We start from the raw sequence: 57671 nt of genomic DNA on the forward strand, positions 1-57671 counted from the left end.
GCAACCACTTCTTTAGTCAATAGAATTAAAATAATTGACAGCGTTTATCGGACGCGGAATGACACAATTGATAGCTCGTCGGGCTCAGCTTTTTATCAACAAGAGTCGAAGGTCGTCGCTTTTTATCAAGTCCTGCTCCCGCAACCAATTCTTTAGTCAATAGAATTAAAATAATTGATAGCGTTTATCGGACGCGGGATGGAGCAGTTGGTAGCTCGTCGGGCTCATAACCCGAAGGTCGTAGGTTCAAGTCCTGCTCCCGCAACCACTTCTTTAGTCAATAGAATTAAAATAATTGACAGCGTTTATCGGACGCGGAATGACACAATTGATAGCTCGTCGGGCTCAGCTTTTTATCAACAAGAGTCGAAGTTCGTCGCTTTTTATCAAGTCCTGCTCCCGCAACCACTTTCTTGTCTAACAAGAATAAAGATAAACGTAATAAAAATCAGTCGCGGGATGGAGCAGTTGGTAGCTCGTCGGGCTCATAACCCGAAGGTCGTAGGTTCAAGTCCTGCTCCCGCAACCATTTTCTAGATGTAAAACGTCAACATACAAATCAAAATAAAACTCCAATATTATCAGACTAATACCAAGCAGTTGGTAGCTTTTTATCAAGTCCTGCTCCGCAACCACTTTCTTAAACTTTAAGAAAATTCAAATAAACGTAATCAAAATCAGTCGTGGGATGGAGCAGTTGGTAGCTCGTCGGGCTCAGCTTTTCATAAACAATCGTCGAAGGTCGTCGCTTTTTATCAAGTCCTGCTCCCGCAACCACTTTATTCATGTAAAAAGTCCACATACAAATCAAATATAAAACTCCAATATTATCAGACTAATACCAAAGCAGTTGGTAGCTCGTCGGGCTCAGCTTTTTATAAACAGCTCTTTTTTATAAACCAAAGCTGAAGGTCGTCGCTTTTCTTTTTTATCGAGTCCTGCTCCCGCAACCATTTTGACAATTCAAATACACCTAAATCCCCATATCTAAATCAAATACACTTAAATCGCCATATCTAAATCAAGTATAAAACTCTAATACAATCAAACTAATACCAAGCAGTTGGTAGCTCGTAGGTCTACGTTTTATAAACAGCTCTTTTTTACAAGCCAACGTTGATAATCGTATATGCATACAAAGCGCGTCGACAACAGGAGCAATTAACTACTGACAACCCATTTTTAGAATGACTATTAGGTTGATAATGTCGGCAGTTTGGCTTTCCACCAGCTCAACATGCCACCTTTCAGTTGATAAACCTCTTTAAATCCAAATTGCTGTAGTTTTCTAACGGCTGGAATACTTCGGTGGGCAGACAGACAAATGACAATAGTGAGTTGGTCGGGATTAAGCTGTAGTTGTTTAACCAAATAAGCAGAAAAATGTGTAATAGGGAGGTTAATCGCCCCTTTAATGTGTGACTTGTCCCACTCTAGTGTGGAGCGCACGTCTACAACTTGAATATTTTTATTCTCAAGGTGTTGGAAAACTGTATTAACGTCCATTTCTGGCACGTCACCAAATGGTAGCCATTGGGACAGCTGGCTGAAAAATGACATTGGCAGTTCCTTAAAATAACAAGACATTAGCGTAAACTATATTAAGTTAAGGCTTTTATTCAATTTAATAATAAACTTGAATTGAAAAAATGCCGGATGATTTCTCATCCGGCATATTCAAATAAATATGTTTTAATCGCACTTACTTCAACCAGTGCTTCACTTTAGTTCGATTATTATTGTCACGGCTTTGCTTAATTAACTCATCATCCGCTTTCACTTGGGTCATTTTAGCAAGGCGATCATAAAGTAGTACATTCACCGATGCGGCAAGGTTCATGCAGCCTACTGTCGGCACATAAACAACGTCCGTCGCGGCATCAATTAATTGCTGCGGGATCGTGCCATCTTCTGGGCCGAAGATATAAAATGCATTGTCGGGATGAGTAAATAATGGCAAAGGTGTCGCGCCAACCACCAAGTCAACACATACGATTGTTGCACCTTGAGGCACGCTTTCAAGTAAGGACTCGACACCGACTAACGGAATGCGTTTGGCGGCGTCTTTAGTATCGATATCATATTGCGCATCACCGGACTTAGCCGCTAATTCGTAACGTTTTCCGGTATAAAAAACGCCATCAACACGATAGCAGCCTGCTGCGCGCATAATGCCGCCAACGTTTACCGGTGTTTTAGGGTTAACTAAACCAAGTGTGACTTGCGAAGACGAATTTTCCATAACACTCTTTATCTGCTTGGCATTTAAGCGGCTTGAGCAACGATACGTTGACGCAGCTGCTGCCAGGCAGCTTCAACAAGAGCGTAGTCTTGTGCATTTAATTCTTTATCTGCTAAGGCTAAGCAGTTTAATAGTTTTTTATCGAGTGCCGCTAAATCTTGCTCAGCTTCGACTTCTAGTTCGGCTAACACAACAGCAACATGACCTTGTAAGTAACCACAAGCAAACAATGCATCATCATCACTGTTATTTACGCTTTCTTCAATCCAAGACTCTAATGCTGCATCGTACTGTTCTAACATGGTTTAGTTCTCCACCAAATCTGGGTTGGCTACTTGATACATCACGTAATCATGGTAGCCAGTGACTATTTTGTAATAGCCAGTGAGTGCTTTGTCTAATTCAGGGTCGCCACTATCCACAATTAATGGCCTGCCTTCAAGTGCTTTAAGCTTAGTTTTTGTCGCTAAGATTAAAATATTGTCTTTTGGGATGCGTTTTATCAGCTCGGGCGACAATTGTTGATTGCCCCGCCCCAATATGTGCCCTTGCCCACCAATGAGAGTAATCACTAGCTTAACCTGGTCTGCGGGTATATTGTGGGTTAATTCAAGTAACTGATTGGCACTGACATCTTGCGCAATTAACATTTTGTCTTGAATCACATCAACACCGAGTAAGGTATTGTCTACCCCCAAATCTTCCATCACGGCGGCAACGGTACTGCCAGAGCCCATAATGAATAACTCATCTTCCATCGATTCAATCACATCAGCCGCGATGTCGGCTAACACCAATTCATCTACTTCTTTGCCGCCCATTTTAACGGCTTGAACATACCTTGGCTCTGCAGGAACGAGCATTTCACCAAACCGTTTAGCTCTAACGCTGCCTTGCCTAAACGCCACTTCATCAATGTCCATCACATCGGCCGACATTAAGCTCACAAGCTCACCTTGCAGTAACATACTCACCACCAGACCAGCAGCATGTGGCGTAATGCCGTAAACACCAGAGTGAATTTTAACCCCAGCTGGCACACCTAATACGGGCAATCTATCGTCAACCACAGCATAAATATCACGCGCTGTGCCATCTCCGCCGGCAAACAGCAGTAAGTCTACTTGTTGGTCGAGTAAGCAAGACGCAGCGTGTTGGGTATCATCCGAGGAGGTGGTGCTATCGCTGCAATAAACTTCAGTGGTAGTAAAGCCCATTTTGCGGCATAAGTTTGCCCCCATGTCGCCCGATGCAGTAATGATGTCGAGATTGTCAGAAAAAGGTAATATCACCGCTAAGGCCTGTTGCATGCGCATCTGAGCTTTAGGGGTTGCACCTTTAGCAATGGCTTCTAACGCCACGCCATCAGAACCTTTTAACCCAACACTACCGCCTAATCCAGCCAATGGGTTGATGATTATCCCTAAGCGAAAACGTTTCACAATAACTCCTTACGACTTTTCTAGATGTTACTCTTGTACTGCATTAGCGGTGGTTTCACCATTAATATTGGGGATCAGCATTACCGCAATCATCGATAAAAACGCGCAGCTAGCAGCAAAGACCCATACCCACATGGTTTGGCTGCCATCGCCCCAAATCATGCCGCTTATCCATGTACCAAGAGCACCACCCACACCAAAACTCACACTGGCGTATAACGCCTGCCCTGTACTGCGATGGCTAACATTAAAATGCCGATGAATAAAATGAATCGACGCGGCGTGCACTAAGCCAAAGGTAAAGGCATGAAGGATTTGACTTAGGATCAGCAACAAAAGAGACTCTACACCAAAAGCCAACAACAGCCACCGAACAGCTGTCAGTAACATACTCACCACCAGCAACACGCGAATACCATACCGGCGGATCAACCGAGATGAATAAAAGAAAATAATAATTTCGGCAAATACGCCAAGAGCAACCAGTATACCGGCAACGGTTTCAGAATAACCAAACTGCTTTAAGTAGAGTACGAAGAAACCATAAAAAGGCCCGACACTCATCTGCAGCAACATCGCCGATAACATAAACCAAATAAGCGATGCGTCGAACGTTAATTTAGGCCTGTCTGCACGATTAACCACCACACTGCGGTTAGCCGGTAACGGTAATGAACAGGCAAATAAGCCAAGAAACAATATCATGCCCATATATGGCAGCACTTCAGGGCCCCAATAATCTATGGCTAAACCACCACTTATCACTAACACAATATAGCCAACACTGCCCCAACTGCGGATAGCACCATAACGCTCAGCTTTGTCACCTAAGGTTTCTAAGGTAATCACTTCTAATTGCGCCAGAATTGAGTTCCAAAAAAAGGTGTAGATGGCCAAACTAATCGCAAGGTATAAAAAGCTGCCGTCGAAGAAAAAACTGATGTACGTCATTGCGGCAGCGAACGAGCCAAGCTTAATCAATTCGGCACGCATCCCAGTTCGGTCGGCCACGGCCGCCCAAATATTGGGTGCAACAATGCGCGTGGCCATTAAAATGGCCAGTAAAAATCCAATCTCTTGCGCATTGAAGCCTCGACTATCAAAAAAGACCCCTAAATAGGGGACCATAATGCCGAGAATAGAAAAGAAAAAGAAATAACAAGCGCCGAGCCAGCGTAAATCTGGTTCAGCGCGATGACTTGAGGGCATTAACGCATACCAATCACAGGAGTTTGACGAACAACATCTTGGTTTTGCGCGCGGTGTCTTAATAGATGATCCATTAATACAATTGCTAACATGGCTTCAGCAATAGGTACGGCACGAATACCGACACAAGGATCGTGTCGACCCTTGGTGATCATATCAACCGTATCACCCTGCACTGTCATGCTTTGACCCGGTACACTGATACTGGATGTTGGCTTTAATGCAATATGAGCCACAACAGGCTGGCCTGATGAAATACCGCCTAATACACCACCAGCATGATTAGAGGCAAACCCCTCTGGTGACATTAAGTCGCGACCTTCAGAGCCTTTTTGAGTCACCACACCAAAGCCATCACCTATCTCGACACCTTTAACGGCATTAATGCCCATAAGCGCATGAGCAATATCAGCATCTAAACGATCAAATACTGGCTCACCTAAACCCACTGGTACGCCAGTAGCTGCCACGGTAATTTTGGCGCCAATTGAGTCACCCGATTTACGTAAATCGCGCATGTACTCATCTAATGCGTCTAACTTAGTCGCATCAGGGAAAAAAAACGCATTTTGTTCGATTTGAGTTAAATCAACAGTGTCAGCAGTAATAGGGCCGAGCTGAGCAAGGTAGCCATAAATCTCAATACCATGCACTTGCTTAAGGTATTTTTTAGCCACGGCGCCCGCCGCCACACGCATTGCGGTTTCGCGCGCAGATGAGCGTCCACCACCACGATAATCGCGCATGCCATACTTTTGCTGATAAGTATAATCAGCATGGCCTGGACGAAAGGTGTCTTTAATGTCGGAATAATCTTGGCTACGTTGGTCGGTATTTTCAATCAACAAACCAATAGAAGTGCCTGTGGTTTTACCCTCAAACACACCTGATAAAATTTTCACTTCATCGGCTTCACGCCGTGCAGTAGTATAACGCGAGGTACCTGGACGTCGTCTGTCTAAATCATGTTGCATATCTTCAACGGTTAATTCGAGCCCCGGTGGGCAACCATCAATAATACAACCCAAAGCAACACCATGGCTCTCACCAAAGGTGGTGACTACAAAGTTTTGACCAATACTGTTTCCCGACATGCGCGTTAACTACCTCTATGTTATATGCTATCTACTGCAAAATACCTTACGCTATTATTCAGCATCTTTGTATACAGAGAAAAGTGATTCATTTTCAACTAGCTGATCACGGGTTAATACAAACACACCGTCACCGCCAAATTCAAAATCAACCCAGGTGAACGGCACATCAGGGAATTGCTCCATTAAATGCACCATTGAATTACCCACTTCAACGACTAACACTCCGTTTTCGGTTAAGTAATCAGCGGCATTGGCTAAAATGCGTTTGGTTAAATCTAAACCATCGCGGCCCGATGCTAAGCCAATGGCTGGCTCGTGGTGATACTCATCTGGCATGTCACCAATGTCTTCTGCGTCCACATATGGCGGGTTTGAAACGATTAAATCGTAATGCGGCCCTTTAGGAATCGCCGAGAATAAATCAGACTGGATAGGGAAAACACGGTCCATCACATCAAGTGACTCAATGTTAATTTGTGCAACATCTAGTGCATCTTCACTGATATCAAGTGCATCCACTTCTGCATCTTCAAATGCATGAGCACAGGCAATGGCAATACACGCGCTGCCTGTACATAAATCCATAATACGGTGCACATGCTTATTATATAACCAAGGACTAAACTGATTGTTAATCATTTCAGCAATCGGTGAGCGCGGCACTAACACACGCTCATCAACATAAAACTCAAGCCCGGCAAAACGCGCTTTATTAGTTAAGTACGGTACAGGTAAACGTTCACGTACGCGCCGAATAATTAACTCAACAATTTTATGTTTTTCGCTGCTGGTCAAATTGCTTAAAATAACTTGCTGACCGATTTCTTCAGGTAAGTGTAAAGCATGAAAAACCAATGCAATGGCTTCGTCCCAAGCATTATCAGTACCGTGACCATAATAAATATTGGCATCATTAAAACGGCTAACCGCCCAGCGCAACATATCACCTATAGTACGTAACTCAGTGACCGCTTCATCTACAAAGATCTTATCCAAAACACACTCCTAAAAAATTGTTCTGCACTATTGTAACTGATGTCTATTAAGATGACCTAGAATTCAATACAATACCGTCATGAAAGACGAAAATTACTCAGACACGTCGCTGTTTAGCCAACTGATAGACGGTATCAAACCGCTTAAGCAAGATACTCATCATTTTAAACAGCCCGTCAAACCCAAACAACAATTCGAATTTAAAGAGCGTCAAATCCACGTTGATAGCTATTTTTCGGATACCTATCAACCGCTGCTGCCGGTAGACGGCCCTATGCGTTGGATAAATGACAATGCAGACAAGCTTGAGCTTAAACGTTTGAGACGTGGTGACTATTCACCCGATTTACTACTCGACTTACACGGCTTAAGGCAGTCAGAAGCAAAGCTTGAATTAGCAGCGCTTATCCAAGCATGTGTAAAACAAAGCAGTATTTGTTGCTGTGTGATGCACGGTTACGGTACAGGTATTTTAAAGCAGCAACTCCCCCTATGGCTAGCACAACACCCTAAGGTTAAAGCATTTCATCAAGCACCTAAAGAATGGGGCGGCGACGCGGCGTTATTAGTACTCATTGATATTGGTGAGCAACCTCATCGTCGGTAACCTCACCATCAATCTGAACGGTCCGATTAATTGCTAAGACGACAAAGCAAAGTAAGCGATTACTTTTAGCATTTTGCACGCGTCAGTGACACTCTTCAAAAGTGTAAAAGGGCGAAAAAGTACATGAGTGTATAGATGATGGTTTTCTCGAGGTCATACATGATGCAAGCCGTTTAACACTCATGTTAAACAAATGGCAATGGCGCTGTCGCCATGAAAGAAATGAACCATGGCCACATAGCGACGCCTTAATCAAAAACGGCTGGGAACATTCTGCGATCAGTGATTAACCTCAACTCTGGATAAGAGATGTATTGATAACGATATAAATCAATAGATTGACTAAAATCCACTGTCAAGCTTGTGATTTGTTTTGCTAACAAGGCGAATTAACGCGTCAATAGCTAGCCTATTGCAAGTTAATTCAACGCAGTGAGGAAGGCAAAGGACTGCTTGAAAGGCGTTTGTTATGCAGAGCTGAGGTTGATTAATACGCAATAGTATTAATCAAAAAACACTGGAGCATTCTAGGTGGGGTTTATTAATGTAAATTGGTATGCCCATATTGTGATTGACATACCAAGGTTACATCATTAGGACACTATTTGATGTGGCGCTGTCATTGCAACAAAGCTGCATTGTTCCATATGTTTATCAATTTGCGCGATGGCCGATGTGGCAAATAAAGGCGGTTCAATACCAGCCACTAGCTCACTGACCATAAAGCCTAAAATAGGCATGTGAGCAATGACTAACACACGGTCGGCTTTGTATTGTTCGGCATACGCGAGGACAACATCCACAGCTCTTTTTGCATCCCCAGAAGGCGTGACATCATCAAGCACCACAAACTTTCGTGGCTCAACTAAATGTTTACTGACCTCTTGCCATGTTTGCTGCGCACGTAAATAAGGGCTCACAATAACTAAATCAAATTGACTAATATTTTTAACCAACCAATTGGCCATATATCCGCTATGAACACGGCCAATTTCTGTTAACTTACGCTCTCTGTCTGACGGAGCATCAAAACTTGCTTCGCCATGTCGCATCAAAAATAGCTGCATACTTCTCTCTGGGTGTTTTTATTATCGTTCTAAACCAATTGTAGCGCTAAATAGCGTAACAACAAACCCTACACTTGTTGTTATTTCGCTAAACTTTAGTCGATAAAAGCATAAAACATACCTTGGTTATTTGCTAAAAACCCATAAGAAGATCAATATATAACAAGTTATGTTTTCTGGAGCCTGCTTTTGTCTCATTATCCAACAGTTTATAAAAGTCAAAATGATCATCGCCAATATCAATACCGAGTATTAAGCAATCAACTGAGAGTGCTATTGGTTGAAGATATGCAATCTAACCAAGCTGCAGCGTCTATGGCTGTTGGTGTTGGTCATTTTGACGATCCTGTTGAAAGACCCGGCATGGCCCATTTTCTTGAACACATGCTATTTTTAGGAACCGAAAAATACCCTGATTCGGGCGAATATCATGCATACATTAACCAACATGGCGGCAATAACAATGCATGGACAGGCACAGAGCACACCAACTTTTTTTACAGCATTAATGCAGATGCATTAGAAGGCTCGTTAGACCGCTTTAGCCAATTTTTTATCGCACCTAAATTTGATTTGGACTTAGTCGACCGCGAGAGACAAGCCATTGAATCAGAGTTTAGTTTAAAGCTCAAAGACGACATTCGCCGAGTTTATCAAGTACAAAAAGAAACCGTAAATCCAAAGCATCCTTTTTCAAAGTTTTCAGTAGGAAATTTGGCCACGTTAGCGGGTAAACAAGCAGACATTCGTGATGAATTATTGGCGTTTTACCAGCAGCATTACAGCGCCAATATCATGACGTTGTGTGTGGTTGCCCCTCGCCCAATCGCTGAACTGGAACAAATTGTTAATCAATACTTTTCAGGGATTCAAAATAGAAATGTAAGTAAACACTATCCGGCACAACCTTTGTTGGCAAAAGAGCAACAACAAAAACACATTCAAATTGTGCCCTTAAAAGATCAAAAAAGAGTCAGTATTTGCTTTGCCCTACCCGCAATAGATCAATTTTATAAACGCAAACCGCTTACCTTTATCAGTCACCTGTTAGGCAATGAAAGTCCAGGCAGTTTATTGTCATATTTAAAGATACAGGGGTTAGCCAATAATTTATCCGCTGGTGGTGGTGTTAATGGTTACAACTTTAAAGATTACTCAATCAGTATCCAACTCACTGACAAAGGCTTTAATGAGTTAGAAGAAGTGGTGACTTGCGTATTTGAATATATCGAGCTAATTAAACAGCATGGCTTAGATGCATGGCGCTACCAAGAACGGGCTAGCTTGTTAGACACCGCATTTCGATTCCAGGAGCAAATCAAAACCCTGGATTTAGCCAGTCACCTGAGCATTAACATGCATCATTACGACATCGAAGATATTATCTACGGTGACTACCGCATGGACGAAATGCTAAAGCATGAAACTCAGGAGCTTTTATCATTAATGTCGGCCGATAATATGCGATTAATGACCGTAGCCAAAGAGTCGCAAGTAGAAAGACAAGCCGCATGGTATGACACCCCTTACAAAGTCAGTTCAATACCCACTGAACAACTAAAAAAATGGGCCCGTGTAATCACAAGGCCCGCATTAAAACTTCCTGAAAAAAACCCGTTTATTGTGGCAAACCCTCAGGCTCGTGCAGACAAAAGTCACTCTACTGTCCCTAAAATTGTTGCGGAAGGCCACGGATACCGGATATGGCACAAAAAGGATGATGAATTTAACGTACCTAAAGGACATTTATATTTATCACTCGATTCTGATCAAGCTAGCTCGACCCCAAGACAAGCAGCATTAACACGCCTTTACGTTGAAATGCTCATCGACTATTTAACCGAACCCACATACCAAGCAGAAGTAGCTGGACTTAATTACAATATTTACCCACACCAGGGCGGTATAACCTTACACCTTACAGGGTTTACAGGTAACCAAGAAAAACTACTCACCTTGATTATTAACAAAGCACGCGAACGTAACTTTACCGAGCAACGCTTTAACATGATCAAAAAACAAATTCTGCGCAGTTGGAGTAATGTCGCCCAGGCGAAACCGATATCGCAATTATTTACGAGTCTTACCGTAACATTGCAAAAGAGAAGTTTTGAACCAGCCAGAATGGCGGAAGAATTAGCTGCGCTGACCTTAGAAGATCTGCACAATCATGTCAGTGCATTCTACAAAAAAGTCTATCTTGAGGGGCTAGTCTATGGCGATTGGTTAGAACAAGAAACCCAAAACTTAGGCAAACGGCTGCAACATTTGCTGTCTTTAGTCACCAAACCCAGTGCAGAGTCTTCCAGAGAATTAGTCAATTTGGACAAAAGAGGCTCGTTGCTACGCGAAAAAACAATAACGCATCAAGACAGTGCCATCATTGTTTACTATCAATCACGAGCAGCAACGCCAGAACAAATGGCACTATTTAGCTTACTCAATCACACCATGTCTTCGACATTTTTTCACGAGTTACGCACTAAGCAACAACTGGGCTATATGGTGGGAACAGGTTACTTACCGCTAAATCGACACCCTGGGATTATCTTTTATGTACAATCCCCTACAACGGGCCCTAGGCAACTATTAGAAGCCATAGATGAATTTATCGCAGACTTTAATTATGCCGTGATGCAAATTACCAACGAACAGTGGGAAAGCACCAAACAAGGCATGATCAGCCAAATAATGGAAAACGATACCAACTTAAAAACCCGCAGCCAGCGGTACTGGGTCAGTTTAGGCAACCGAGATTATCAATTTAACCAACGAGAAACCGTTGTTGCAGAAGTGATGAAGTTAACTCGAGCAGACTTAATTAAATTTATGGTCGCCCACATGCGCAGTAAAGACTGTGATCGCCTGGTGCTATTCAGTTGTGGTGAACAACATCACAGTCAGGCTAGCCTTCGCTCTGATAACATGATTGTCAACTTAAAAACATTTAAAGAGCAAGCTGATAAGTTTCAATTTTAATCCAAACTGCTAAGCCAACTGTTTAGCGCCTGCTGATCTTATTGGGCTAAATTTTATTCAAGTTAAAAGCGGTTCAATCGAAGCGAATGGATTGATGCCTAGTCATCTAAGCAGCTCTTTCATTCGCAAAGCATCATTCAACAAGGAGTCACACGTTGTTAGCCAAACCTTTCAGGTAGCGTTTGTTGGTCATTTTTACTGCGTTATCGACTTTTTATGTTGAATAACGGCACCTCAACATCTCTGCCGCGCAGTTGAATATGAGAAGTGGCCAACAATTAGCGATAAAAACAACCTTGAAAGATCAACAACCCCTTACAATAAAACAAAATCAGCCGTGGGTTGCCCAACACTAACAAGTACCAAAATTTTGAGAAGTTCAAAATGTAAAGTGAGTAAATAACTTTTATTAACCACAATACGGTATAAAACTTTAGTATGAGCTAAGCCATTGATAAAAAGATAGCTATTTGACCTTTCTATTAGAAAAGTTGCTCAATAATCTGCCAATCACATTTTTTTTATTAACATGGTTTTGACAAAGTCCCAGGTTTCTGAAAAAGTAGGCAATTCTTCTATTTCATTGCGGCATCGAGCGAGAACAAAAATAACAATTATGCCTAAAATTTTACTATTACTCTGTGTATGTGTTTTTATAAGTCCGTTTGTTTCAGCATTAGAAACGGATAATGAAAAATCGACCTTCAATATTTTACTTAACCACATAAATTATGGAATAACTGAGGGTTTATCTCAGGACACCGTAACTGCGATTATTGAAGATAAAGAAGGTTACATTTGGATTGGGACCATCAATGGCCTTAATCGTTTCGACGGAAACGAATTTAAGCAATTTTATGCCGCTAATGATGATAACTCATTACCTAGTTCATTTATTAGAAATCTACTATTAAATGATAGTGGAATATTGCTAGTTGGCACAGATAAAGGTTTAGTCGAGTTTGATCGAGATACTGAATCATTTAAAAGAAGTGACATCTCTATTCAAATAGGGGATCAAGCAATATGGTCTTTATCTAAACAGAATGATGAAATTTTTGTAGGATTAAATAATTCATTAATCTCTTATAAAAAAGATGAAAAACAGAACAAAAACTACACAAACAGTGATGTCGGTGAAATTAAAAACGTAATAAAATTAAATCAAGAATTATTTATAAGAAATTATGACGGAGATATCTTCAAAATAAATGGTGAGACCATAGAAAAAATATTTAAAAACTCAATGGAAATGTCACTTTTAAATGGCGAAATTTTAATCGGCAGCAATGACGGAATTTTTTCATTCAAAAAATCTATAAAAAAAATATCGAATGTAAAATTAACTACCATTGAAGTGAATAGCAACCACAAAAAACACTTATTCGGAATAGGTGGTAACAATCTCTACAAAATATATTCCAACGGTGGAGATTTAAAAGTATCAAATATAGGTGTGCTTGATATAAAAAAGGAAAGACTAAGCAAGGTATTTATTTCATCAGGAAATGACATTTATATATCTAACTACATTGATGGATTCTTTAAAGTTTCAGAACAAAATAATTATATAAAAAGAGTAAACACCAGTGATAAAAATATTTGGTCAATCACATATGAAGAAAATGAAATTACATCAATAAATAATGAGAGCGACATATACAGCTACAATGAAAGCTTCAACATTAATAATATTGATAAATCTGATTTACATCATGGCCCCAAATCTATAGCTAATGTTGAAGGAAAAAAATTTATTGGTTCTAGCGAAGGGTTGTTTTTAGTTGATAACAAAAATTCAAAAAAAATAATCAACAAAATAATATTCAATATAAAAGTTTTTAAAAGTAAAATATTGGTTTCAACCTTTGATGGGTACGTGTACACCCTTGATAAACATGGACATATCCTAAAAGAGCTAAATACAAACACAGGATACCCAATATACGATACATTATTAGTAGATAATACATTATGGATTGCATCTCAGAGTGGATTATTTTCTTACAGTGAGAATAATCTGAAACAAATCTATAACCAAGATTTTGTATTTAACCTCACACTAAATAATGGAACAATTTATTTCGGAACTAGAAATGGATTAAATTACCTTAAAGATGGCAAAGTAACATCTCTTGTAAACAGAAAGAAAATAATTTACTCAATTACAAGTTTAGGAAACACAATTACTGCAGCGTCAAATAGAGAAGTAATAATCGTTGATACGAAAACCAATAAAACATACATATTAACTACAAATAATGGCTCTTTTAAAGACTATAACTCCCAATCTGCAACTGTCGTAAAAAACCAAGTACTTCTAGGTAGTTCTCAAGGCATAAACATCATTGATCCAATTAATATTATTTCTAAGATAAACTCAAGCAAAGAAAGCACTCTTTCCCTAGACGAGTTATTTTTATTTAACTCACCAGTGAAAGTTGGCAGTTCAAAATTACCAAAAAACCTAAACAGTATAGACTCGATAACATTAAAATATTCAGAATATCCTTTTACCATAAAATTCAATATGCTAGGAAAACCAAACAGTGATTATGACTTTTTTTATTATTTAGAAGATTTGGAAAAAAATTGGTTGTCTACAAATGGTAGTAACAGTGTAACCTACACAAATCTATCTGCTGATGAATACACTTTAAAAATTTACGCAGAAAATAAATTAAATGGAGATAAAACAGCTATAAAGGAACTTAAAATTATAATCACACCGCCCTGGTGGTTATCTAGTTTGGCTTTAGGTATTTATACTACTTTCTTCTTGATTATCATATTACTTATTGTTAGATCCTTTAATAAACGCCGCCAAATACAAAAACAAATTGCTCAAAGCGAAGAACGCTTAAAACTATCCTTGTGGGGAAGCGGCGATGAAATGTGGGATTGGGATATTGAAAGCGGTAAAATTTATCGTTCTAATATTTGGGGTTCGTTAGATTTCCCGCAAGACGGGCAACGTTCAGGCACGCCAGAAGAAGAAAGTAACATCCATCCTCTTGATAGACAACGAGTCACTAAAGCCTTAAATGATCATTTCAATTCACTAACAGATCACTTCGAAATAGCTTACAGAGTCAAAGCCCGTAATAAGCAATGGGTTTGGATTTTGGATAGAGCCAAAATTGTAGAGCGAGACCAAAAAGATCATCCTCTACGTATGACGGGAACCATAAAAGACATCAACAATATCAAGCAGGCTGAAGAACAGTTGCGTTTGTTTGCTCGGGCCATTGAGAATATTTCAGAAGGAATGTTTATCCTTAATGAAAAATATCAGTACGTTGAAGTCAATGAAGCGTGTTGCGAATTAACAGGCTCAACGCGAGAAAACTACCTTAATCAAACGTTGAATTTTAACCGTTACCCAGAAAGCTTTTCTGCACAAATACGATCGATTTTAAAACAGCAAGGGCGTTGGAGCGGTGAAGTAGAAGCCAGTAAAGGGGCCAACGACAGCTTTTTAATGGAACTCACCATCGATGCCATTTATAACGAAGAGGGTGAAACCAGCCATTATGTTGGCGTATTCTCAGACATTACCCGCCGTAAACAGCAAGAAGAAGAGTTAAGAAAATTAACCAACAATGATTTATTAACAGGCTTACCAAATCGCTCAAGCTTACAAGTTACCTTGAGTAATTTGGTTAAAAAAGACATTCACCATACTCTTATGGTATTGGATTTAGACAATTTTAAACGTATTAATGACTCACTAGGACATCAAATTGGTGATGACTTATTAATTGGTGTTGCAGAGCGAATAAAACTGGCCATTCCAGCCCATGCAAGCCTTTATCGATTAGGAGGGGATGAATTTGCCCTGCTTGTTGATCAGCATCCTGATATTGGCACATGTGCCGCTATCGCCACACAAGTGATCAATTGTTTAAAACCTGCATTTAACCTAAATAATGAATCGCTGGTATTGGGGATCAGTATTGGTATTGTGTTATACCCTGAAGATGAACAAGATGAGCAGGCTTTACTGCGTAAGGCAGATATTGCCATGTATCATGCAAAATCGGCAGGTGGTAACCGTTATCAATTTTACTCAGAATCATTAAATCAAAATGCCTTGCGCCAATTAGAAATTGAAAATCTGATTAGGGAAGCCTTAAAAGACGATTTATTTGAGGTTTACTACCAACCTAAAATTGACGTTAAAAAGGATCGCCTCACTGGCATGGAAGCACTGGTACGCTTAAACCACCCAACACTAGGTATCATTGGGCCTAATGAGTTTATCCCCCTTGCCGAAGAAAATGGTCTGATTGTCGAAATAGGTGATGTAGTGTTACGCAAAGCCTGCTTTGCTGCGCAAAAGTGGCTAGAGGCTGGATTATTTACTGGACGTGTGGCTGTCAATTTATCGTCTAAACAGTTTGCACTCATAGACTTGCAGCAACGGATAGAGTCAATTTTACGACTCACTAAACTGCCGGCAAAACATTTAGAACTCGAAATTACTGAAGGCACTGTGATTAAAAACCCAGAACAAGCCATTAAGGTAATGCAGCAACTGGCTAAAATGGGTGTCAGTTTAGCACTTGATGATTTTGGTACGGGTTATTCATCGTTATCCTATTTAAAACGCTTCCCAATTAATTGCTTAAAAATTGATAAGACCTTTGTTGATGATATCGATAAGTCTGATCGCGACCTTAAAATGGTTGACTCCATTATTACTATTGCCCATAACATGGGCTTGTCTGTCGTTGGTGAAGGGGTTGAGCAAACCGCTCAACTTAACATACTAAAAGCGTTAAATTGCGAAGAAATTCAAGGCTATATATACAGCAAACCAATAAAAGAAACAGAATTTGAACTAATGCTTACCGCGGACAAGCTCAAATATGATGCTCTAGAACAGACACTAATAAAAAAATAAATCATTCTCTTTAACATTTGGCATGGTAAATGCAAATTTTAGCTCAGTTGTCAAAATAATATCGTTATTTAACCCTGAGCTTGAATTATAAAAGAGAGAAAAAAATGATTAAAGGAATGATTACACTAGCGGTTTTATCTGCACTGTCTTCTGGCTGTTTTGAAATAGCTGATTATCAATCTACAGCTAAGATCCCTGGCTTAAAAGTCCTTGATACTCAAACAGCTAAAATCCCTGGCTTAAAAGTCCTTGATACTCAAACAGCTAAAATCCCTGGCTTAAAAGTCCTTGATACTCAAACGGCTAAAATCCCTGGCTTAAAAGTCCTTGATACTCAAACGGCTAAAATCCCTGGCCTTAAAGTTCTAGATACTCAAACGGCTAAAATCCCTGGCCTTAAAGTTCTAGATACTCAAACGGCTAAAATCCCTGGATTAAAAGTCCTTGATACTCAAACAGCTAAAATCCCTGGCTTAAAAGTCCTTGATACTCAAACAGCTAAAATCCCTGGCTTAAAAGTCCTTGATACTCAGACGGCTAAAATTCCTGGCTTAAAAGTCCTTGATACTCAAACGGCTAAAATTCCTGGCTTAAAAGTCCTTGATACTCAAACGGCTAAAATCCCTGGCTTAAAAGTCCTTGATACTCAGACGGCTAAAATCCCTGGCCTTAAAGTCATAGATACTCAAACGGCTAAAATCCCTGGTTTAAAAGTCCTTGATACTCAGACGGCTAAAATCCCTGGCCTTAAAGTCCTTGATTCTCAGACGGCTAAAATCCCTGGCCTTAAAGTCCTTGATTCTCAGACGGCTAAAATCCCTGGTCTTAAAGTCCTTAATACCCAAACAGCTTAAGGAGAATATGATGTTTACGTCTCTTAAAATAGCACTTGGCTTAGCAAAACCTGCTCGTAAAAAAGTAAAGTTACCTGAAGGATTGAACCACTTAGAAGTGATACAAGCCAAGGCTTGGTGGAAATAACCTTCTCGTCGATAGATTTATCCCCAATAAAAAAGGAGCATCTGCTCCTTTTTTATTAGCTAACAAATCATCCCAACATCATCTTAGCAATCAATCCTATAACCGCCATAACGTAATAGTTTTACGTCTGCCAGGCGTTTGTGAGCACTAAACAATGGGTAAGTGAATGGCCCTAATAAAAGTGCTAGGCAGCTCCATCGCTTTACACCAAGGCCTTGCTTATAGGCAGCGAATCCAAAACCAAGACTGCTCGTTGTACTCGTTAAAAGTAAGATAACCAACCAACTCAACTGCATATAATAAAACCTCAAAAATAAACAGGCTGCCTTACCTGCGAAATAGGTATCTAAAAGGTAAAGCCTGACAAGCAACATTATCAATTAACATCGCTTATTTAGCACAAATTGACTATTTAACCTGATTAAAGCAACACTAAAGCCTCATCATTATACCGAAAAGCATAACAATAATCGATTAAAAATAAGGCAAAGGTATGCCATCAAATCGCGGCAAAGCGGCAATCGATTGCCGTATTATTATACAGCGGCTCAAATGATTGTTAAGGTAGCATTTTCATTTTGACAGGCATTGCTCATGATTTGAGTGATGAGTATCAATCCACACATCTAAGTGACCACTCAGAATGTGTCCTGCGGTTTTTGATTAAGGTATCGCGCCATTGTGATGGTTGCTCCATTTCAATGGGGTATCTCTTTGTGGCAAGAATAAAACCCAACACAGCGCTGTATGACTTAGAAAAAACCACGATTCATTCAGCCATGTATTTTGTTAAAAACGGTTAATTGCTCTCTGAGCGAACTCATACTAACGACATGAATGGGATATATTTCAGCAATAAAAAAAGCCGCTAATAAAATAGCGGCTGAGTATTTAACGGATCATATTAGTGTGAGTAAAACTGGCGCCCTTCGGTTGCCATATTAACTAGCGTTTCACAAGGTGCAAAACGATCACCATATAACGTTTGATAACTTCTTAGGGTTGCCACTAAATTACCTGCGCCTAGCGTATCAATATAACGGAATGGCCCGCCTAAAAATGGTGGGAAGCCAATACCAAATATTGCGCCAATGTCACCGTCTCTTGGTGAGGCAATAATCCCCTCTTCAAGACAACGAACTGCTTCGTTTAGCATTTGGATGGTACAACGCTCTGCCACATCTTTCGCTTCTTTGTCTGACGCAATTAAGATATCAAGCACTTTGTAAACCGACTCATCAACCAGTTTTGCTTTCTTCGCTTTAGGTCCATATTGATAGAACCCTTTACCATTTTTGCGCCCTTTACGGTCATCGCCTAGTAACTTGTCAAAAGCAGCTGGAGCCTTAAAGCGCTCACCGAGCTCTTTCTCTAAAATAGGTGAAATCTTAGCGCCAACGTCGATACCAACTTCATCAAGCAATGTCATTGGGCCAACAGGGAAACCAAACTTAACAAGAGCACGATCTAAATGTTCAACACGCTGGCCTTCTAATAACAACTGAGCGGCTTCGTTCATGTACAAGGCTAAGATACGGTTAACATAAAAACCTGCGCCATCTTGTACAACAATGGGCGTTTTACCTTGTTTGCGAGCAAACGCAACCGTTGTTGCGATGGTTTCAGGCGAAGTGGTTTTATGGGCAATCACTTCCACTAACGGCATTTTTTCTACTGGTGAGAAATAATGCAAGCCAATAACATTTTCAGGACGGCTCGCCGCTGCGGCAATTTGGCCAATAGGTAGTGATGACGTATTAGAAGCAAAAATTGTATGCTCACCACATTCACGCTCAACATCTTTCACCATTTGATGTTTAAGCGCTAAGTCTTCAAACACTGCTTCAACCACAATATCAGCGTCTTTAATGCCTGTGTATTCGGTAGTTGTCGTCATTAGCGACATAATATTGTCACGCACAGCGGGCGTCATATGGCGACGCTTCACACCTTTATCTAATAACTTGTATGCATAAGATAACGCGTTGCTTAAGCCCTGTTCTGAAATGTCTTTAACACGTGCAGGAATTTTAGCTTTGGTTGTGGTAACAGAGGCGATACCACCGCCCATTAAGCCACCACCAAGTACCATCACCTTATTGACTTTACGTGGTTCAGCCCCCTCAGCACCGGTTTCTTTTTTCATCTCTGTGGTCGCAAAGAACAAACTACGTAATGCAGCCGACTCTTTGGACATCACTAAATTAGCAAAATGAGTCGCTTCAACCTCAAGCCCTTTCACCATACCTTTGTTCATGCCTTGACGAACACAATCGATGATTTTAGCCGGTGCAGGATAATTACCTTGGGTTTTCTTCATCACCTGTTTACGGGCTTGATCAAACATAATATCGCGCGTAAACGAACTAGACTCTAAAAATTGATTAATTTTAGATTGCTTTACTGGCTTAGCCGCTTGCTTACCCTTTTTGGCTAGCTCAACCGCAGTTTCAACTAAAATGGAATTTGGTACCACGTCATTCACTAAACCCATTTTTAATGCTTGTTTAGGACGAATTTGCTTGCCTGTTAACATCATGTCTAATGCCGTGGCAATACCGACTAATCGAGGCAAACGCTGTGTACCGCCGCCGCCAGGCAATAAACCTAATTGCACTTCTGGTACACCTAACATGGTCTTTTTGTCGTCACTACACACACGTAAATGACACGCTAACGCGAGCTCTAAGCCACCACCTAAACATGCGCCATTAATGGCTGCAACCACAGGGATTGATAAACCTTCAAGTTCAGAAAACACTACATGCCCTTGTTGAGATAAGGCTTTAGCATCTGCTTCGCTTTTACAGGCAGCCAGCATGGTAATATCGGCGCCAGCAACAAACGAATCCGCTTTACCAGAGGTCACCACTAAACCTTTAATGCTGCTGTCAGCTTTGATTTCAGCAAGGATTTCAGTGATTTCAGGACCAAATTCTGCTTTTAAGGTGTTCATGGTTTCACCAGGAACATCCATTGTTAAAATGGCAATACCATCTTCACGGCGCGCTAAATTAAATGTTTTTTCCATGCTCATTACTCCACCTCTAAAATCATTGCTGCACCTAAACCACCAGCAGCACACGCTGTTGCCAAACCAGTACCACCACCACGGCGTTTTAGTTCACGACACACCTGGGTGATCAAACGGGTACCTGTTGCGGCAAATGGATGGCCATAAGCCAGTGAGCCACCTAAAACGTTAAACTTACTCATATCAATTTCGCCAATCGCGCGGTTACGCCCCAGCTTTTCTTCAGCAAACTTTTTAGAACCAAACATTTGCATGTTTGCTAATGTTTGTGCAGCAAAGGCTTCATGCATTTCAATTAAGGTTAAATCTTCCAATTCCATCCCCGCACGTTTAAGCGCTAATGGCGTTGCATAAGAAGGCCCCATTAACATGTCTTGCCATACATCAATGGCGGTAAAGGCATAACTCTTAATGTAACCAATTGGCTGATAGCCCAACGCCTTCGCACGGCCTTCGCTCATTAAAATAATGGCCGAGGCACCATCGGTTAATGGCGTACTGTTTGCGGCTGTCACGCTTCCGTGTTTGCGGTCAAACGCAGGGCGTAATTTGGCATAAGACTCAAGTACCGAATTTTCACGAATGTTATTATCGCGGTCGATAAACTGCTTATAAGGTGGAATATGCGCCGTCATCACCTCTTGTTGCAGCACGCCAGAGTTCCATGTTTCAGTTGCGAGAGTATGTGAACGATGCGCTAATGCATCTTGATCGGCACGGCTAATATTATATGTTTTCGCCATTTGCTCTGCCGTTTGCCCCATAGACAAACCTGTTGAGTATTCAGCAACGGCTGGCGGTACTGGCATTAAATCTTTTAGCCCTAAACGACGAGCAATCGCAAACTTTTGCTTAAAGGTGCGTGCTTTATTAAGGTCAACCAATGCATGAGCTAATTTTTTAGACACGCCAATGGGTAATACAGACGATGAATCAGAACCACCTGCCAAACCGATTTCAATATTGCCGGTCATGATTGATTCTGCGACGTTAACCGCCGATTGAAAACTCGTCGCACAGGCACGTGTCACTGAATAAGCATCCGTTGACACATTCATGCCCGTACCTAATACAATTTCACGGGCAATGTTTGGCGCTGCAGGCATTTGTACCACTTGGCCATACACTAACTGCTCAATAAGCTGAGGGTCAATTTCAGAGCGAGACAGCAACTCGTTTACCACCATTTTGCCCATATCCAGCGCAGAAACACCATGGAAAGCAGTAGCTTGTTTAGCAAATGGAGTCCGTAAGCCGGCAACAATCGCAATGCGTTCGCCCCGGGCATTTGTTACCTGTTGTCTATCACTCATATGTCACCCTTCTATTATTGTTAGCTCATCAAGGCAGAGCCGATAAGTATTGTATTTTGCCAGTTTATCTGGTCAGACCATCAAAGTGTGACCTGATTCTAACTTTTTATTGAATAGTTTTAAACAGGCGTTTACAACTATCTGATTCATTAATAGTTAAAATATGTTAATCCTACTAGCCAAAAACCCATAGACTTCATAACATAGGCTTCAATAACCCCAATGCCAACTAAATAAATTGAGTACAGCTATGCCGTTAAGTCGTTTCCACTCACTGCGCACCTATTTAGATACTGTTGTGTTAGGCCAGCCCGTATTAACCGAGAACCTATTAATTGCGCTTATTGCCAATGGCCATTTATTAGTTGAAGGCCCACCAGGTTTAGCAAAAACCCGTGCAGTTAAAGCGCTTTGTGACGGGGTTGAAGGTGAATTCCACCGCATTCAATTTACACCAGATTTATTACCTGCCGATTTAACTGGTACCGATATTTATCGTCAACAAACCGGTACATTTGAATTTGAAGCAGGACCGATTTTTCACAATCTTATTTTAGCTGATGAAATAAACCGCGCACCGGCAAAAGTGCAATCTGCATTACTAGAGGCAATGGCGGAAGGCCAAGTAACCGTGGGGAAAAACAGTTATCCATTACCACCACTCTTTTTAGTAATGGCGACGCAAAACCCACTTGAAAACGAAGGCACTTACCCCTTGCCTGAAGCGCAATTAGACCGTTTTTTAATGCACTTAAATCTTGACTATCCTAGTGCAGAAACCGAATGTGAAATTTTGCGTCAATCACGTAAAGAAGCCCAAACGCATCAATTACCCACCATTGACCCTGTGGCTCAAGCTGATGTTTTTGCCGCCCGAGATCAGGCACTAGAGATTTATTTAGCCGATCCGTTAGAGCAATACATCGTTGAAATTATTATGGCAACACGCCAACCTGCACGTTACAGCAGCGAGCTCGCTAAATGGTTAGAATATGGTGTTAGTCCACGTGCAACCATTTCATTAGAACGTTGCGCTCGAGCTAGAGCTTGGCTAAACGATCGTGATTTTGTGTCACCTGAAGACATTCAAGCCGTCGCACCTAATGTATTGCGCCACCGTTTGTTGTTAAGTTATCAAGCACAAGCTGAAGGTGTCACTGCCGATCAGGTTATCAACCACATTCTAAGTCAAGTAGCTGTACCATAAAGGCGCAATTGCAATGTTGATATTAGCAAATACGGTAGGGCTATGATGCAAGATATCCAGTCATTGCCACTTTACAGCGATGGTGTAAACCTCACCGAGCAAGAACTCATTGCGTGTCAAAGTTTATCAAGGGCAATTCCGGACCGACAATCACGAGCGAAAGCTGCCTTGTCAGGCCATCGCAATAGCCTAATTAAAGGCCGTGGAATGGAATTTGCTGAAGTACGTCATTACCAAAATGGTGATGACGTTCGCACGATTGACTGGCGAGTCACGGCTCGCACAGGGGTTGCTCATACCAAGTTGTTTGTTGAAGAGCGTGAGCGCCCTATCCTACTACTCATTGACCTAAGCCATAGTGCTTATTTTGGTTCGCGCCTTTTATTGCAGTCAGTGCAAATTGCCCACCTTGCGACCACCCTTGGTTGGAATGCGATTAATCATGGCGACCGCTTAGGGGCAATTATTGCGAGTGAGACAACACATTTAGAACTCAAACCACGCAGCCGTCGTCAGGGTATTTTACAGTTAACATCAGGGTTAATTGATGTCCATCAACAACAACTAAACCAAATTAATCAGTTGGTCTCAGCACCAGATCATCTGTTTAAAGCCTGCCAGCGATTAGAACGTATTGCTAAACCAGGGTCTTTAATTTGGATTATTAGTGACGGCCAACATATTAATCAGCAATGTTTAGCGCCGCTTACTGAGCTGTCACGTCACTGCGATATTGGCGCATTTGTGGTTACCGATCCACTAAGGCAAGGTACATTAGCCTTGCCCAAACAGTTCACTTTACCGGTACGAGATGGCCAACAGCAATTAACCTTAACGCGCCAAAGTTATGATGCATGGTTAACAAATCAGCAATCACAACAACAGCAATTTATTAGCTTAATGAATTTGATTAAAGTACAACCTAGATTAATTGATGCAGCTAAACCACTCAGCGCCCAATTGGATATTCTTCGTTAATGACAACCTCAAATTTGCCAATGTCGCCAACAACGCCCAATACCAGTGCTTCACCATTAGCACAGTTAAACGACATCCAATTACCCGATCCCATCAGCGCTATGCCTATTGCGCCGGGTTATTGGATTATTGCAACCTTAATTATCGCAATTGCAATATGGTTTACTTACCGAGTATACAAACAATATCAATATCATGCGCCAAGAAAATTGGCATTATCCCTGCTCAATCAATACGACATAAACGATGAAAACTTTGCAACTCAAGTGAACAGTTTACTAAAACGTACAGCCATGACATATCTACCACGAGAAAACCTAGCCAAATTAAATGGTCAGCCTTGGTTTGACTGGTTAGACAGCAGACTGCCAAGCAAACAGCAGCATATAATAGGCACATTGCTGTTCAAGCGTCATCAAGCAAATGGACTCACTTTGGACGAAAAACAACAATTAGCTATGTTAGCAAAACTGTGGCTAAGCAATAAACAGTCTTTTAGTGATCATACATTAACAGCCAACCATCACGCGCAGGAGGCCTAATGTTAGCATTATATTGGCCATGGTTACTGCTGCTATTACCTTTGCCGTTATTCATCAAAAAAACCAAAGCTAACGATGTGGGTGGACACTTACAAATTCCTGGTATTGCAAGTGGCATTACCGTCACTCATACCTCAAAAAATAAGCAAAGCCGCAAAGCCTATTGGTTAATGTGGGCACTTTTATTAATCGCCATAGCTAGACCACAATGGCTAGGCGATCCAATTGAATTGCCATCAAAAGGCCGCGACCTTATGTTAGCAGTTGATTTATCTGGCAGTATGCAAATTGAAGATATGGTAATTAATGGCCAGACGGTTAATCGTTTTAGCTTAATCCAGCATGTGCTCAGTGACTTTATTGAGCGCCGTAAAGGCGACAGGCTCGGATTAATTTTGTTTGCAGATCATGCTTATTTACAAGCGCCATTAACCCAAGATAGGCGTTCAGTTGCGACCTTTTTGGACGATGCGCAAATAGGCCTCGTGGGCAAGCAAACGGCCATAGGCGAAGCCATCGCACTGGCGGTAAAACGCTTTGATCAAGTAGACGAAAGTAACCGGGTATTAATTTTATTAACCGACGGTTCTAATAATGCTGGTAATATAGAGCCAGAAGTCGCCGCGCAAATTGCCGCTAAACGCAATATTACCATTTACACTATAGGTGTCGGCGCCGAAGTACTAGAACGGCGCACCATATTTGGTAAAGAACGCATCAACCCCTCAATGGATTTAGACGAAACCCAATTGAAAAAACTCGCCGAAATGACCAATGGTTATTATTTTAGAGCGCGTAACAGTGAAGAATTAAACAACATTTATCAGCAAATTGATAAACTCGAACCCGTTAGCCGTGATCAACTCAGTTATCGACCGAAAAGTGAGCTTTTCTATTGGCCGTTATTATTATCATTACTCGTCAGTTTGCTCATCGTATTACAGCAACAATGGCCAACAATTTTTGCCTCTAAGCATGCCAACAAGGAGGCCAATTAATTATGGTGCATTTTATTCGACCTGAATGGCTACTCGCCTTGCTACCTGTGGCTGTCATTAGTTTATTATTTTGGCGCAGGCACAGCCAACAATCCGCCTGGAAACAATACATAGCACCACACTTAAGCCAACTGTTAATCACACAAAGTGTGACAAATACAAGTCAGCCTAAATGGTTGCTCATTGCTTGCTGGTTAATTGCCGTTATTGCATTGGCTGGCCCTGCAGTTAACAAACAAAACTTACCTGTATTTGCCACTGAACAAGGCAGAGTACTGATCATGGACATGTCTTTGTCCATGTACGCGACTGATTTAAGTCCAAATCGATTATCTTATGCTCGTTTTCGTGCCACAGATCTATTAGCCGAATTAAAAGAAGGTGAAACCGGCCTTATCGCATACGCAGGTGATGCTTACACCATTAGCCCATTAACCCGCGATACGGCAACCATTCTTAATTTATTACCCACTCTTTCACCAGAAATTATGCCAACTAGAGGTTCAAATTTAGCGTCTGCCCTGGCATTAGCTGAAAACCTATTAGCTCAAGGTGGACATGTACGAGGTGATATTATTTTAATGACTGACGGCGTATCAGACAGCCAATTTAATCAAGCCGCTAAAGCATTAAAAAACAGCCGTTACCGATTATCGATTATGGCCTTTGGTAGTCAACAAGGCGCACCGATCAGCCTAGGTGATGGCCAATTACTGCGCGATAACAGTGACGAAGTCGTCGTGGCTAAAACAGATTATGGTTTATTGCAAAAACTTGCTCAGCAACATCAAGGTATATTAGTGCCTGCTCAAACTGACGGGAGTGATATCGATACCTTAACAGATTGGTTAGCTGTAGAAGGTGACGCCACAGAAACCGATCTCGCCGGTGAAGCCTGGCAAGATTTAGGCCCCTATTTAGCACTATTACTCGTATTACCTATGCTAATGAGTTTCAAACAAGGGTTACTTAACACCATATTAAATCCACTGTTTGTTCTTGGTACTGTGCTCAGTGTAAACATGCTTAACAGTCAACCGGCACAAGCTTCGATTTGGCAAGACCTATGGCAGACTCAAGATCAACAAGCCCAATCGGCATTTAAGCAAGGTGAGTATGCACAAGCTGCTAACACATTCGAAAATCAGCAATGGCAGGCATCAGCCCATTATAAAGCCGGTGATTATCAACAAGCGCTTAACGGTTTCGAGCAAGACAACAGTGCCACAGGCTTATACAATCAAGGCAACGCACTTATGCAGCTTAACGATTACCAAGAAGCCATAAAGCGTTATCAACAAGCAATTGAATTACAATCGCCTTTTAATGAGGCGCAAGAAAATCTCGCATTAGCAAAGCAATTGCTCGAGCAACAACAGCAATCTGAGCAATCACAGTCTTCAGAGCAAAACCAGCCAGAAAATGGCGAGCAATCAAGCAACGATAATTCTGGCCAATCTCAAGAAAATAATCATTCATCACCCTCTGAACAATCAGAACAAACGAGTGATGAGCAACAAAATCAACAGAGCGAACCGCAATCACAAAATGAGCAACACAATGAGGGTCAACAGCAGTCGCAACAAGATCAATCCAGTGAACAAGACGCTCGCTCGCAAAATGGCTCATCCACTAATGAGCAACAAGACAACCAGCAACCGTCTGACGCTGAACAACAAGCAGATAGCACACAAGAGTCCAATGACAATAATTCAGCATCAGATCAGCAATCTGCTGCCAACGGCGAGCAACATGAGCAACCATCTCAACAAACAGGCAAACAACCTAGCGACACAGAACCATTAAGTAATGAAGCCAGTATGCAAGCGGCAGCAGAAGCGGTGGAAGATGAAGCAAATCAGCAACCACAGCAAAAAAGTGCCAATGCAGCCAATGCAGCCAATGACATGACTGCCGAACAACCACAAGGTTCAACTTCTGAAGTGATTTCGGCATCACAAGTCAACCCAGATGACCTTCCAGCAGATATGCAACGAGCATTGCGTGCTATTAGCGAAGATCCACAAGTGCTCATACGCAATAAAATGCAGCTTGAATATCAAAAACGTCGTCAAAATAGTCAACCGTCTAAGGATAATGAACAGTGGTAATCAGAACTCTATTTAGCCTATTGCTATTTATCGTTACCTCACCCGCTTTTGCACTGACCCAAGTGCAAGCCACCGTCGACAGAAACCCCGTGGCTGAAGGTGAATACTTTGTGCTTGATATTGTAGCTGACGACGATCTCAATGCTGGTGCACTCGACACATCTGTTTTATTAGATGATTTTATTGTGGGCAGAACCAGTGTGGGTCGTAGCACTAAAATGGTGAATTTTGACACAACAAGAGAAACCCGTTGGCAAGTGTTATTGTCACCAAAATCAACAGGCACCGTCATCATCCCGGCATTTACCATCAACAATATCAGTTCCGCCCCCATCACATTAAAAGTAATGCCCTCTGGAGCATCTGCTGATGAAATCGAAAATGTGTTTATTAAAGTAGAAACAAATGCCTCTGAAGCTTATGTGGGACAACTTATCACTTACAAGGTTAAATTGTACCTGGCTGTCGAACTTCAGCGCGGCGTATTAAGTGCGCCCGCCGTTGAAGGCGCTCAAATTAAACAAATTGGCGAAGATAAAGACAATAGTGAAATACTTGATGGTCGCCGCTTTAGGGTAATTGAGCGCACCTACGGCATTATTGCCGATCTGCCGGGCGAACTTGTCATCAATGGCGCTAGTTTTTCTGGGGATGTGTTAGTTGAAGCGCCGCGCCGTGGTGGCATGTTTGGTTTTAATGAAAGCCGCCCAATGCAAACAGAAGCTGAACGCGAAGTGATTCAAATTAACTCTACGCCGCCAAGTTATCAAGGTAAATGGCTGGTGAGCGACATCGCCATGTTAAAAGAAACGTGGCCAGAAGATGTGACAGAGTTTGAAGTGGGCAGCCCAATCACTCGCACAATTAGCCTTATAGCCTCTAATACGGACGATACTAGCCTGCCGGACATTGACATTCCACTTGCACCAGGGTTAAAGGCCTACCCAGAAAAACCCGTCAGACAAACATTTGTGCGTGACAATCAAGTGGTATCACAGTACAGCTTAACCACAGCCATTGTGCCTACAAAACCGGGCACCTATACGCTCCCAGAAATTCGCGTACCTTGGTGGAATCCACACCTTAAAAAACAACAATATGCCACCTTACCCGAAAGAACCATTAAGGTAATCGGCAGTAGCGCCACACCCACCGACATCCCTGCAGCAGACAGTTTTAGTCCCGCAACCACCCAGGGATATTGGCCCATCGCCGCCGCGGTATTTGCCTCACTGTGGCTGATAACCCTAGTGTTATGGCGCAAAGCTGTGGCTGCAAGTTATGCTGTTAATCCTCAAGCAAGCCCAAAAAAAATCAATACACAGAGAAAAACGGCCACCACAGGCTTAAATAACATTATTCACGCCTGTGATAAAAATGACAGTAGTGCCGCCATTGCCGCTGTGCAAGCCTATTTTAGCGAGCGTTTAGGTCAGCCCATGACACTGAGCCAAATTAGTGAATTATCTGCGCCACTTGCCAGCGCCATCAAGAAACTGCAAGCAGACAAATATAGCCGCCACCCGCAATCTATGGACAAAAAATCGCTCATGGATGCAATTTTGGCATACAAAAACCAACCGCAGGCCAGTAAAAAATCATTAATAGCCGATCTGAACCCGTAACAATAAAACTCAGTAAATAAAGTGAGGGGATTTTTGCAATACATTATTGTGTCATACCAATTCCATTAATTATGTGACCAATCAGAGTCACTCAGATTGTTCAGTTTGAGGCGCATTGTTGAAATAATGGTTATTCCCTTCTAAGGCAATGCAACAAAGAAATGAACGGTCTGAGTGTCTCCTGCAAGGCGGGTTTCTGTGCCTTCTATGCTGCTTAATAGCATTTTGACGTACGACTGCATGGACGCAGGAGGTAGAACAACGCAGGAGCAGTTGTCGAGAGCAACTATGCCTACAATTCTATTATTTGCCTAGAAGGCACAGAACTCCCGCTGAATGACCAGATAATTAATGGAATTGGTATCATGGTTCACCTGCACCACTGTGAGCCAGACACAACAATGTGTCTCTTTAATACACAAAAGTCGATAATCCAGTCTGCATGACCAATAATCACAGCCCGTAAAGGGTCTGCTTAAAACAAGCGCCCTTTTGTTGAATGGCTATTTGCAAATAATATGCTTTGAAATCACATGCTGTAGAGCAACATATTTTACAATACACAGTCACCTAAATGATTCCCTCCATGCACTTTACGCTTGAGCCACACTCCGCCCAGCAAAGCCAATAAAACCAGTACATTATAAAAGCTGATATTTTTTAGCTTGCTATTCGTTTCCCGCCTTTTTAAGCTACCTAGCACTAATAACTAAAAAAAGTAAAAAAATGTTCGGATCCCTGCGAAAGAAAAAGACTGATGTCTCGGTCTTATCTGACATGGTAACAAAACAACGACGATACGATAGCCTTGTCAGGGCTTTGCACACAGACATCTACCGCTACGCCTTTTGGCTTTGTGGTGATAAACATGTGGCAGAAGATATCACTCAAGAAACCTTTTTACGTGCATGGCGCGCATTAGACTCCTTAAAAGATGATAAAGCTGCAAAAGCGTGGCTTATCACAATTTTAAGACGAGAAAATGCCAGACGTTTTGAACGTAAACAATTTGACTACAGTGATGTCGAACAGGAATTACTTGAAGATGTACTGTCAACCAGTAATGAAGATGAGACTGAACAATATTGGCTTCGTCGCCAAATAGGTAAGCTCGATGTAGAATACCGAGAGCCTTTGTTATTGCAACTGATTGGTGGATTTAGCGGTGATGAAATTGCCGACATGCTCGAGCTTAATCGAAATACTGTCATGACACGTTTATTCAGAGCACGAAACCAATTAAAAGAAGCATTAGAAGCACCAGAGGTAAGAGGTCAATCAAATGGATGATCTACAATTTCGTCGCCAAGCCTATGGCGATCCAAACAATCAATCTGAAGCGTTTTTAACACATTTAGCTGAAAACAAAGACGATGCTAAATTTGTTAACGACCTAAAAGCATTTGACCAAAAATTAACACAAGCATTGAATATCGATGTGCCAGAAGGTTTAGCTGACAAACTCTTATTGCGACATCAACTGAGCCAGCATCAACAAACCCAAAAGCGTGGTCGTTACATGATGGCGATGGCAGCATCGGTTGCTTTTGTTGTGGGTGTTAGCTTTAGTTTATTACGTTTTACTCCGCTTAACTTAACAGAAAACTCATTAGCCCATGTTCACCATGAAACCAAAGCATTAGTCATGGAACAAGACATTGGATTTAATGATGTCAACTTTAAACTAGCCAGTTTAAAGGGCCTAAACGACTCCAAATTTATTAAGCAACCCGGACGAGTGTTTTACACCTCTTATTGTGATTTTCAAGGGGTAAAGTCACTGCATTTAGTGATGGCCGATGACTTAGGCAATAAAGTAACCTTGTTTATCGTCCCAGTTGAAAGTCGCATGGTGTTAGAAGAAGCCTTTGCAGATAATCAATACAAAGGAAAAAGTTTTCAAACAGCCGATGCCTATATGATCTTAGTAGGCGAGCCCGCATCTGACTTAGATTTTGTCAAAAAAGAAGTTGAAAACACCTTTATATAATAGTTTAAATTATTGACTAAAATCCGCTACCTCATTGAATAGCGGATTTTTTTTGGCCATGAAAAAATTCAAAGTGTGAACTAACGCAAACTTCTGCTAGGATTGCGTCCATAAAAATAATTAGGATAACGTATGGACATTCAAACACCAATCATCATTACATTCATTGGCTATTTAGCGTTAATGATGGGCATAGGCTATTGGGCTTACCGTAAAACAGACACTGTAGATGATTATATTCTTGGTGGCAGAAAAATGGGGCCTGCGGTAACCGCTCTGAGCGTGGGTGCATCAGATATGTCGGGCTGGTTATTATTAGGCTTACCAGGTGCGGTTTATCTCAGCGGACTTGGCGAAGCCTGGATTGGCTTTGGGCTAATCGTCGGAGCTTGGCTCAACTGGCTATTTGTCGCCAAGCGCTTACGTATTTATACCCTAATGGCAGATAACTCTCTTACATTACCTGACTTTTTTGAAAACCGCTTTCACGACAGCCATGGTCTATTGAGAGTCGTGTCAGCTGTCACTATTTTAGTGTTTTTTACGTTTTATGCGTCATCAGGTATGGTCGGCGGGGCAATATTATTTGAAAAAGTATTTGGCCTCGACTACACCATGGCCTTAATCATAGGCTCATTCATTATTGTGTCATACACATTTGTGGGTGGTTTTTTTGCCGTAAGTTGGACTGACTTTTTTCAAGGCTGTTTAATGTTAATTGCCTTGCTTATTGTGCCTATGACGATATTTAGTCAACCAGATACACAAGTTGGTTTTGAACAAATAGATCCTGCAATGCTGTCATTTATTAACGACAACACCACAATATTAGGTTTAGTGTCGTTATTGGCATGGGGATTAGGGTATTTTGGACAACCGCATATTTTGTCGCGCTTTATGGCTATTGGCGATCCAAAAGATTTAGTCCTTTCACGCCGTATCGCTATGAGTTGGATGATATTATCCTTAGTTGGAGCCTTAGCAACAGGGATTGCCGGCAGCCTATACTTTGCTGCTACGCCATTAGACAACCCAGAAACAGTCTTTATCAATTTAGCCCACATTGCATTTAATCCTTGGATTGGTGGCCTGCTCATCGCCGCTATTTTATCTGCGATTATGAGCACTATCGACTCACAACTATTAGTGTGTTCAAGTGTGATCACAGAAGATTTCTACCTCAAGTGGCTACGCCCTAAGGCAAGCGATAAGGAACTCATGCTCGTTGGGCGTATGGGGGTCATTGCAATTGCGTTAGTGGCAGGCATAGTCGCATTAAATCCAGACAGTAGTGTACTGGGGTTAGTCAGTTATGCCTGGGCTGGCTTTGGCGCCGCTTTTGGGCCAGTTGTAATCTTGTCATTGTTTTGGCGTGGCTATAGTCGAAATGGCGCAGTACTCACCATTCTCGTAGGAGCAATTACCGTTGTGGTATGGAAACAGCTCACTGGTGGAATATTCGATTTATACGAAATCGTTCCAGGCTTTATATTCGCCACATTGATCGGGGTTGTAGCAAGTAAACTGTCGCCTCCTGCACCTAAAACAATCGCCGATTTCGATACCTTTAATGCGGCATTAAAATCATAAAACGCAAATTGGCTTTGTGCTTAATCATGCATAATTGCCTACGTGAAGGTAACACAATCATTTACTGGTTGTGTTACCACTCCCCTTTTTTGCCCACTTAATTTACCTCATTGTTTTTTAACGTTTATATTACATTTTGTACAAATGAATATTTTTTAATTAATGTATTTATGCAAACTGTGAGCAAAGCATATTTACATATACTGCCGTGCTATCAAGCACCTAGAACACCATGCCAAAGTAAAATTAACCTAATATTAACAATAACTAACATCTGGTCGGAGTTGTTAGTAACATAGCACTTACCTAAGATGCCCCAGACATAACACCATGAGTGGTCATACAAGTTAACATTTGTACGTCATGGTAATAATAAATGGGAAACAATAATGAATAAGTTCAACAAGACTCTTCTCGCTTCAGCAGTGTTATTAGCCAGCGCACAAGCTTCTGCTGCAGGTTTTCAACTTAACAGCCAATCAGCAACAGGAATCGGCCGTGCAATGGCTGGCGATGCCGTAATAGCAGACAATGCATCAGTGTTATCACGTAACCCAGCAGCAATGGCATTATTTGATAACAGCTCACTCTCTTTAGGCGCTGTTTACGCCGATATCGATGTAACAGTGTCTGATGTAACAGGCTCATACGGCGGCCAAGATGTTGACTATGGTAGCGAACACGATGCTGCTGATTCAAAAGTCATCCCTAATTTTTACTACATAAACCCAATTGATGACAAATGGGCTTTTGGTATTGCAGCATTCAGTAACTATGGTACAGGTACAGATTTAACGGCATTAGCAGACAGAACGCCAACCGTTGGCGGCAACGCAGTGCCATTACCTACACCAGTTGATTTACTCGGTAACACTGAAGTGGTTACGATTAACTTAAATACCAGCATGTCATATCGCATTAACGATCAATGGAGCCTAGGTTTAGGCCTTGATGCGGTATACGGCAGTGGCACATTAACCCGTACCACCGAAAACACACAAATTGGCAGTATTGTTGACGTTGAAGCAGATGGTTGGGCGTTAGGTGGTATTGCAGGTATTGTGTATGAAATCAATCAAGACAATCGTTTTGGTCTAAGCTATCGTTTAAGCCCAACATTAACTGCAAAAGGTGATGTCAATTATGCTTATTCTGAATACAACGAAATTGATATCCCAATTGCCGATATTGCCCAGTTTGCCGGTTTCCACCAGCTAACCAATGACTTTGCAGTACATTACACTGCACAATGGACTAACTGGAGCAAGTTTGATCGAATCGAAGTCATCGACGGTGACAACGGCGCAGCACAAACAGACTTAAAAGAATATCACTGGAAAGACTCGTGGTTTTTAAGTTTAGGTGCAACTTATAACTTAACGCAAGATTGGACATTGCGCGCGGGTATTGCGACCGATGAAGGTGTGGTTAACCAGCACTCATCACTGTCAATTCCTGACTCTGACCGTACCTGGTATACCGCCGGCGCCAGTTATGATCTAACCCGTAACGCAAGTGTTGATTTTGGTATTGCCTTTGTGCGAGGTGAAGATGTTACCGTACTAGAAAACAGTGCAATCTTACCAATGGTGCCAGGCTTAGACAGCGAAATTTCAGCACAAACACGCTCAAATGCCGTGTATTACTCTGTACAATATAACTACAGCTTTTAAGTGAATGCGGAGTGTATATTCCGCCTAAGACGACAATATTAAGTCACTGTTATTTATCACTTAGTATGTTTACAACCAAACCGCCTCTTGCTTGTCATTAGGCGGTTTTTTTATATCTAATGGTTCTAATATATGAAATTTTTCTAATAAACATATTGCACCCACAACCAAAGTCCATTAGAATTTTCTTATGGACTTTACATAGGTGCTATTATCATGCCTCGGTTTCTCACTTCTTTGTCTGTTATTTGTGCCTTATACACAGTGCTTCCTTTACCCATATTGGCAGCGACTCATGATATAGAGACAATCACAGTTCAATTTACCAACCAGCGACAACCGCGAGTGTTTGACGCCAAAATCGAACCCGTTAAAGCCGCAACAGTGTCAGCGCAAACCTCCGGGCGCATCATCAACATTTATTACGATGTTAATGATTTAGTGCCTCAAGGTGCTGCACTGCTCGAAATCACTAACAAAGAGCAAGGTGCAAGCTTAGCCGGTGCAGAAGCCGAATTAGCCAAAGCTCAGGCTGTTAATAGTGAAGCTCAAGCTCAATACAATCGCTATAAATCACTCTTTCCCAAAGGGGCAATATCAAAAGGCGCAATGGATGAAGCAACAGCAAAAGCTAAATCTGCAAAACAAGCAGTAAGCGCAGCAAGAGCTTTACTTGTAAAAGCAAAAGAAAGCTTAAACTACACCATCGTCAGCGCGCCATTTAGTGGCCGTGTTACCGAGCGCTTTGTTGAACAAGGCGAAACCATCTCTTATGGCCAAGCGCTATTTTCAGGTTACGATCCAAAAACGCTTAGAGCGGTCTTTCAGATACCACAACAAGATGTGACTCACGTCAGGCAACTTAACGAGGTTCGAATCCAATTAGCTGATGGGCGAGTCATTACGGCTAATAACATTGAACTATTTAATTTTGCCGATCCGCAAACACATAGCCATGCTGTTAGAGTCAACTTTACTCCTACAAACGACAGCGACAACCTTGTAGGCCAGTGGGCAAAAGTCATGTTTGAGCAACCCACTCAATCAAGCTTATTTGTACCAATGTCTGCAATCCATCAGGTTGGCGATCTCACCTCGGTATACCGTAAAAACGGTGACAGATTTGTGCTCAATCAAGTTCGTCTAGGCTTTATTGATGAGATTGCACAACAAGTCGAGGTGTTATCTGGGTTAATGCCATCAGATGAAGTTGTCATCAACGCTGCACAGTACTTAATCAATAAGCCAGCAACTAAGGTAAAGGAGTAACCTATGCCGTCGTCAGAACGTTCAACTCGTTTAGGCATTTCAGGCAATATCGCGCAGGCTTTTCAGCACAGCGCTATTACCCCCTTGCTGGCGATTTTGGGACTACTACTGGGTATTTTCGCCGTCATTATTACGCCTAAAGAAGAAGAGCCACAAATCGATGTCACCTTTGCCGATGTCTTCATTCCTTATCCGGGCGCAACACCAAGTGAAGTGGAGCACCAAGTCACTTTACCTGCTGAGCAAATTATTTCAGAGATTAAAGGCATAGATACTTTGTACTCGTTTTCACAACCGGACGGTGCATTAATTATTGCAATCTTTGACGTTGGAGTGCCACGGGACGAAGCCGTAGTAAACCTCTACAATCAGTTATATTCCAACCGCGATAAATTTAATTATGCTGCAGGTATTGGTGAGCCATTAATTAAACCACGGGGCATAGATGACGTGCCCATCGTCGGGTTAACCTTGTGGTCAGAAGATCCTAACATAACGACTGCGCAGCTAACCTCGGTAGCTTCAGTGCTTGAAACAGAACTCAAACGCATCCCGGGTACCCGTGAGATTTACAGCCAAGGGCAACACGAACTAGTATTAAACGTTCGTTTAGACCCTATCAAAATGAACAGCTATGGCGTCACTTTTACCGACATAAGCCAGGCATTACAAGACAATAATCAGACTTCTGCATTAGGATCTTTAACACAGCATAATCAAGAGATTAAACTCAAGACGGGTGAGTTTTTACGCAATGTTGATGACGTAAAAAACTTATTAATTAACGTTAATTCTGCGACTTCAACAGGGGCTGCAGGCGTCGTCTATTTAGCCGACATCGCAGACATATCACTGCAAAGCGACATTCCTAAACAAAGTGCTTGGCATGTTAATCAACAAGGCAGTTATCCTGCCGTTACCATTGCCATCGGTAAACAAGCTGGCCAAAATGCCGTCGATATTGCTAATGCAGTGCTAACCAAAATTGAAGCGGTCAATAATGTACTGATCCCTGATAACGTTAAGGTGGCTGTTTCTCGTAATTATGGGCAAACTGCCGGCGATAAATCTAACACGCTTATTTTTAAATTGATTTTTGCAACATGTGCTGTTGTGCTTTTAGTGCTTTTCACCATGGGGCTTCGTGAATCAGCGGTAGTTGGTATCGCCATTATCATTACGTTGGCCATCACATTGTTTGCATCATGGGCATGGGGATTTACGTTAAACCGTATTTCATTATTTGCCCTTATTTTTTCAATCGGTATTTTAGTCGACGATGCGATTGTGGTCGTCGAAAATATACACCGTCACATGGCGCTCAGTAACAAACCCATTCGCGAGCTTATTCCCCGGGCTGTCGATGAAGTTGGTGGGCCAACGATTTTAGCCACCTTTACTGTTATTGCTGCATTATTACCCATGGCATTTGTGTCAGGACTCATGGGGCCATACATGAGCCCTATCCCGATTAATGCCAGCATGGGAATGCTTATTTCATTGTTAATCGCTTTTATCATGACCCCATGGTTAAGCAGTCATCTACTCAAACCACATAAACATCACGCACACGATGAACCAACTGCTGAACAAGCAACTGCGCTAACTCGCTTTTTTACAAAAATAATGAGCCCATTTCTGATTGGAGATCATGCCTCTAAAGCACGTAAAGGCTTAGCGCTTGCAATTATGTTGCTTATTGCATTTGCCGTTGCTTTGCCTGTATTTCAAGCGGTGGTACTAAAGATGCTGCCATTTGATAATAAATCAGAGTTTCAAGTCATGGTAGATATGCCAGAGGGTACACCCGTTGAACAAACTCAGCGTGTTCTACAAGATTTAAGCCAATACCTCACAACTGTTGAAGAAATCGATCATATTCAACTCTATGCAGGTACCCATGCACCGATGAACTTTAATGGATTAGTGAGGCATTACTTTTTGCGCAGTAGCCAGGAACTGGGCGACATTCAAGTGAACTTGGTCGACAAGAAACATCGTGATCGCGACAGCCACACGATTGCATACTCAGTGCGCGACCCCTTGCAACGTATTGCCACGAAATATAACGCTAACGTAAAAATAGTTGAAGTACCTCCAGGTCCACCCGTGTGGTCGCCGATTGTCGCTGAAGTATACGCGCCAACCACGGCATTACGAGAACAAGCAGCCAAGGACTTATTAACAAGGTTTAAAAATACTGACTACGTTGTCGACATGGACATCTTCTTACCTGCACAGCAACAGCAATGGCAAGTTGTCATAGATAGAAGTAAAGCGCGTTTGCTAGGCGTGCCCTATGGCAGCATAGTCGAGGCCATTAATACAGCTGTCAATGGTAGTGATGTCAGTTATTTACACCTAGAACACCGTAAACACCCTACCCCCATCCGTTTACAGGTAGATGAAGCTGCAAAAGTCAATTTACAGCAAGTATTGCAACTGCGAGTGGTTAATCAACAAGGCACTCAAATTGCGCTCAGTGAACTGGTGAATGTTAAGCAACAGCACATAGATGCACCGATAGTACACAAAAACATGGTACCTATGATTATGGTTATCGCAGACATGGCCGGCCCGACAGGGAGTCCACTGTACGGAATGTTTGATATGGTCAGCCAAATTAATTCAGAAACCGAGCAAGGCGATCTTAATTACCCTATTAAACAGCATTTTGTTGCACAGCCCGACGGTTTAACTGATATAGCCATTTTATGGGATGGTGAGTGGAAAATAACTTACGAAACGTTCAGAGACATGGGGATTGCCTATGGCGTTGGCATGATCGCCATATACCTGCTCGTGGTCGGGCAGTTTAAATCATACATTGTGCCATTAATTATTATGGCCCCCATTCCACTTACCGTTATAGGTGTAATGCCAGGCCATGCCATATTAGGTGCGCAATTTACCGCACCCTCAATGATAGGGATGATTGCACTTGCGGGCATTATTGTTCGGAACTCAATTTTACTGGTCGATTTTATTAATCAACAAACTGCCGCAGGCGTTCCTTTTGAACAGGCGGTTATTCACTCTGGCGCAGTAAGAGCAAAACCCATCATGTTAACTGCGCTAGCAGCAATTATCGGTGCATTATTTATTATTGATGACCCCATTTTTAACGGGTTGGCAATCAGTTTAATTTTCGGAATTTTTATCTCAACCCTGTTAACGCTCATTGTGATCCCAGTACTGTATTACGCAGTGATGAAATCTCATGTAGCGAACAAAACCATTAATTAATCACATGGGCATCGCGCCCAAAGGAGATCGACATGTCATTAGAAAGAAGCATTATGGCCTTTGCTGGCTTTATGATTTTATTGTCTTTGGTGCTTAGCGCGACCGTGAGCCAACATTTTATCTGGCTTACCGTGTTTGTTGGCGCTAACCTATTACAAAGTGCTTTTACAGGCTTTTGCCCTGCTGCGATCATCATGAAGAAAATGGGGATCAAAACAGCGGCAGAAATTGCACTACAAAAATAACCCGCGATAAATCGCTAAAAGGTGAGCAATAAGGAACCTGTGTTGAATATATCGATGCTAAAAACAATAAAAGCGATGTTAACTGTGCTGTTAATCGTGTCTAGCTCGGCTGCAATACCTGTGTTTGCTAACGAGCAACAAGGCCAAATTGCATGGCAAAAAATTAACGGCAACGCCACATTAATTGACGTGCGCACAGCAGAAGAGTTTACTGCTGGCCACATCGAGGGCGCAATTAATATCCCGTTTGAACATATCGTGGCCGAGTTGGCTAAACTCAATATTGCCAAAGACACTGAAGTCGTGCTGTATTGCCGCAGTGGACGCCGAAGTGGTATTGCTCAAAACGCACTGATTGAACAGGGGTACACTGCGACGTTTAATGCGGGCGGTTTAGACACGTTAATGTCTACTCGCTAACCTCTACTCGTTATCCTATGCTCGTGATTCTCACAGTGGCCTTAAACATATTAAGGCCACTTGCTCCACAATTGCTTTATTTGCCATGGCCATTTTCCAATCAAGTCGCAACTCAGAATGTATCTAGGGCCTGTTGACCTTTCAAGGTTGTTTTTGCAGCGAATTGTTGGCCATTACTCATATACAAGTGCGCGGCAGAGACTTTGAGGTATAGTTATTCAACATAAAAAGTCGATAACGCAGTAAAAATGACCAACAAACGCTGCCCACAGGGTTCGGCTAAAAACGTTTTACTCTTTGTTGAACGATGCTTTACAAATAAAGAGTTGCTTAGGTGACTAGGCTACAATTCATTCGCCTCGATTAAAATGTTTTTAACTCGAACAAAATTCAACCAGCAAAGATCAACAGGCCCTAGTGGTTGGTGCAAAAAAACGCTCTTAAAATCCCGCATAGTTTTGATTTAATCCACCACCCCAGGTAAAGCGCTTTCATTACAGCGACGGCTTATATACACAGCAAAAAATAACATTCGGCTCCATTGCAAGCTAGAATACTAATTCACAAAATGCTAATAAAAATTCAAAATCAATCAGTTACAGCACATGCTTCACAGGCAAATTCTGTTAACAATTTGTTTACACGCGATTCGCTTTTGATTATCTTTTGTCCTGTTAAGCAAAATGACTTAACAGAAAGCCATAATTAGAACGACATTATTTACCCTGATAACATGGAAGACAAAATGAAAAATAATCAAAATAAGGCTGTCGTGCTTAGCATGACAGCACTTGCTTTAGCAATTTCGGCTCAAGTCAATGCAGCACCTAACCAAGTCACGCTTTCCTCGACAAATCAACAAATTGAACAACAGTCCCCTTTACCTAAGCGCTATATTGTTAAATTTAGAAATGACAATGCAGCACAAGTAATGAACGATATTGCCGTCAATCAAAATGTAAATACCAATGACATCAGTAGTATGGACTACCAGCCTCGCTCTAATGAAGTGTTCAGTCATTTAAGAGCACTCAATAGCGTCAAAGCACGTGAAATGAAACGCATAGGACGAAGTAATAGTTATTCAACCAAACTCGACAGTGACTCAATTAAAGCATTACGATTACGCCGCGACGTAGAGTACGTTGAAGAAGATTTACCGCGTCGCCTACTCGCTGAAACAACGCCATGGGGACAAACTTATGTGGGCGCAACGGTACTAAGCGATAGCCAAGCCGGTAATCGTACAATTTGTATCATTGACTCAGGTTATGATCGTAGCCACAACGATTTAAGCGCTAACAATGTCTCTGGAACCAATAACTCAGGTACAGGTAATTGGTACCAACCTGGCAATAATAATGCCCATGGAACCCATGTGGCTGGCACCATAGCCGCTATCGCCAACAATGAAGGTGTTGTGGGGGTCATGCCAAACCAAAATGCCAATATTCATGTGGTTAAAGTGTTTAATGAAGCTGGTTGGGGTTACTCTTCATCCCTCGTGTCTGCAGTTGATACCTGTGTGAATGCTGGCGGAGCAAATGTGGTGACAATGAGCCTAGGCGGGAGTGGCTCAACCACAACCGAACGTAACGCATTAAACGCGCACTACAATAACGGTGTGTTGCTCATTGCCGCAGCCGGTAATGCCGGGGATAACAGTTACAGTTATCCAGCATCCTATGACAGTGTGATGTCTGTGGCGGCTGTTGATAGTAATCGAGACCATGCAGCATTTTCTCAATATACTGACCAAGTTGAAATTTCGGGTCCTGGCGAAGCTATTTTGTCTACCGTCACTGTCGGTGAAGGCCGCACGGCTGATATTACCATTGCGGGGCAATCATACTTTAATAATGGCGTTGTTCCCCACAACCGCTTAACACCGTCAGGCAGCAGTTATGCTCCTGCTCCTATCAATGCAAGCGCAACAGCAACCCTGGCGGAGTGTACTGTAAATGGTACAAGCTTTAATTGTGGCAGCATGAGCAACCGAATTTGTTTGGTTGAGCGTGTGGGTAATCAAGGTTCAAGCTACCCAGAAATTAACGCAGTTAAAGCCTGTAAAACCGCAGGTGCCAAAGGGGTTATTGTATACAGTAACAGTGCCTTGCCTGGCCTACAGAATCCATTTTTGGTGGATGCAAACAGCGAAATAACCATTCCATCCATGTCGGTTGACCGCGCCACAGGCTTGTCCCTCAAGGCTAAAATAGGCCAAACGGCAACCGTCACTAATTTAGGAAATCAAGACTACGAATACTACAATGGTACTTCAATGGCTACCCCCCATGTTTCTGGTGTAGCAACCTTAGTTTGGAGCTATCACCCAGAATGTAGCGCATCTCAGATCCGTTCAGCGTTAAATGCCACTGCCGATGATTTAAACGTTGCAGGCCGTGACAACAAAACAGGATTTGGGATGGTTAATGCTACCGCAGCAAAAGCGTATCTAGATGAGTCTTGTAATGGCCCTACTGATCCTGGCACAGGTTCTGGTGATAATGTGCTTGTTAAAGGAGTTGCAAAAACGGGGTTATCAGGCGCCAAAAATGACGAGCTTTACTACTGGCTAGATGTGCCCGCAGGTGCAACAAATTTAAGCTTCACCATGAGTGGTGGTACTGGTGATGCTGATTTATATGTACAGTATGGCGCATCCCCAACAACCAGCAGCTACGATTGTCGCCCATGGAAAAGCGGTAATGCTGAATCTTGCCCAATCTCAACAGCACAAGCTGGAACCTATTATGTCATGGTTCAAGGTTACAGTGCTTTTAGCGGGGTAAACTTAGTGGCCAATTACACTGAAGCAACTTCAGGTAGTGGTACAGGCGGGCCGGCAACTTATACCAACAGCAATAATTATACTATCCCAGATAACAACACCGCAGGCATCACAAGCCCGATTACGGTAACTCGTACAGGCAACTCTGGAACGGTTTCCGTGTCGGTAGGTGTTGTGCACACTTATATTGGCGATTTAACCATTCAGCTGATCAGCCCAACAGGTCAAACCGTTGTGCTACATAACAAGACTGGAGGCGGCACTGATAATATTAATCAGACCTATTCAGCAAATATGACGGGGGTTGAATCAAGTGGAATTTGGACACTTAAGGCTGTTGACAGTGCAAGACGAGATACAGGATACATAGATACCTGGAGCTTAAGCTTCCAATAGCATGTCCATAATGCAAAAAAATAGCCACATATTGTGGCTATTTTTTTGCTTGGCACTGATTAAAAATGTGGCTGTAAAGTATTTAATACCGCAGGTTGTTGCACTTTACTGATCACGTCAAAAATGGCGGCAAATGAATTAGGAGTGCTGACATCTACCGCAAGTTTTAATCTGCGAGCAATATCGTTAGCCGATAGCACACCGCGAATAGCGTGATTTTTTCTGTCTAGCACTAAACAATGCTGCTGACCTGCTGATTTTAATGTTTCAATTACATCGCCAATTCTGGCATAAGTTAAGTCATCATAATCAATTGCTTTCAACAGATCTTTAGCAATCATAAAGTCAGTCACTTTAAGCTGTTCACGTTGATGTCCTTCAGCTACGCGTTTTAATATTTCTTGATTGTGTAACGATTCAAAACTTATCAAGCCTACAAATTCATTCTTATGATTAACCACTAATTTAAGACGCACATGAGACTTTTGCATCAAGCTTTCCACTTCTACTGCAGATGCATTTGATTCAATCACTAATGGAGCCACTTTTTTAAAATCAGTGAAAATATTCACAGCTGAAGAGAGAATTGAAATATCTTCGTATGCTTCTGGAGAGGTTAATTCGTCGATTTTTTCTACTGGGTATAATGCTAATTTTTTCACAATAACATCCTTAATCCACTACCATTGCAAAATATAAACACCATTAAAATCAATTGGATAAAATTTAATCGTGCTCGAGTTATGCTTTGATTATCTGCCTGTGATTTTATTAGTACAATAGTATTTAAGATTAAAATTTATTCATAATTGCTAAATTAAGGTTAAATTCACATTTACATGTTAAGAGCTGTGGTAGTAGGAAAGGTGAAAGGTCCGCGCAACATGCTCGCAAGCATGGGGGATAAACATGCGTTTCGTATAATACAAATTGCCTAGCTCGTTATATTTTGCGACCATGCTCCCTGTTAAAGGCCCCCTTTGCTTATAACACCTTTTTATCTTCAATAGTGGTATAAGCAATCAACTACACACGAGCGAAGGGGATTTATTTAAGCTTTTCAGGCTCAACTAAAACGCTATTATGACTATCTGACAACCACACCTGCCCTTCGCTAATACTCACTTGCATAGCCATATTACGGCTCACAAAAACGTCCAGTTGCTTAACGGCATCTTCAGGTAAGTTAATCACAGACAAATTATCATAACGACTCAACGCTTGCTGGTTTTGTTGCCACCAAATAGGCACACTGCGACCACCATAAGTATACAAAATCACGTGTTTGGCGCGTCCACTGGCTTTACGCAGCCATTTCTCATCGGCCTGGCCAAACTCTATCCACAAGTTGATTTCATCACTTAAACTTTTATCCCAAAGTTCGGCCTCGTCATCGACACACAATCCTTTACTGAAGGCTAATGAGTCAGACGCGTTCAATGCAAAAGCTAATAGGCGTACCATCATCCGCGTATCGGTTTCAGACGGGTGCTGAGCGAGCGTTATCGCATGATCAGCATAATAGTGACGATCCATATCAGCAATTTGCAGTGCAACTTTATATACAGTAGCTTTGGTGGCCATTCAACAGTCTCAATCGGCATAAAAAAGCCGAGTCTACTACAAACTCGACTCGGCGTGTTAGCTCAAGCGAAATTGAATAACCTACAAAGCTCCCGGACGCAAATGTTTGGCCATGGGAAAGTAAGCAATCAACTGGGCTATTTTTTCAGGAGCAGACACAATCAACATTCGTTCACCTTGCTCGTAATGATGCAAAATTTCGCTTAACTTAGGCACAAAGGTTCGGTTTGCATCTCGGCGCAATAACTCATTGATGTCGTAATCAAGTGGCTCATCACTAAAAATAACGTCAAGTTTTTGTAGTAATGGCATTGCCGCTATCGGCAGTAAATGTGCTGGAGTATCTTGGGTTAATAATAAAATCTCCCCCTGACGAGTGATATCCTGGTATGCATCAATAAAACGTTGTTCAGTTAACTTATCAAATTTATCTTGATTGGCATTAAAAAAACGCTCCCAAAACAATCGGCGGTCTTTACCATCAGATAATGTCTGTTGCACTTCTTCTCTTTTACTTGCAACAAAATCAAATAATGGAGCCAAAGACGTGGGTAACATGGCTTCTAAACGAGAACGAATAGTTCGAGCAAACACAGGAGCTGCGCCAGCGGTGCTAATAGCAACAACTAATCTGCCGCGGTCAACAATCGAAGGCGTAATAAAACGGCAATAGGATGGATTATCAACCACATTGACCCAAATGCCTCTTTCATTGGCTAAATCAGCAAAGTGCATATTTAACTGTTCATTTGCTGTCGCTAAATAGACAATATCCACATTTGATAAATCAGCCTCTACGACTTCACGACGAGTTAACGTGATACGACCTTGCTGGAAGTAGGTCTCAATATCTGAAGCAACCTCTGGGGCGACAACATGAATTATGGCATCTGTTCGAGACAGTAAATCAAGTTTTCGTGTTGCCACCTCACCAGCCCCAACAAGCAATACACGTAAGCCTTGGGTATCAACAAATAACGGGAAATATTGCATTAATGTCTCAGTCTTGCACAATAGGGAATTGATGTTGTATCCAGGCGCGATAACCGCCAACCATAGAAGCCACTTGAGTATAACCCATCAACTGTAAGTTATAGGCCGATAAAGCCGCACGTTGCCCAGCGCCACAGTAAAGTAAAATAGGTGTCGTTTTATCAGGAAAGCGGTGTTCAATATCACGTTCAATAATGCCACGACTTAAATGTTTTGCATTAGGCAAATGCCCTTGCAACCATTCATTGTCTTCTCGAACATCAATCAATTGCCACTGATCTTGTTGCTGATACTCTTCAATAGTCACTAACGTGACATGAGGCATGATAGATTCGACTAAACTGGCAAATGCCGCAGATGCTTGCATAATGAGTCCTTAAAAATAGTGCCACTGTCTTTGTGGCATGTAGATACGCTAATGCTCAAAAAAGGTTTATTGAATAACTTAAGAAAATAACAAATTTACTTAAAAGCATAAATACACATTATTTGTATGTTCCGCTTTGTTCATTCGTCGTGGTAAATGTTAGGCCGCCTTTATGGGAATAACATCAACAACAGCTAATGAGTCTCGCCAAGATAAAAGGACATATTGATAATGTTAAAAATCAACATGTTAACCACAACATGCTGTACATATTTGTCTTTTTACTCTCTAGGCAAATTAACGCGCCAACAGCTGGCCTATTGCAAGTTAATTCAAGACAGTGAAAAAAGACAAAAAACTTTTTGAAAGCAGTTTGTTATCCCGATGACAGGTCAGTTATGCATTTCACTTTTTTGCGCACTACATTGCCAACAGAGCTCAAAACTTCCTTCATTCATTTCATGGCACTGCACACACTGCCATTGGGGTTGGTCAATCTCGAGGGCATCTAGCAGGGTTTGTGCTGCAGCTAACTGGGTGTTCATCACCCATAATTCAACAGTTTGCATTTCAATAGGAAGACCACCTACACCACCAATTAACGCTTCACCTTTAAGATCCACTTCAATGCCACTGGTTTCTAGTAGCCCTTTCCATGTGTGAGCCTGTAACAGATTACCACCGGCCAATAATACTTTTCGTTGTTCCATACGTTTTCCTACTGCATTGCTCTTGCTGGCAAATTTGTTTCATCCTACTTCCTCAACTAAAATCTGTCGAGAACTGTTTATAAATTGGACATTGCTCCTCAATAGTGATTACCTTACGTTTATTGATAACACAGCGAACTAGGATCGAATATGACAAAGGTTGTCTTAAAAGGTGTTTTTCAAATTACCCAATGGGATGAAACCGCCTATGCTGAGCATGACGATAGCAGCAAGCAAACGGTTGCCAATATAAAACAAACGTATTCAGGAGACATCATAGGTTCAGCCGAGATTCGATATGTGATGTCATATCAAAAAGATGCTACCGCCGTGTTTTCTGGTTTAGAAAGACTGAATGTGACAACCCCAGAAATCACAGGAAGCATTATGCTCCAACATAACGGCACCTTTATTGCGGGAGTAGCACAAAGTCAGTTTAAGGTTATTGCGGGTTCAGGAACTCACAACCTTACTGACTATATTGGTCAAGGGGAATTTACTTCAACAGAAAATGGCCAAGCTGAATACGTTATTACGCTGACCATGGCTTAGTGAATATATTGTTAGAACTACTGCCGCGAAATCCTATCGTTATTGAATGTAAGCAAGCTTGATTTATCAGTAAAAAGTATGATGTTTTGTGGATAATGAAATCAATAAAAACCTTTCGATTAACATGTAACATTCAAGCTGCCTACTGTTTCGTACGACCTATTTTTCACTATAAATCTTAAGCTTATTATGATGCGCTAACGATCAGAACAACCCTTTTTATTTTCATATCATTGAATAACAAACAAATCACTCATTGACTTAATTGTTAAAAAATAACATTTACACTACACTATAAACTAACTAATAACGGTATCCTTTTTCTTCAATAAGCCGTTCATATTCATTTATCACATCGACAATTAAGAGCTAATATAATGCGGATACCCAAAATAATTTTGCTATCGTTAAGTTTATTAATCGGGTTATATTTTTTAGTTATATTAACACTTAATCAAAGTCTACATGTTTTTAACCGTGATAATAATAGCGTTAACTTACAAGAGTTTGAACAGCAAAATGTCACCTCTGTAGATTATCACTGGGCAGTATTGCTGAACTATAACATTGTCTCTGATAACAAGTATAACTATGTCGTTTTGTCACAAGTTGATAGTAAATTAAAAGTCATCAGCCTTGATGATGCGTTAAACAACGTAATATTATTCAGCAATCTACCATTACTTTTATTAGGCATTTTTGCCATCGGCATTCCTTTTTATATCACTCGCAAACAAAAGAGGAAGCTTGATAAATCATTAGAAGTAGTCAACGATGAAACCAATAAATTATTGGCTGCCTTTAATATCGTCCCGCCTAAAGTTGAACAGCAAAACACGATTTCTAAATTAAGCTTAGCCCTTATTGAGCTCAATAAACAAATTAACGAACAACAGCACAAAAACATTATTAGCCAACATCAAGATAAATTGACAGGGTTGATTGATCGTCATGCCTACTTGCAACACTTACAAACCCAACTCGAACTCGCTCAATCCTTAAACAAAAAGCAGGCATTATTGTTTATCGACCTCGATGGGTTTAAACAAGTCAATGACTCATTTGGTCACAGCTTTGGCGATGAAGTCTTAATTCAGGTTGCTCAACGCCTTGCTACCGTGGTGCGTAATCGAAAACTCAGTCATTTTGCACCAACACTAGGTTTAGAGTTAAGTCTATCACGATTAGGTGGTGATGAATTTTCCATTTTTATTGAAGATCTGCATGACGACAACCTCCCGATAGAAGTGGCGCAAAATGTACTACAAGAAATAGAAGGCGATTTTGTCTTAGGGAACAAGTTAATTAAAATTGGAGCCAGTATCGGCATTGCGATATACCCAGACAGTGCAGCAAACCCCAACACTTTATTGCAAATGGCCGATGTAGCCATGTATCGCGCCAAAACAGATGGCCGAGGTATTTACCGGGTATATTCGCCCGAAATGGGCAATAAAATGCGCCGTTATCACTATCTACTTGAAGAAATGCGTCTTGCAATGACCAGTCAAAACTTCAGCTTGTCATTTCAACCTATTGTAAACGTGCACGATTTCAGCATTGATTATTTTGAATGCCTTGTACGCTGGCATCACCCTACTGAAGGATCCATATCGCCTGCTGAGTTTATTCCCATCGCCGAAGACTCAAACTTAATTCTAGAGTTAGGTAATTGGATATTAATTGAAGCCTGTCGTCAAATGGCTGCTTGGTATAATGCAGGCATGAACAAAGTCCGTATATCGGTTAATATTTCTGGGGTGCAGTTAGCACATACCCCGCTATATGACTGGGTGATGAAAACCATTACTAAGGTGGGATTACCTCCCAAGGCACTATTACTGGAAATAACCGAATCCTGCTTTATTGACGCTTCAGAAAATGTGATCTCAGACTTAGAGAAACTACGTCAAGCCGGAGTATTAATTGCAATTGATGACTTTGGCACAGGCTTTAGTTCGTTATCTACGTTGGCAAACTTACCTGTAGATGTGATTAAAATTGATAAATTATTTATTGACCAAGCTAACATTAACCCTAAATACGAAAAAATATTAAATTCGATTAGCGGTTTGGGCAAAACCCTTGATTTAAAAATTGTTGCAGAGGGTGTTGAAACTGCCCCACAGTTTGAGTTGGTCAAAAAACTCGGCATTGATTGTATTCAAGGCTATTTAATTAGCCGTCCAGAAACCTCTAAAGATGTCGGCAGCAAGATGATCAGTAAAAATGTCAATCATATTGCCATGACAGGTACGGGGGTCTATGCGCCACAAACAGCCAAGGCGCCTGTAGTACAAATAAAAGTAGGATAGATGCAGATCATCGTTAAAAAAGGCATCATGTGAGCATAAATACTCAAAGCACTAACAGCAAAACAAATCTAACTAATATTAGTCGCTTACACACTGCGGTAGGGACATTTAGAGTGTTGGCAAACAATGAGAACTCGCTTGCATTAGTTAATGTAGAAATATTGAGTACCGATGGTTGGGAAGCGTTAGTCATTGAAACAAACACTCATTGGTATCAAACACTGCTTACAGCTTGTGAACAACACCTACGCGAACAATCTACTTAACCCATAAAGTTTAACCTCACCTTCATACTTGCACGATAACGTGTTATCCATATGCAAATTTAACCGATTCATAATACCAGTCAGGATACATAAGTGATCCGAAATTGCGTAGGAAGCACCGCTTAGAACAAAGCAGAAATTACAGCGAAGTCCTTCTACCTTCAAAATGTCTACCGATGTGATAAGCAATGTTACAAGCAATGTTAACCAATGAGCATGATCACATTTTTGTGCAAATTGGTATCAGTTTGAACTCATGCATGGCAGAAGTTTACGTTCTCGCTAAGACATCACTTGTTAACGCGTAATGGTATAACTAACCTGAGCTCGGGATAATAAATGCCTTTCAAACAGTCCTTTGCCCTGCTCACTGCGTTGAATCGACTTACAATAGGCCTAGCTATTGATGCGTCAATTCGCCTTGTTAGCAGAACAAATGACAAGCTTGAAAGTGAGAATGGGTAACATGTTGATTTTAAATAGTATAAGTTCATCACTTATCCCGAGCTCAGGTTAACTAAAAAAATAAACCCCAGCAAGCTGGGGTTTATTGTTAGCAGTTGAGCGTGTTACGGCATCATAGAAGGCTGATCTGCACCTTCTTTCTCAATCTCTACCGGTAGCATGTGCTCGCGGTTAATACCCAGTTTAATGGCTAAATAACTTGCCACATAAATCGATGAGTATGTACCCACAAAAATACCCAATAACAATGCTGTCGCAAAGCCATGGATCATCGTGCCACCTTTAAGAAATAACGCAATAACCGTGATCAAGGTCGTACCGGTGGTAATTACCGTGCGACTCATGGTTTGAGTAATTGAGGTATTAACGATTTCTTCAGGCGTGCCTTTACGCATTTTAAGGAAGTTTTCACGAATACGGTCATACACAACGATGGTATCGTTAAGCGAATAACCCACAACCGTCAATAAACCTGCCAATACGGTCAAGTCAAACTCAAGTTGTAATACCGAAAACACACCTAAAGTCACAATCACGTCGTGCGCAAGTGCCGCTACAGAGCCAGCCGCAAGGCGCCATTCAAATCGAAATGACACATAGATAAGAATACAAATAAGCGCAACAATAACGGCTAAACCGCCCTGCTCTGCCAATTCTTTACCTACTTGCGGTCCAACAAACTCTACACGCTTTTGCACAACACCTGCATCGATAGACTGTGACGCCGCGAGTACTGCACTCACCTGATCATCACTTTTAAGATCTTCTCTAACAGGTAAACGAACCAAAACATCACGGCTTGAACCAAAGTTCTGTACCACTGCACCTTCGGCTTCATCAGCAGTCATAGTTGCACGTAAAGCATTTAAGTCGACTGGAGCAGAAAACTCCATTTCAATGACTGTACCGCCAGTAAAATCTAGACCCCAATTAATGCCTTGCACACCAAGTGATACAAAAGAAGCAATAACTAAGACCATCGACATAATACTGATGGGCATTGCATGGCGAAGAAAGTCGACTGTTTTATTCACTGAAAATAACTGAAACATATTCAACTTCTCCTAGATAGATAATGACTTAACGCGTTTACCACCCCAAATCGCATTCACGATTGAGCGCGTGCCAACAATGGCTGTAAACATCGAAGTCGCGATACCTATCATTAAGGTAACAGCAAAGCCTTTCACCGCACCTGTACCCACAGCAAACAAGATAAGTGCCGTCATAAAGGTAGTGATGTTCGCATCGGCAATGGTTGAAAACGCATTACCATAGCCTTCATGAATGGCTTGTTGTACGCTACGGCCGCCTAAAATTTCTTCACGAATACGTTCAAAAATCAGCACGTTTCCGTCAACCGCCATACCCACAGTTAACACCATCCCGGCAATACCAGGTAAGGTTAATACCGCACCAGGGATCATCGACATCACACCCACAACCATGATTAAGTTAGCCATTAGTGCAAGGTTGGCAATAAAGCCAAATGCACGGTAGTAAACCATCATGAAAACAAGCACAACAACCATGCCCCATATCATTGCTTGCATACCGTTTTCGATATTTTCAGCACCTAGGCTTGGGCCAATTGTACGCTCTTCTACAATGGTCACAGGGGCAATCAGTGCACCAGCTCGCAGTAAAAGCGCTAGGCTTTGTGCCTCACTGTGCTCAAGACCTGTAATCACAAAATTACGGCCTAAACGGGCTTGAATGGTCGCAACAGAAATAACCTCTTCAATCTTGGTCATTTTTACTGTGCCATCAGGATTACGTAGGCCGCTATCTTTGTACTCGATAAACAATGTTGCCATTGGCTTACCGATATTATCTTTGGTCACGTTAGAGAAAATCGTGCCGCCTTTAGCGTCTAGATTAATCGCAACTTGCGGACGGCTATACTCATCAAAAGTCGGCTGCGCGCCAGTGATATGATCACCCGTTAGCATGACTTCTTTTTTCAGTACAGCAATACCACCTTCACGACGTTGATAAACTTCTGCACCAGCAGGTACACGACCACTTGCCGCTGCACTCACGTCTGCACTTTCATCAACCATACGAAACTCAATCGATGCCGTCGCGCCTAAGATTTCTTTTGCGCGAGCAGTGTCTTGTACACCAGGAAGCTCAACGATAATGCGTTCTGCGCCTTGACGTTGTACAACTGGCTCTGCAACACCTAGCTCATTTACACGGTTACGAATAGTGGTAATGTTTTGTTGTAATGCTTCTTCCTTAATTTGCTTAAGGTAAACATCACTCATGGTTGCCAGTAAGATAAATTCGCTGTCTGTACTGGCATCGCTATACACCATGTCGTTGCTGCGAGTTTTTAAATAATTCTCAGCTTTGTCGACGGCTTCGGCATCACGAAACTTAATTGCAATGCCTTTAGGCGTTTTGCGAATCCCTGCGTAACGAATTTTTTCTTCACGCAGTTGGCTACGAAAGTCAGCCACTTTGGCCTCTTCCATTTTGCGAATAGCTTCGCCCATGTCCACTTCCATTAAAAAGTGAACACCACCACGTAAATCTAAACCTAACTTCATCGGCGAGCCACCCACAGCTTCAAGCCATGCTGGTGTTGCTGGAGCTAAGTTTAGTGCGACCGTATACTTCAATCCAAGTTGTTCGGCAATTGCCTCTTTGGCGACTAACTGCTGCTCAGAGTTTTGCACTCGAATTAATAATTGTCCGTTTTCAAGTTCGGCACGCTTAACCGCAATACCTTTACTTTCTAACATTTGCACAACATTAGCTTGAGTTGACGTCGTCACCTCTGCGCCACGAGTTGCCACTACTTGTACTGCATGGTCTTCACCAAACAAATTCGGTATGGCATAAAAACCACCAATGGCGATGATAAGCACCACCATGATGTTTTTCCACATTGGGTATTTATTTAACACACCATAGCCCTCTTGGCTTATAACGACTGGATAGAACCTTTAGGCAATACCGCGGCGATGTAATCCTTTTTAATCGTAATTTGGTTGTTATCATTTATCGCTAATAACACATAATCACTTTCTTCGCTGATTTTGGTTACTTTGCCTAAAATACCACCACTGGTTAACACTTCATCACCTTTTGAAATCGACGCCATTAGGTTTTTGTGTTCTTTAACACGCTTTGACTGTGGACGGAAAATCATGAAGTAGAAAATCAATCCGAACATCACAAGCATAAAAATTAATTGCATGGTTTCGCCACCGGCAGCGCCACCCACTGGGCTTGCATAAGCATTTGAAATTAACATAGTTCTCTCTTCTTATTAGCTAAAATTAATCGATTAATTCTGGGACTTCACGACCAAGACTGGTGTAGAACTCCTTCACAAAGGCGTCTAATGTACCTGTCTCAATTGCGCCGCGCAAACCTTCCATTAACATTTGGTAGTAACGCAGGTTGTGAATGGTGTTTAAACGCGCACCTAGAATCTCATTACAACGATCTAAGTGGTACAAATAAGCACGTGAATAATTTTTACAGGTATAACAATCACACTTAGCATCTAATGGCGATGTATCATCACGATGACGCGCATTACGGATTTTAATTACCCCTTCGCTGGTAAATAAATGGCCGTTACGAGCGTTACGTGTTGGCATAACGCAATCGAACATATCGACGCCACGACGCACGCCTTCGACTAAGTCTTCTGGTTTACCAACCCCCATTAAATAACGAGGTTTATCTGCAGGGATTTGCGGACAAACATGCTCTAAAATGCGGTGCATATCTTCTTTGGGTTCACCCACAGCTAGACCACCAACGGCATAACCGTCAAAACCTATTTCGAGTAACCCTTTAACACTTTCATCACGTAAATCTTCGTAAACACCGCCTTGGATAATCCCAAACAATGAGTTAGGGTTTTCTAAACGATCAAACTCATCACGTGAGCGCTTGGCCCAACGCAATGACATTTGCATCGACTTACGTGCTTCGTCGTGTGTCGCGGGGTATGGTGTACATTCGTCAAAAATCATCACGACATCAGAACCCAATGAATCTTGGATCTGCATTGATTTTTCTGGGTCTAAAAAGATTTTTTCACCATTAATTGGCGAACGGAAATGCACACCTTCTTCGGTGATTTTACGAATGTCGCCTAAGCTGAACACCTGAAATCCACCTGAATCAGTCAATATTGGACGTTGCCAGTTCATAAAGTCGTGCAAGTCTCCATGCTTACGCATGATTTCTTCACCTGGGCGTAACCATAAATGGAAGGTATTCCCTAAAAGAATGTCTGCACCAGTAGCGCGGACTTCTTCAGGTGTCATCCCTTTAACGGTACCGTATGTGCCAACAGGCATAAATGCTGGCGTTTCAACTGTGCCACGGTCAAATATCAAACGGCCGCGACGTGCGCGTCCATCTGTTGTGTCTAATTCAAATTTCATAAATCACCTTGCCAGATAAACAGTCTGACTTGTTTAGTTTCTATAGTTATGAGGGCAAATTTTAATGCTTCAAGGTTAAGAACACATTAAAACATTAAAACATTAAAACGCCCACTGTTAGCGGGCGTTTGTTGGCGAGTATTGTAAATCAATTTTGGCTATTAGGGGGCTTTTTTCGTCACAAACATCGCATCACCATAACTAAAAAAGCGATATTTTTGCGCTATAGCATGCTGATAGGCTGCCATAACCTCATCATAACCAGCAAACGCGCTAAGCAACACGATTAATGTTGATTCTGGTAAATGGAAATTAGTGACCATGGCATCGACAACGTTAAATTTGAAACCTGGGTAAATAAAGATATCGGTATCGCCACAAAAAGCCTCAAGTGCTTTATCACCACTGGCGCGAGCAGCGCTTTCTAACGAACGAACCGATGTGGTTCCTACGGCAACAACTCGTTGACCATTGGCTTTAGTTTGAGCAATTAAGTCAACCACATCTTGAGGGACGTTTGCCCATTCCGAATGCATCTTGTGCTCTAACACATTATCAACACGAACCGGTTGAAATGTTCCTGCGCCAACATGCAAAGTAACAAAGGCGATATTGACGCCTTTTTCTTTCAGAGCGGCTAACATCGCATCATCAAAATGCAGGCCAGCAGTCGGCGCAGCTACGGCACCCGGAGTTTGGTTATAAACAGTTTGATAACGCTCTTTATCAGCGTCCTCGTCTGGGCGGTCAATGTAAGGAGGCAATGGCATATGGCCGACTTGCTCAAGGACTTCTAAAACGGTGCTCTCGCTCAGTAATTCAAGTTCGAACAACGCATCATGACGCGCCAGCATTTTCATTTGATAACCGGCATCTAAATTAATTAACGCATCAACCTTAGGCGACTTTGAACTGCGAACATGAGCAAGGATCCGCTTATCATCAAGCATACGCTCAACTAAAATTTCAAGCTTACCACCTGTGGCTTTTTGGCCAAATAAACGCGCGGGGATCACTCGGGTGTTATTAAACACCATTAAATCGCCAGGATTTATTAGCTCAAGTAAATCAGTAAATTGCTTATCCGCTAACTGTCCGTCTACCCCATTTAAGGTCAATAGACGCGACGCATTGCGTTGTGCAGTCGGATAACGGGCGATAAGCTCATCAGGAAGGTCAAAAGAAAAGTCAGCAACGCGCATAATAAGATCTCAACAGTAAAAACGGCCGCTAGTCTATGGCGAGCGCAAGTTAAGATCAAGTTTACTGATTACTTTGTCGGCTTTTGTGATGAAGAAAGGGGGGGGTTAGCAGTAGGCTCAACAGCTGAAGGAGTCTGCGTTGTTGTGTCGCCAGACTTAAAAGAGTGAACTTCGTAGCGCATATCTATTTGTACTTTATTTGTTTTAACCGCTGTTGTTTTACAAAATAATTTTTTAAGCCAATCTTTCATCATCCATGATCCCTAAATTTAAAGCCTTATTATTATAATCAGTTGTTAATTATTACATATCCACTAAAATCAATGCGGTACATAATACTCAATGACATATGTGCGTAAAACGTTATGATTGAGCTAACCAGCTTGTCAAATTGTAATCTTTTGTTACAAACGGCTAGTATCATACTGCAAAATAACAAAATTAGAAGCACAAAATATGAACTTTTTAGCACACTTACATTTAGCTGACATAAGCGATACCCATTTAGTGGCTAATTTATGCGGTGATTTTGCCAAAGGCAAAATAGAAGACCATCCCCAACATCTTCAACAAGGAATTTGGTTACATCGCCAAATTGACCAAATCACAGATAGTCATGAAATTATCATCGATTTGCTAAAACAATTTCCTAAAACCTCACGTCGAGTTGCCCCCATATTAATCGACTTGGCGTTTGACCACTATTTGGCCTTTTATTGGGAAGAATATCATCATCAATCGTTGGGTGTTTTTAGCCAAAAAGCCTATAAAGAGCTCAGTACTACAGCCCAATTACCTCTAACGTTACAAGCCATCGCACCTAAAATTATTCAACAGGACTGGTTAACTAGCTACCAAACTAAGCAGGGATTAAATCAAGCGATTAAGGGAGTCAGTAAACGACTGTCGAAACCAGAATTATTTGACCACGCAATACGAGATGTTGATAAACTTTACGTCGAAATAGAAATTGCCTTTAGAACCTTTTACCCACAACTAATGGCATACAGCAGAATATATAGCCGTAAAACACCCGAGCAATACTTACCCAATGCACTAGGGTAATTAAGCACATATTATGTCCATCTGGTTAACAGGATTAATAAACGCGGCTAAAACAAACGTAATGTCTGCCCGTTTTTGGTTAATGACACTGCGTGATACGTTGCTATTAGCGGCTGTCCTGTTTGCAGTTGCCAGCTATTTACAGCGAGACATGCACACAGGCTCAGCGTTTCCTATTGATAGCCAATTGATCGATGGCCGTCATGTGTCTTTATTTAACACTTGGCAACAAGCAGACACAAATCAGGCCACATTGGTGTATTTTTGGGGTACTTGGTGCCCGGTATGCAAGATCACCTCACCTATGGTCAACAGCCTCGCTAACACTCAAGATTATCGTGTTATTTCGGTGGCGGTTGCTTCTGGTTCAAATGCCGACATAAGCACATTTATGCAGCATAATGATTACCAGTTTGCGGTTATCAACCAATCTACAAATGGTCATCATTTTAGTCAGCAATGGGGAGCCACTGCGTTACCAGCCATTTATATTGTCGATAAGAACAATCAAATCCGCTTTGTAACAACCGGAGTAACAAGCAGTTGGGGCATGTCATTGCGCCTGTGGTTAGCCAGCCTGTCATTATTCATGGAAAATGAGCAGCCATTAAATAAGTCACATATGTCACGTTCCGTTACCCATACCACCTGATAATCAGAGTTGACGCTATCTTATTTTCGTTACTGAACAAATTTTGTTAATATGCGCGCGTAATCAAACAAGCAAAATCTGCGTTTATTAAAGAGACAATCTCACCATGCACATCTTTACTTATCAACCAC

General features: G+C 41.7%; 46 protein-coding genes and 3 tRNA genes (1 of these 49 running past the window's edge). 28 read left to right on the plus strand and 21 right to left on the minus strand.

The genetic code is table 11. The features are described 5' to 3' along the window. Positions 1-192: 192 nt before the first annotated feature. The 3 genes from L2703_RS15965 (at position 193) to L2703_RS15975 (ending at position 777) form a co-directional block, all read left to right on the plus strand. A tRNA-Met gene (locus L2703_RS15965) sits at positions 193-268 on the plus strand. Positions 269-453: 185 nt separating this feature from the next. After that, a tRNA-Met gene (locus tag L2703_RS15970) sits at positions 454-529 on the plus strand. Positions 530-682: 153 nt separating this feature from the next. Beyond that, positions 683-777 (plus strand) — tRNA-OTHER (locus tag L2703_RS15975). Between the two features lie 417 nt (positions 778-1194). Here the strand turns inward: L2703_RS15975 and L2703_RS15980 are convergent. The 7 genes from L2703_RS15980 to prmB all read right to left on the minus strand — a co-directional run bounded on the left by L2703_RS15980 (position 1195) and on the right by prmB (position 6986). Beyond that, positions 1195-1560, minus strand: a complete 366-nt coding sequence (locus tag L2703_RS15980) for a rhodanese-like domain-containing protein (RefSeq protein WP_248972071.1) — start codon at positions 1558-1560, stop codon at positions 1195-1197. Positions 1561-1702: 142 nt separating this feature from the next. Next, positions 1703-2242 carry an RNA methyltransferase gene (locus tag L2703_RS15985; protein WP_248972072.1) on the minus strand — a complete coding sequence of 180 codons (540 nt, stop codon included), beginning with the start codon at positions 2240-2242 and terminating at the stop codon, positions 1703-1705. A 23-nt stretch (positions 2243-2265) separates the two neighbouring features. Further along, complete coding sequence (locus tag L2703_RS15990; RefSeq protein WP_248972073.1) at positions 2266-2544, minus strand: YfcL family protein; 279 nt, start codon at positions 2542-2544, stop codon at positions 2266-2268. 3 nt (positions 2545-2547) lie between these two features. Beyond that, positions 2548-3684 carry an ATP-NAD kinase family protein gene (locus tag L2703_RS15995; protein ID WP_248972074.1) on the minus strand — a complete coding sequence of 379 codons (1137 nt, stop codon included), beginning with the start codon at positions 3682-3684 and terminating at the stop codon, positions 2548-2550. 27 nt (positions 3685-3711) lie between these two features. Beyond that, on the minus strand, positions 3712-4893 hold the full coding sequence (locus L2703_RS16000) for an MFS transporter (protein WP_248972075.1): 1182 nt from the start codon (positions 4891-4893) through the stop codon (positions 3712-3714). Next, the gene (gene aroC, locus L2703_RS16005; RefSeq protein ID WP_248972076.1) at positions 4893-5987 is read right to left on the minus strand and encodes a chorismate synthase; all 1095 of its coding nucleotides are present in this window, start codon (positions 5985-5987) and stop codon (positions 4893-4895) included. Before aroC ends, L2703_RS16000 begins: the two co-directional genes overlap by 1 nt. Before the next feature lie 54 nt (positions 5988-6041). After that, positions 6042-6986 carry a 50S ribosomal protein L3 N(5)-glutamine methyltransferase gene (gene prmB, locus L2703_RS16010; RefSeq protein WP_248972077.1) on the minus strand — a complete coding sequence of 315 codons (945 nt, stop codon included), beginning with the start codon at positions 6984-6986 and terminating at the stop codon, positions 6042-6044. Between the two features lie 79 nt (positions 6987-7065). Here prmB and smrB point away from each other — a divergent pair, with 79 nt between their 5' ends. After that, positions 7066-7593: an endonuclease SmrB gene (smrB, locus tag L2703_RS16015; protein ID WP_248972078.1), complete on the plus strand. Its 528-nt coding sequence runs from the start codon at positions 7066-7068 to the stop codon at positions 7591-7593. Between the two features lie 593 nt (positions 7594-8186). Here smrB and sixA read toward each other — a convergent pair. Further along, on the minus strand, positions 8187-8660 hold the full coding sequence (sixA, locus tag L2703_RS16020; protein WP_248972079.1) for a phosphohistidine phosphatase SixA: 474 nt from the start codon (positions 8658-8660) through the stop codon (positions 8187-8189). Positions 8661-8849: 189 nt separating this feature from the next. Here sixA and L2703_RS16025 point away from each other — a divergent pair, with 189 nt between their 5' ends. The 3 genes from L2703_RS16025 to L2703_RS16035 all read left to right on the plus strand — a co-directional run bounded on the left by L2703_RS16025 (position 8850) and on the right by L2703_RS16035 (position 17399). Beyond that, on the plus strand, positions 8850-11639 hold the full coding sequence (locus L2703_RS16025) for an insulinase family protein (RefSeq protein ID WP_248972080.1): 2790 nt from the start codon (positions 8850-8852) through the stop codon (positions 11637-11639). Positions 11640-12255: 616 nt separating this feature from the next. Next, complete coding sequence (locus L2703_RS16030) at positions 12256-16545, plus strand: EAL domain-containing protein (RefSeq protein ID WP_248972081.1); 4290 nt, start codon at positions 12256-12258, stop codon at positions 16543-16545. A gap of 104 nt (positions 16546-16649) precedes the next feature. Beyond that, positions 16650-17399 carry a hypothetical protein gene (locus L2703_RS16035; protein ID WP_248972082.1) on the plus strand — a complete coding sequence of 250 codons (750 nt, stop codon included), beginning with the start codon at positions 16650-16652 and terminating at the stop codon, positions 17397-17399. A gap of 1031 nt (positions 17400-18430) precedes the next feature. Here L2703_RS16035 and fadJ read toward each other — a convergent pair. Beyond that, the gene (gene fadJ, locus L2703_RS16040) at positions 18431-20557 is read right to left on the minus strand and encodes a fatty acid oxidation complex subunit alpha FadJ (RefSeq protein ID WP_248972083.1); all 2127 of its coding nucleotides are present in this window, start codon (positions 20555-20557) and stop codon (positions 18431-18433) included. 5 nt (positions 20558-20562) lie between these two features. Next, complete coding sequence (fadI, locus tag L2703_RS16045; protein WP_248972084.1) at positions 20563-21873, minus strand: acetyl-CoA C-acyltransferase FadI; 1311 nt, start codon at positions 21871-21873, stop codon at positions 20563-20565. 250 nt (positions 21874-22123) lie between these two features. Between fadI and L2703_RS16050 the strand changes: the two genes are divergently transcribed. The 15 genes from L2703_RS16050 to L2703_RS16120 all read left to right on the plus strand — a co-directional run bounded on the left by L2703_RS16050 (position 22124) and on the right by L2703_RS16120 (position 42954). After that, positions 22124-23080: an AAA family ATPase gene (locus L2703_RS16050; RefSeq protein WP_248972085.1), complete on the plus strand. Its 957-nt coding sequence runs from the start codon at positions 22124-22126 to the stop codon at positions 23078-23080. A 42-nt stretch (positions 23081-23122) separates the two neighbouring features. Then, the gene (locus L2703_RS16055) at positions 23123-24058 is read left to right on the plus strand and encodes a DUF58 domain-containing protein (RefSeq protein WP_418357178.1); all 936 of its coding nucleotides are present in this window, start codon (positions 23123-23125) and stop codon (positions 24056-24058) included. Next, a complete protein-coding gene (locus tag L2703_RS16060) occupies positions 24058-24600 on the plus strand; it encodes a DUF4381 domain-containing protein (RefSeq protein ID WP_248972086.1) in 543 nt (180 codons plus the stop codon). Before L2703_RS16055 ends, L2703_RS16060 begins: the two co-directional genes overlap by 1 nt. Then, positions 24600-25598: a vWA domain-containing protein gene (locus L2703_RS16065; protein WP_248972087.1), complete on the plus strand. Its 999-nt coding sequence runs from the start codon at positions 24600-24602 to the stop codon at positions 25596-25598. The genes L2703_RS16060 and L2703_RS16065 overlap by 1 nt, the downstream gene beginning before the upstream one ends. A 2-nt stretch (positions 25599-25600) precedes the next feature. Then, positions 25601-27709: a vWA domain-containing protein gene (locus L2703_RS16070; RefSeq protein ID WP_283107934.1), complete on the plus strand. Its 2109-nt coding sequence runs from the start codon at positions 25601-25603 to the stop codon at positions 27707-27709. Further along, positions 27703-29334 carry a BatD family protein gene (locus L2703_RS16075; protein WP_248972088.1) on the plus strand — a complete coding sequence of 544 codons (1632 nt, stop codon included), beginning with the start codon at positions 27703-27705 and terminating at the stop codon, positions 29332-29334. The genes L2703_RS16070 and L2703_RS16075 overlap by 7 nt, the downstream gene beginning before the upstream one ends. Positions 29335-30060: 726 nt before the next feature. Continuing rightward, positions 30061-30624 carry a sigma-70 family RNA polymerase sigma factor gene (locus L2703_RS16080; RefSeq protein ID WP_248972089.1) on the plus strand — a complete coding sequence of 188 codons (564 nt, stop codon included), beginning with the start codon at positions 30061-30063 and terminating at the stop codon, positions 30622-30624. Further along, positions 30617-31324: a DUF3379 domain-containing protein gene (locus L2703_RS16085; RefSeq protein ID WP_248972090.1), complete on the plus strand. Its 708-nt coding sequence runs from the start codon at positions 30617-30619 to the stop codon at positions 31322-31324. Before L2703_RS16080 ends, L2703_RS16085 begins: the two co-directional genes overlap by 8 nt. Before the next feature lie 132 nt (positions 31325-31456). Beyond that, positions 31457-32914 carry a sodium/proline symporter PutP gene (gene putP / locus L2703_RS16090; RefSeq protein ID WP_248972091.1) on the plus strand — a complete coding sequence of 486 codons (1458 nt, stop codon included), beginning with the start codon at positions 31457-31459 and terminating at the stop codon, positions 32912-32914. Between the two features lie 389 nt (positions 32915-33303). Then, entirely contained in the window at positions 33304-34587 is a 1284-nt protein-coding gene (locus L2703_RS16095; protein WP_248972092.1) for an outer membrane protein transport protein, read from the plus strand. 216 nt (positions 34588-34803) lie between these two features. Beyond that, positions 34804-35856 carry an efflux RND transporter periplasmic adaptor subunit gene (locus L2703_RS16100; RefSeq protein ID WP_248972093.1) on the plus strand — a complete coding sequence of 351 codons (1053 nt, stop codon included), beginning with the start codon at positions 34804-34806 and terminating at the stop codon, positions 35854-35856. A 3-nt stretch (positions 35857-35859) separates the two neighbouring features. Continuing rightward, positions 35860-39102, plus strand: a complete 3243-nt coding sequence (locus L2703_RS16105; protein ID WP_248972094.1) for an efflux RND transporter permease subunit — start codon at positions 35860-35862, stop codon at positions 39100-39102. 32 nt (positions 39103-39134) lie between these two features. Then, positions 39135-39347 (plus strand): YgaP family membrane protein, encoded by a 213-nt coding sequence (locus L2703_RS16110; protein ID WP_248972095.1) that lies wholly within the window; start codon positions 39135-39137, stop codon positions 39345-39347. A 54-nt stretch (positions 39348-39401) separates the two neighbouring features. After that, positions 39402-39767: a rhodanese-like domain-containing protein gene (locus L2703_RS16115; protein ID WP_248972096.1), complete on the plus strand. Its 366-nt coding sequence runs from the start codon at positions 39402-39404 to the stop codon at positions 39765-39767. 745 nt (positions 39768-40512) lie between these two features. Then, entirely contained in the window at positions 40513-42954 is a 2442-nt protein-coding gene (locus tag L2703_RS16120; protein ID WP_248972097.1) for a S8 family serine peptidase, read from the plus strand. A gap of 59 nt (positions 42955-43013) precedes the next feature. On the opposite strand, the gene L2703_RS16125 is transcribed toward L2703_RS16120, so the two are convergent. The 5 genes from L2703_RS16125 to L2703_RS16145 all read right to left on the minus strand — a co-directional run bounded on the left by L2703_RS16125 (position 43014) and on the right by L2703_RS16145 (position 46608). Beyond that, positions 43014-43616: a CBS domain-containing protein gene (locus L2703_RS16125; RefSeq protein ID WP_248972098.1), complete on the minus strand. Its 603-nt coding sequence runs from the start codon at positions 43614-43616 to the stop codon at positions 43014-43016. Positions 43617-44001: 385 nt separating this feature from the next. Continuing rightward, positions 44002-44538: a YaeQ family protein gene (locus L2703_RS16130; RefSeq protein ID WP_248972099.1), complete on the minus strand. Its 537-nt coding sequence runs from the start codon at positions 44536-44538 to the stop codon at positions 44002-44004. A gap of 81 nt (positions 44539-44619) precedes the next feature. Continuing rightward, complete coding sequence (locus L2703_RS16135) at positions 44620-45531, minus strand: precorrin-2 dehydrogenase/sirohydrochlorin ferrochelatase family protein (protein WP_248972100.1); 912 nt, start codon at positions 45529-45531, stop codon at positions 44620-44622. 7 nt (positions 45532-45538) lie between these two features. Further along, positions 45539-45898: a rhodanese-like domain-containing protein gene (locus tag L2703_RS16140; RefSeq protein ID WP_248972101.1), complete on the minus strand. Its 360-nt coding sequence runs from the start codon at positions 45896-45898 to the stop codon at positions 45539-45541. Positions 45899-46290: 392 nt separating this feature from the next. Further along, positions 46291-46608 (minus strand): putative signal transducing protein, encoded by a 318-nt coding sequence (locus tag L2703_RS16145; protein WP_248972102.1) that lies wholly within the window; start codon positions 46606-46608, stop codon positions 46291-46293. A gap of 150 nt (positions 46609-46758) precedes the next feature. Here L2703_RS16145 and L2703_RS16150 point away from each other — a divergent pair, with 150 nt between their 5' ends. The 3 genes from L2703_RS16150 (at position 46759) to L2703_RS16160 (ending at position 49741) form a co-directional block, all read left to right on the plus strand. Beyond that, entirely contained in the window at positions 46759-47160 is a 402-nt protein-coding gene (locus tag L2703_RS16150) for a DUF3224 domain-containing protein (RefSeq protein WP_248972103.1), read from the plus strand. A 377-nt stretch (positions 47161-47537) separates the two neighbouring features. Continuing rightward, a complete protein-coding gene (locus L2703_RS16155) occupies positions 47538-49475 on the plus strand; it encodes a putative bifunctional diguanylate cyclase/phosphodiesterase (RefSeq protein WP_248972104.1) in 1938 nt (645 codons plus the stop codon). Positions 49476-49504: 29 nt separating this feature from the next. Further along, on the plus strand, positions 49505-49741 hold the full coding sequence (locus L2703_RS16160; RefSeq protein WP_248972105.1) for a hypothetical protein: 237 nt from the start codon (positions 49505-49507) through the stop codon (positions 49739-49741). 569 nt (positions 49742-50310) lie between these two features. On the opposite strand, the gene secF is transcribed toward L2703_RS16160, so the two are convergent. From secF to L2703_RS16190, 6 genes are all read right to left on the minus strand, one after another. Next, positions 50311-51258: a protein translocase subunit SecF gene (gene secF, locus L2703_RS16165; RefSeq protein WP_248972106.1), complete on the minus strand. Its 948-nt coding sequence runs from the start codon at positions 51256-51258 to the stop codon at positions 50311-50313. A gap of 12 nt (positions 51259-51270) precedes the next feature. Further along, positions 51271-53121, minus strand: a complete 1851-nt coding sequence (secD, locus tag L2703_RS16170; RefSeq protein ID WP_248972107.1) for a protein translocase subunit SecD — start codon at positions 53119-53121, stop codon at positions 51271-51273. A 17-nt stretch (positions 53122-53138) separates the two neighbouring features. Continuing rightward, positions 53139-53471, minus strand: a complete 333-nt coding sequence (gene yajC / locus L2703_RS16175; RefSeq protein WP_248972108.1) for a preprotein translocase subunit YajC — start codon at positions 53469-53471, stop codon at positions 53139-53141. A 25-nt stretch (positions 53472-53496) separates the two neighbouring features. Beyond that, on the minus strand, positions 53497-54621 hold the full coding sequence (gene tgt / locus L2703_RS16180; RefSeq protein ID WP_248972109.1) for a tRNA guanosine(34) transglycosylase Tgt: 1125 nt from the start codon (positions 54619-54621) through the stop codon (positions 53497-53499). A gap of 161 nt (positions 54622-54782) precedes the next feature. Then, a complete protein-coding gene (gene queA / locus L2703_RS16185; protein WP_248972110.1) occupies positions 54783-55823 on the minus strand; it encodes a tRNA preQ1(34) S-adenosylmethionine ribosyltransferase-isomerase QueA in 1041 nt (346 codons plus the stop codon). Positions 55824-55891: 68 nt separating this feature from the next. Then, positions 55892-56077, minus strand: coding sequence for a hypothetical protein (locus L2703_RS16190; protein WP_248972111.1), 186 nt, complete (start codon positions 56075-56077; stop codon positions 55892-55894). Positions 56078-56279: 202 nt separating this feature from the next. Here L2703_RS16190 and L2703_RS16195 point away from each other — a divergent pair, with 202 nt between their 5' ends. From L2703_RS16195 to L2703_RS16205, 3 genes are all read left to right on the plus strand, one after another. Further along, positions 56280-56888 (plus strand): acyl carrier protein phosphodiesterase, encoded by a 609-nt coding sequence (locus tag L2703_RS16195; RefSeq protein WP_248972112.1) that lies wholly within the window; start codon positions 56280-56282, stop codon positions 56886-56888. A 13-nt stretch (positions 56889-56901) separates the two neighbouring features. After that, a complete protein-coding gene (locus tag L2703_RS16200) occupies positions 56902-57540 on the plus strand; it encodes a protein disulfide oxidoreductase (RefSeq protein ID WP_248972113.1) in 639 nt (212 codons plus the stop codon). A 106-nt stretch (positions 57541-57646) separates the two neighbouring features. After that, on the plus strand, positions 57647-57671 hold the 5' end (the start) of the coding sequence (locus tag L2703_RS16205; RefSeq protein ID WP_248972114.1) for an RluA family pseudouridine synthase. Its footprint extends 629 nt past the window's final position; 25 of the gene's 654 nt are visible here — the first part of the coding sequence; it begins with the start codon at positions 57647-57649; its stop codon lies off the right edge, out of view.

Source organism: Shewanella basaltis (assembly GCF_023283885.1).
Lineage (GTDB): Bacteria > Pseudomonadota > Gammaproteobacteria > Enterobacterales > Shewanellaceae > Shewanella > Shewanella basaltis.

Excerpts from the sequence above, each read along its gene's own strand:
- L2703_RS15980 (WP_248972071.1), bottom strand. The coding sequence starts at position 1,560 with ATGTCATTTTTCAGCCAGCTGTCCCAATGGCTACCATTTGGTGACGTG.
- L2703_RS15985 (WP_248972072.1), bottom strand. The coding sequence starts at position 2,242 with ATGGAAAATTCGTCTTCGCAAGTCACACTTGGTTTAGTTAACCCTAAA.
- L2703_RS15990 (WP_248972073.1), bottom strand. The coding sequence starts at position 2,544 with ATGTTAGAACAGTACGATGCAGCATTAGAGTCTTGGATTGAAGAAAGC.
- L2703_RS16000 (WP_248972075.1), bottom strand. The coding sequence starts at position 4,893 with ATGCCCTCAAGTCATCGCGCTGAACCAGATTTACGCTGGCTCGGCGCT.
- aroC (WP_248972076.1), bottom strand. The coding sequence starts at position 5,987 with ATGTCGGGAAACAGTATTGGTCAAAACTTTGTAGTCACCACCTTTGGT.
- smrB (WP_248972078.1), top strand. The coding sequence starts at position 7,066 with ATGAAAGACGAAAATTACTCAGACACGTCGCTGTTTAGCCAACTGATA.
- sixA (WP_248972079.1), bottom strand. The coding sequence starts at position 8,660 with ATGCAGCTATTTTTGATGCGACATGGCGAAGCAAGTTTTGATGCTCCG.
- L2703_RS16030 (WP_248972081.1), top strand. The coding sequence starts at position 12,256 with ATGCCTAAAATTTTACTATTACTCTGTGTATGTGTTTTTATAAGTCCG.
- L2703_RS16035 (WP_248972082.1), top strand. The coding sequence starts at position 16,650 with ATGATTAAAGGAATGATTACACTAGCGGTTTTATCTGCACTGTCTTCT.
- fadJ (WP_248972083.1), bottom strand. The coding sequence starts at position 20,557 with ATGGAAAAAACATTTAATTTAGCGCGCCGTGAAGATGGTATTGCCATT.
- fadI (WP_248972084.1), bottom strand. The coding sequence starts at position 21,873 with ATGAGTGATAGACAACAGGTAACAAATGCCCGGGGCGAACGCATTGCG.
- L2703_RS16050 (WP_248972085.1), top strand. The coding sequence starts at position 22,124 with ATGCCGTTAAGTCGTTTCCACTCACTGCGCACCTATTTAGATACTGTT.
- L2703_RS16055 (WP_418357178.1), top strand. The coding sequence starts at position 23,123 with ATGATGCAAGATATCCAGTCATTGCCACTTTACAGCGATGGTGTAAAC.
- L2703_RS16060 (WP_248972086.1), top strand. The coding sequence starts at position 24,058 with ATGACAACCTCAAATTTGCCAATGTCGCCAACAACGCCCAATACCAGT.
- L2703_RS16065 (WP_248972087.1), top strand. The coding sequence starts at position 24,600 with ATGTTAGCATTATATTGGCCATGGTTACTGCTGCTATTACCTTTGCCG.
- L2703_RS16070 (WP_283107934.1), top strand. The coding sequence starts at position 25,601 with ATGGTGCATTTTATTCGACCTGAATGGCTACTCGCCTTGCTACCTGTG.
- L2703_RS16080 (WP_248972089.1), top strand. The coding sequence starts at position 30,061 with ATGTTCGGATCCCTGCGAAAGAAAAAGACTGATGTCTCGGTCTTATCT.
- L2703_RS16085 (WP_248972090.1), top strand. The coding sequence starts at position 30,617 with ATGGATGATCTACAATTTCGTCGCCAAGCCTATGGCGATCCAAACAAT.
- putP (WP_248972091.1), top strand. The coding sequence starts at position 31,457 with ATGGACATTCAAACACCAATCATCATTACATTCATTGGCTATTTAGCG.
- L2703_RS16095 (WP_248972092.1), top strand. The coding sequence starts at position 33,304 with ATGAATAAGTTCAACAAGACTCTTCTCGCTTCAGCAGTGTTATTAGCC.
- L2703_RS16100 (WP_248972093.1), top strand. The coding sequence starts at position 34,804 with ATGCCTCGGTTTCTCACTTCTTTGTCTGTTATTTGTGCCTTATACACA.
- L2703_RS16105 (WP_248972094.1), top strand. The coding sequence starts at position 35,860 with ATGCCGTCGTCAGAACGTTCAACTCGTTTAGGCATTTCAGGCAATATC.
- L2703_RS16110 (WP_248972095.1), top strand. The coding sequence starts at position 39,135 with ATGTCATTAGAAAGAAGCATTATGGCCTTTGCTGGCTTTATGATTTTA.
- L2703_RS16115 (WP_248972096.1), top strand. The coding sequence starts at position 39,402 with ATGCTAAAAACAATAAAAGCGATGTTAACTGTGCTGTTAATCGTGTCT.
- L2703_RS16120 (WP_248972097.1), top strand. The coding sequence starts at position 40,513 with ATGAAAAATAATCAAAATAAGGCTGTCGTGCTTAGCATGACAGCACTT.
- L2703_RS16130 (WP_248972099.1), bottom strand. The coding sequence starts at position 44,538 with ATGGCCACCAAAGCTACTGTATATAAAGTTGCACTGCAAATTGCTGAT.
- L2703_RS16135 (WP_248972100.1), bottom strand. The coding sequence starts at position 45,531 with ATGCAATATTTCCCGTTATTTGTTGATACCCAAGGCTTACGTGTATTG.
- L2703_RS16140 (WP_248972101.1), bottom strand. The coding sequence starts at position 45,898 with ATGCAAGCATCTGCGGCATTTGCCAGTTTAGTCGAATCTATCATGCCT.
- L2703_RS16145 (WP_248972102.1), bottom strand. The coding sequence starts at position 46,608 with ATGGAACAACGAAAAGTATTATTGGCCGGTGGTAATCTGTTACAGGCT.
- L2703_RS16150 (WP_248972103.1), top strand. The coding sequence starts at position 46,759 with ATGACAAAGGTTGTCTTAAAAGGTGTTTTTCAAATTACCCAATGGGAT.
- L2703_RS16155 (WP_248972104.1), top strand. The coding sequence starts at position 47,538 with ATGCGGATACCCAAAATAATTTTGCTATCGTTAAGTTTATTAATCGGG.
- secF (WP_248972106.1), bottom strand. The coding sequence starts at position 51,258 with ATGTTTCAGTTATTTTCAGTGAATAAAACAGTCGACTTTCTTCGCCAT.
- yajC (WP_248972108.1), bottom strand. The coding sequence starts at position 53,471 with ATGTTAATTTCAAATGCTTATGCAAGCCCAGTGGGTGGCGCTGCCGGT.
- tgt (WP_248972109.1), bottom strand. The coding sequence starts at position 54,621 with ATGAAATTTGAATTAGACACAACAGATGGACGCGCACGTCGCGGCCGT.
- queA (WP_248972110.1), bottom strand. The coding sequence starts at position 55,823 with ATGCGCGTTGCTGACTTTTCTTTTGACCTTCCTGATGAGCTTATCGCC.
- L2703_RS16190 (WP_248972111.1), bottom strand. The coding sequence starts at position 56,077 with ATGATGAAAGATTGGCTTAAAAAATTATTTTGTAAAACAACAGCGGTT.
- L2703_RS16195 (WP_248972112.1), top strand. The coding sequence starts at position 56,280 with ATGAACTTTTTAGCACACTTACATTTAGCTGACATAAGCGATACCCAT.
- L2703_RS16200 (WP_248972113.1), top strand. The coding sequence starts at position 56,902 with ATGTCCATCTGGTTAACAGGATTAATAAACGCGGCTAAAACAAACGTA.